46 protein-coding genes are annotated in these 41,743 nt (G+C 59.4%); 13 read left to right on the forward strand and 33 right to left on the reverse strand.

From position 1 onward, the window contains the following. The 8 genes from AWT75_RS14735 to leuC all read right to left on the reverse strand — a co-directional run. The coding region (locus AWT75_RS14735) for a type IV pilus assembly protein FimV (RefSeq protein ID WP_275575750.1) at positions 1–1,120 on the reverse strand (1,120 nt) is incomplete at its 3' end. Between the two features lie 153 nt (positions 1,121–1,273). Further along, positions 1,274–2,275 (reverse strand): aspartate-semialdehyde dehydrogenase, encoded by a 1,002-nt coding sequence (locus AWT75_RS14740; RefSeq protein ID WP_062789943.1) that lies wholly within the window; start codon positions 2,273–2,275, stop codon positions 1,274–1,276. Between the two features lie 139 nt (positions 2,276–2,414). Beyond that, the gene (gene asd / locus AWT75_RS14745) at positions 2,415–3,521 is read right to left on the reverse strand and encodes an aspartate-semialdehyde dehydrogenase (RefSeq protein ID WP_082086297.1); all 1,107 of its coding nucleotides are present in this window, start codon (positions 3,519–3,521) and stop codon (positions 2,415–2,417) included. 142 nt (positions 3,522–3,663) lie between these two features. After that, positions 3,664–4,728, reverse strand: a complete 1,065-nt coding sequence (gene leuB / locus AWT75_RS14750; protein ID WP_045845218.1) for a 3-isopropylmalate dehydrogenase — start codon at positions 4,726–4,728, stop codon at positions 3,664–3,666. Between the two features lie 44 nt (positions 4,729–4,772). Then, positions 4,773–5,534 (reverse strand): class I SAM-dependent methyltransferase, encoded by a 762-nt coding sequence (locus AWT75_RS14755; protein ID WP_062789946.1) that lies wholly within the window; start codon positions 5,532–5,534, stop codon positions 4,773–4,775. A 13-nt stretch (positions 5,535–5,547) separates the two neighbouring features. After that, on the reverse strand, positions 5,548–6,192 hold the full coding sequence (gene leuD, locus AWT75_RS14760; RefSeq protein ID WP_062789949.1) for a 3-isopropylmalate dehydratase small subunit: 645 nt from the start codon (positions 6,190–6,192) through the stop codon (positions 5,548–5,550). Positions 6,193–6,218: 26 nt separating this feature from the next. Beyond that, positions 6,219–6,371, reverse strand: a complete 153-nt coding sequence (locus AWT75_RS21345; RefSeq protein WP_131359253.1) for an entericidin EcnAB — start codon at positions 6,369–6,371, stop codon at positions 6,219–6,221. A 21-nt stretch (positions 6,372–6,392) separates the two neighbouring features. Then, positions 6,393–7,799 (reverse strand): 3-isopropylmalate dehydratase large subunit, encoded by a 1,407-nt coding sequence (gene leuC / locus AWT75_RS14765; protein WP_045845221.1) that lies wholly within the window; start codon positions 7,797–7,799, stop codon positions 6,393–6,395. Between the two features lie 240 nt (positions 7,800–8,039). On the opposite strand from leuC, the gene AWT75_RS14770 reads away from it, so the two are divergent. Then, positions 8,040–8,819 carry a helix-turn-helix transcriptional regulator gene (locus AWT75_RS14770; RefSeq protein WP_045845222.1) on the forward strand — a complete coding sequence of 260 codons (780 nt, stop codon included), beginning with the start codon at positions 8,040–8,042 and terminating at the stop codon, positions 8,817–8,819. On the opposite strand, the gene AWT75_RS14775 is transcribed toward AWT75_RS14770, so the two are convergent. The 3 genes from AWT75_RS14775 to AWT75_RS14785 are packed head-to-tail and all read right to left on the reverse strand — an operon-like array spanning position 8,806 to position 11,105. Then, a complete protein-coding gene (locus tag AWT75_RS14775) occupies positions 8,806–9,987 on the reverse strand; it encodes an MFS transporter (protein ID WP_062789952.1) in 1,182 nt (393 codons plus the stop codon). The genes AWT75_RS14770 and AWT75_RS14775 overlap by 14 nt on opposite strands. A gap of 57 nt (positions 9,988–10,044) precedes the next feature. Then, complete coding sequence (locus tag AWT75_RS14780) at positions 10,045–10,455, reverse strand: RNA-binding S4 domain-containing protein (protein WP_062789956.1); 411 nt, start codon at positions 10,453–10,455, stop codon at positions 10,045–10,047. Then, positions 10,452–11,105 (reverse strand): fumarylacetoacetate hydrolase family protein, encoded by a 654-nt coding sequence (locus tag AWT75_RS14785; protein WP_062789959.1) that lies wholly within the window; start codon positions 11,103–11,105, stop codon positions 10,452–10,454. Before AWT75_RS14785 ends, AWT75_RS14780 begins: the two co-directional genes overlap by 4 nt. Before the next feature lie 447 nt (positions 11,106–11,552). Here AWT75_RS14785 and AWT75_RS14790 point away from each other — a divergent pair, with 447 nt between their 5' ends. Then, a complete protein-coding gene (locus AWT75_RS14790; protein ID WP_420835428.1) occupies positions 11,553–13,253 on the forward strand; it encodes a PHA/PHB synthase family protein in 1,701 nt (566 codons plus the stop codon). 82 nt (positions 13,254–13,335) lie between these two features. After that, positions 13,336–14,517 (forward strand): acetyl-CoA C-acetyltransferase, encoded by a 1,182-nt coding sequence (locus AWT75_RS14795; protein WP_045845227.1) that lies wholly within the window; start codon positions 13,336–13,338, stop codon positions 14,515–14,517. 217 nt (positions 14,518–14,734) lie between these two features. Here the strand turns inward: AWT75_RS14795 and AWT75_RS14800 are convergent, their stop codons facing one another. Beyond that, complete coding sequence (locus AWT75_RS14800) at positions 14,735–15,082, reverse strand: YkgJ family cysteine cluster protein (protein WP_062789965.1); 348 nt, start codon at positions 15,080–15,082, stop codon at positions 14,735–14,737. 74 nt (positions 15,083–15,156) lie between these two features. Here AWT75_RS14800 and AWT75_RS14805 point away from each other — a divergent pair, with 74 nt between their 5' ends. Both AWT75_RS14805 and AWT75_RS14810 read left to right on the forward strand, forming a co-directional pair. Then, a complete protein-coding gene (locus AWT75_RS14805) occupies positions 15,157–16,374 on the forward strand; it encodes an alkaline phosphatase family protein (protein WP_239689616.1) in 1,218 nt (405 codons plus the stop codon). A 58-nt stretch (positions 16,375–16,432) separates the two neighbouring features. Further along, entirely contained in the window at positions 16,433–16,813 is a 381-nt protein-coding gene (locus AWT75_RS14810; RefSeq protein ID WP_045845229.1) for a putative zinc-binding protein, read from the forward strand. Here the strand turns inward: AWT75_RS14810 and AWT75_RS14815 are convergent. From AWT75_RS14815 to AWT75_RS14855, 10 genes are all read right to left on the reverse strand, one after another. Continuing rightward, positions 16,805–17,863 carry a hypothetical protein gene (locus AWT75_RS14815; protein WP_045845230.1) on the reverse strand — a complete coding sequence of 353 codons (1,059 nt, stop codon included), beginning with the start codon at positions 17,861–17,863 and terminating at the stop codon, positions 16,805–16,807. The genes AWT75_RS14810 and AWT75_RS14815 overlap by 9 nt on opposite strands. Positions 17,864–17,965: 102 nt before the next feature. Further along, on the reverse strand, positions 17,966–18,895 hold the full coding sequence (locus tag AWT75_RS14820) for an alpha/beta fold hydrolase (RefSeq protein ID WP_062789968.1): 930 nt from the start codon (positions 18,893–18,895) through the stop codon (positions 17,966–17,968). A 74-nt stretch (positions 18,896–18,969) separates the two neighbouring features. Beyond that, entirely contained in the window at positions 18,970–19,698 is a 729-nt protein-coding gene (locus AWT75_RS14825) for a pseudouridine synthase (protein ID WP_045845232.1), read from the reverse strand. A gap of 424 nt (positions 19,699–20,122) precedes the next feature. After that, positions 20,123–21,085 (reverse strand): DMT family transporter, encoded by a 963-nt coding sequence (locus tag AWT75_RS14830; RefSeq protein ID WP_082696128.1) that lies wholly within the window; start codon positions 21,083–21,085, stop codon positions 20,123–20,125. A 257-nt stretch (positions 21,086–21,342) separates the two neighbouring features. Beyond that, entirely contained in the window at positions 21,343–21,945 is a 603-nt protein-coding gene (locus tag AWT75_RS14835; protein WP_082696129.1) for a PqiC family protein, read from the reverse strand. Then, positions 21,942–23,534 carry a PqiB family protein gene (locus tag AWT75_RS14840; protein ID WP_062790002.1) on the reverse strand — a complete coding sequence of 531 codons (1,593 nt, stop codon included), beginning with the start codon at positions 23,532–23,534 and terminating at the stop codon, positions 21,942–21,944. The genes AWT75_RS14835 and AWT75_RS14840 overlap by 4 nt, the downstream gene beginning before the upstream one ends. A 64-nt stretch (positions 23,535–23,598) precedes the next feature. Continuing rightward, positions 23,599–23,979, reverse strand: a complete 381-nt coding sequence (locus AWT75_RS22230; protein ID WP_204377065.1) for a paraquat-inducible protein A — start codon at positions 23,977–23,979, stop codon at positions 23,599–23,601. Beyond that, complete coding sequence (locus AWT75_RS23865; RefSeq protein WP_420835427.1) at positions 23,976–24,284, reverse strand: paraquat-inducible protein A; 309 nt, start codon at positions 24,282–24,284, stop codon at positions 23,976–23,978. Before AWT75_RS23865 ends, AWT75_RS22230 begins: the two co-directional genes overlap by 4 nt. Continuing rightward, a complete protein-coding gene (locus AWT75_RS21705; protein ID WP_062789977.1) occupies positions 24,220–24,858 on the reverse strand; it encodes a paraquat-inducible protein A in 639 nt (212 codons plus the stop codon). The genes AWT75_RS23865 and AWT75_RS21705 overlap by 65 nt, the downstream gene beginning before the upstream one ends. Beyond that, positions 24,855–25,184 carry a helix-hairpin-helix domain-containing protein gene (locus tag AWT75_RS14855; RefSeq protein ID WP_062789980.1) on the reverse strand — a complete coding sequence of 110 codons (330 nt, stop codon included), beginning with the start codon at positions 25,182–25,184 and terminating at the stop codon, positions 24,855–24,857. Before AWT75_RS14855 ends, AWT75_RS21705 begins: the two co-directional genes overlap by 4 nt. A gap of 70 nt (positions 25,185–25,254) precedes the next feature. On the opposite strand from AWT75_RS14855, the gene AWT75_RS14860 reads away from it, so the two are divergent. Further along, positions 25,255–25,644: a DUF2249 domain-containing protein gene (locus AWT75_RS14860; protein ID WP_239689617.1), complete on the forward strand. Its 390-nt coding sequence runs from the start codon at positions 25,255–25,257 to the stop codon at positions 25,642–25,644. Positions 25,645–25,933: 289 nt separating this feature from the next. Further along, on the forward strand, positions 25,934–26,242 hold the full coding sequence (locus AWT75_RS14865; protein ID WP_062789983.1) for a glycine zipper domain-containing protein: 309 nt from the start codon (positions 25,934–25,936) through the stop codon (positions 26,240–26,242). 76 nt (positions 26,243–26,318) lie between these two features. Here the strand turns inward: AWT75_RS14865 and AWT75_RS14870 are convergent, their stop codons facing one another. Continuing rightward, a complete protein-coding gene (locus AWT75_RS14870) occupies positions 26,319–27,095 on the reverse strand; it encodes a sulfite exporter TauE/SafE family protein (protein WP_197077105.1) in 777 nt (258 codons plus the stop codon). 96 nt (positions 27,096–27,191) lie between these two features. On the opposite strand from AWT75_RS14870, the gene AWT75_RS14875 reads away from it, so the two are divergent. Then, positions 27,192–28,106, forward strand: coding sequence for a LysR family transcriptional regulator (locus tag AWT75_RS14875; protein ID WP_062790005.1), 915 nt, complete (start codon positions 27,192–27,194; stop codon positions 28,104–28,106). A gap of 57 nt (positions 28,107–28,163) precedes the next feature. On the opposite strand, the gene yiaY is transcribed toward AWT75_RS14875, so the two are convergent. After that, on the reverse strand, positions 28,164–29,294 hold the full coding sequence (yiaY, locus tag AWT75_RS14880) for an L-threonine dehydrogenase (protein ID WP_062790008.1): 1,131 nt from the start codon (positions 29,292–29,294) through the stop codon (positions 28,164–28,166). 276 nt (positions 29,295–29,570) lie between these two features. Here yiaY and AWT75_RS14885 point away from each other — a divergent pair, with 276 nt between their 5' ends. Both AWT75_RS14885 and AWT75_RS14890 read left to right on the forward strand, forming a co-directional pair. Next, positions 29,571–30,161: a HutD/Ves family protein gene (locus AWT75_RS14885; protein WP_045845241.1), complete on the forward strand. Its 591-nt coding sequence runs from the start codon at positions 29,571–29,573 to the stop codon at positions 30,159–30,161. Continuing rightward, entirely contained in the window at positions 30,158–30,751 is a 594-nt protein-coding gene (locus AWT75_RS14890; protein ID WP_062789986.1) for an acyl carrier protein phosphodiesterase, read from the forward strand. The genes AWT75_RS14885 and AWT75_RS14890 overlap by 4 nt, the downstream gene beginning before the upstream one ends. Here the strand turns inward: AWT75_RS14890 and AWT75_RS23055 are convergent. The 4 genes from AWT75_RS23055 to AWT75_RS23960 form a co-directional block, all read right to left on the reverse strand. Beyond that, positions 30,737–30,889 carry a hypothetical protein gene (locus AWT75_RS23055; protein ID WP_239689619.1) on the reverse strand — a complete coding sequence of 51 codons (153 nt, stop codon included), beginning with the start codon at positions 30,887–30,889 and terminating at the stop codon, positions 30,737–30,739. The two genes, AWT75_RS14890 and AWT75_RS23055, sit on opposite strands and share 15 nt — an antisense overlap. Then, complete coding sequence (locus AWT75_RS14895) at positions 30,826–31,440, reverse strand: MarC family protein (protein WP_239689618.1); 615 nt, start codon at positions 31,438–31,440, stop codon at positions 30,826–30,828. Before AWT75_RS14895 ends, AWT75_RS23055 begins: the two co-directional genes overlap by 64 nt. Before the next feature lie 204 nt (positions 31,441–31,644). Further along, positions 31,645–32,841: an amino acid permease gene (locus tag AWT75_RS14900; protein WP_338021305.1), complete on the reverse strand. Its 1,197-nt coding sequence runs from the start codon at positions 32,839–32,841 to the stop codon at positions 31,645–31,647. Then, the gene (locus tag AWT75_RS23960) at positions 32,814–33,164 is read right to left on the reverse strand and encodes a hypothetical protein (RefSeq protein ID WP_338021306.1); all 351 of its coding nucleotides are present in this window, start codon (positions 33,162–33,164) and stop codon (positions 32,814–32,816) included. The genes AWT75_RS14900 and AWT75_RS23960 overlap by 28 nt, the downstream gene beginning before the upstream one ends. Before the next feature lie 607 nt (positions 33,165–33,771). Here AWT75_RS23960 and infA point away from each other — a divergent pair. Next, positions 33,772–34,035, forward strand: coding sequence for a translation initiation factor IF-1 (gene infA, locus AWT75_RS14905; protein WP_045845245.1), 264 nt, complete (start codon positions 33,772–33,774; stop codon positions 34,033–34,035). A 369-nt stretch (positions 34,036–34,404) separates the two neighbouring features. Continuing rightward, positions 34,405–35,604, forward strand: a complete 1,200-nt coding sequence (locus tag AWT75_RS14910) for an EAL domain-containing response regulator (protein WP_062789989.1) — start codon at positions 34,405–34,407, stop codon at positions 35,602–35,604. Positions 35,605–35,619: 15 nt separating this feature from the next. Here AWT75_RS14910 and arfB read toward each other — a convergent pair whose 3' ends face one another. The 4 genes from arfB to AWT75_RS14930 all read right to left on the reverse strand — a co-directional run bounded on the left by arfB (position 35,620) and on the right by AWT75_RS14930 (position 38,637). After that, positions 35,620–36,021, reverse strand: a complete 402-nt coding sequence (arfB, locus tag AWT75_RS14915; RefSeq protein WP_231588795.1) for an alternative ribosome rescue aminoacyl-tRNA hydrolase ArfB — start codon at positions 36,019–36,021, stop codon at positions 35,620–35,622. Further along, positions 36,002–36,607, reverse strand: a complete 606-nt coding sequence (locus AWT75_RS14920; protein WP_062789993.1) for a hydrolase — start codon at positions 36,605–36,607, stop codon at positions 36,002–36,004. The genes arfB and AWT75_RS14920 overlap by 20 nt, the downstream gene beginning before the upstream one ends. A gap of 137 nt (positions 36,608–36,744) precedes the next feature. After that, the gene (locus AWT75_RS14925; protein ID WP_045845249.1) at positions 36,745–37,989 is read right to left on the reverse strand and encodes a nitronate monooxygenase; all 1,245 of its coding nucleotides are present in this window, start codon (positions 37,987–37,989) and stop codon (positions 36,745–36,747) included. Between the two features lie 186 nt (positions 37,990–38,175). Beyond that, positions 38,176–38,637 carry an Lrp/AsnC family transcriptional regulator gene (locus tag AWT75_RS14930; RefSeq protein ID WP_062789996.1) on the reverse strand — a complete coding sequence of 154 codons (462 nt, stop codon included), beginning with the start codon at positions 38,635–38,637 and terminating at the stop codon, positions 38,176–38,178. A 137-nt stretch (positions 38,638–38,774) separates the two neighbouring features. Between AWT75_RS14930 and kynU the strand changes: the two genes are divergently transcribed. Further along, on the forward strand, positions 38,775–40,025 hold the full coding sequence (gene kynU / locus AWT75_RS14935) for a kynureninase (protein ID WP_062790011.1): 1,251 nt from the start codon (positions 38,775–38,777) through the stop codon (positions 40,023–40,025). 86 nt (positions 40,026–40,111) lie between these two features. Here kynU and gltX read toward each other — a convergent pair whose 3' ends face one another. Next, positions 40,112–41,497: a glutamate--tRNA ligase gene (gene gltX, locus AWT75_RS14940; RefSeq protein ID WP_045845251.1), complete on the reverse strand. Its 1,386-nt coding sequence runs from the start codon at positions 41,495–41,497 to the stop codon at positions 40,112–40,114. Positions 41,498–41,743: the final 246 nt, after the last annotated feature.

Consider the following 41,743-nt stretch of genomic DNA (forward strand, 5'->3'; position numbering starts at 1 on the left):
GCTGGCGCACCGACGGTTGGGTGCGCGCAGCAACCGGTGCCGGGGCAACGGCCGGCGTGCTTGCAGTTGCATCGACGACAGGAGCGGAGGTGGCCGGTACCGCAGCAGCAGCTTGCGATGCCATGGGCTTACCGCTTTGCAGCGACTTGAGTTGTTGTTCCAGGGCGGCAATGCGCGCTTCTGCATCTTTCAGCGACTGTTCGCGCGCAGAAACCTGTTGTTCCAATACCGACAGCTTGCCATCAGGCTGTGCACCGGCAGCCTCGGGAGGCACCAGTTTCAGTACATCACCATTCTTGCCCTTGGCTGCTGGCGGCGCTTTGGCCACTGCCGCTGCAGGCGCGGCAGCTGGAGCAGCCGCTGGTGCAGCAGTGCCATCCGCATGCAGGATGCCATTGACTTGCTCGGCGCTCAGCGCCTTGATCTTGCCGGCAGCGGGCACCTTCATGGTGACACCGGCCTTTAGCTTGTTGGGATTGCCATCATTGAACGCATGCGGATTGGCTTGTACCAGGGCCGCCATGGTTTGTTCAGTCGAGGCGCCGGCCGGCTTGATGCGTACGGCCATGCCACGCAGGGTGGAGCCGGAGCGGGTTTGCACCACACCGGGGGTGGCGGCAGCGGCATGTGCAGCCTTGGCCTGTTTACCGGCATAGCGACTGGAAAGATTATCCTCGGCATACTGCGGCATGTCCTGCACGATGGACTTGGCTTGTGGCGCGTTATAGCTGGCAGGATCCAGCAGCACCGTGTATTCGCGGACCGAACGGCCAGAACTGGTCTTGGCTTCTACCACAAAACGCAGGTAAGGGTCGTTGATGGGTGTGGCAGAGCTTACCCGGATGACTGCACCGCGTGCAGAAGGGACAACATGAAAGCGCAGTGCCGACATGCTGCCGCTGTAATCGACATTCAAGTCCCTGAACGTATCCGGACTGGCCAGCCCGATACGCGCCGTTTCCAGCTCGCTTGCGCGCACGCCGGTCAACTCGATATCTGCGTGAAAGGTCTCCCCGAGGTAGGATCGCACATTGATCCTGCCAAGACCGGCCCATACATTTGCCGAACACAGCATGGCTACTGCCAGTACGCTCAGCTTGAATTTTGCCTGATTATTCACAGTCTACCTTCCGGCACTCATTTATCTTGATTTTATATCGCCTGCTCTACCCGCACAGGCACAAAACTGGCAACTAGTGCCATATTAGGCCCTAGCCAAGCTTTTAGCTAGATAACATAACAAGAAAACCCCGGATAACCCGGGGCTTTACATTTATTCAAACAGTCCTGCTTTATACAAGGACTCGGCCAGCAGAACACAGTTGAGTGCGGCCCCCACACGGACATTGTCGGCAGCCAGCCAGAAACTGATGGAATTTCCGGTTTTGCGCAAACGGCTAATCCAGACGCCATCATTACCGGTTGCTTCCATCGGGGTAATGTAACCGCCGTGCTGATCTGCCGAAATCAATTGCAAGCCGGCTGCCAGCAAACGATTACGTACCTGGGCCAGATCAATATCAGCCGCCACTTCCAGGTTTACCGACCAGGCATGGCCAAAGAATACCGGCACGCGAATACAACTGGCCTCCACTTGCAGTTCGGGTTGCTGCAGCAGACGACGCAATTCGGCACTCAATGAGCGTTCTTCATCCGAATGACCATCGGCATCGACATCACCAATCTGCGGCAAGACATTAAAAGCAATGCGCTTGGCAAAAACGGTATTTTCGGAATCCCGCTGTGAAAACAGCGCGGTGGTTTGCTCGGCCAGTTCTTCCAGCGCCTTCTGCCCTGCACCGGATACCGACTGATAGGTGGAAACAGTCAGACGACGCGGCTGCAATGGCAGCAAGGGTTGCAGCGCCATGGCCAGCGGGGTGACGGTGCAATTGGGTGCAGCCACCAGCGCACCGGCCTCCAGCCCTTCCAGCTGGCTGCCATTGACCGAGGGCACCACCAGCGGCACTTCCGAATCAAGCCGGTAGGCATCGCTGAAGTCAATCACGGTCACGCCTGCGGCGCGGGCTTGCGGGACATATTCGCGCGCAACAGCGCTGCCGGCGACAAAAATGGCCAGCGCCACATTCTCGAAACCGAATTCATCAAGCTGGCGGATGTCCAGTTCCAGATTGCCATAAGCAACGGTAGACGCCTCATGTTCCGGGCCATCAACGGCAAACACACGTTCTGCCGGGAACTGGCGTTCGGCCAGCAGTTCGAGAACAGATTGGCCAACCAGGCCAGCGGCACCTACTACAGCAAGCTGCATCATCCGAATAAATCCTTACATTCCTGAAAAGGCTGATATTACCTCAGCCAATAGCAAAGGGCGCATGAAGCGCCCTTTGCAGTGTAGTCGACAACGGCAGATTACCGTCTGAAAAAAAGCGTTGCGACTATTTTAACCCGAATCAGCGTTCGATGAGGATACGCAACATGCGGCGCAGCGGTTCGGCCGCACCCCACAGCAGCTGGTCACCAATCACGAAAGCGGACAGGTACTCACCACCCATGTTCAGCTTGCGTACGCGGCCCACACCCACTTCCAGCCCGCCGGTGATGGCGGCCGGGGTCAGTTCCTTGACACTGATTTCGCGATCGTTCGGTACCCACTTCACCCAGTCGTTGCCGGACTTGATGATGGCTTCGATTTCTTCCAGCGGCAGGTCTTTCTTCAGCTTCACGGTCAGCGCCAAGCTGTGGCAGCGCATGGCACCGATACGTACGCACAGGCCGTCAACCGGAATGGTGGCGTCGGTACCCAGAATCTTGTTGACCTCAGCCTGACCCTTCCATTCTTCCTTGGACTGGCCGTTGTCCAGCTGCTTGTCGATCCAGGGGATCAGACCACCAGCTAGCGGGGCGCCGAAGAATTCGGTCGGCACGTCTTCGCGAATGGCAGCAGCCACCTTGCGGTCGATCTCCAGAATGGCGGACGACGGGGTAGCCAGTTCGTCAGCCACGGCAGCGTGTACCACGCCCATGCCCTTGATCAGTTCGCGCATGTGGTTGGCACCACCACCGGAAGCTGCCTGGTAGGTCATGGAGGAAACCCACTCCACCAGACCTTCACGGAACAGACCGCCCATGCCCATCAGCATGATGGAGTTGGTACAGTTGCCGCCGATGTAATCTTTCACGCCTTTGGCCAGTGCGCTGTCGATCACATTGCGGTTGACCGGGTCCAGCACGATGACGGCATCGTCAGCCATGCGCAGGGTGGAAGCGGCGTCGATCCAGTAGCCAGTCCAGCCGGCGGCACGCAGTTTCGGATAGATGTCGCTGGTGTAATCGCCGCCCTGACAGGTGACAATGGCGTCCATTGCCTTCAGTTCGTCGATGTTCTTGGCGTCTTTCAGCGCCGGTACATCACGGCCGATGTCCGGGCCTTTGCCGCCGACATTGGAAGTGGTGAAGAACACCGGTTCGTTGATGACAGCGAAATCGTTCTCTTCACGCATACGTTGCATCAGCACGGAACCAACCATGCCACGCCAGCCTACAAAGCCTACTTTCACGGGTTTCTCCTGGGATCTGTCTCTAAAGTTGCGATTGGCCCGTTAACGCAAGCGCCAGCGGGCCAAGTATTTTTATTACCCCATTGTGCAGCGCGATAGCGCAGGTGGCAATGGGGTCAACCCTATCAGGGTGAAGTTTTTTTTACAGCGCTGCCACCACTGCGTCACCCATGCCGGAGCAGCTGACTTTCTGGCAGCCTTCCTCATAGATGTCACCGGTACGGTAGCCCTGGGCCAATACTTTCTTGACCGCATTTTCCACACGCTGGGCTGCTTCTTCCTGGGCGAAGGTATAGCGCAGCATCATGGCGGCAGACAGGATGGTGGCCAGCGGATTGGCCAGGTTCTTGCCGGCGATGTCCGGTGCGGAACCGTGTGAAGGCTCGTACAGACCCTTGTTGTTCTGGTCCAGCGAGGCCGACGGCAGCATGCCGATGGAGCCGGTGAGCATGGAGGCTTCGTCGGACAGGATGTCGCCAAAGATGTTGCCGGTCACCATCACGTCGAACTGCTTGGGGTTGCGCACCAGCTGCATGGCGGCGTTGTCCACATACATGTGGCTCAGCTCTACCTGCGGGTATTCGCGCGCCACGTCGATCATGATTTCTTTCCAGAACTCGGTGGTTTCCAGCACATTGGCCTTGTCCACCGAACACAGCTTCTTGTTGCGCTTCATGGCAATGCCAAAGGCAACGTGAGCGATGCGGCGCACTTCGCTTTCGCTGTAGCGCATGGTGTTGAAGGCTTCGCGTTCGCCCTGCTCGTTCACACCCATGCCGCGCGGCTGACCGAAGTAGATGTCACCGGTGAGTTCGCGCACGATCATGATGTCCAGACCCGACACTACTTCCGGCTTCAGGGTGGAGGCATTGGCCAGTTCCGGGTACAGGATGGCCGGACGCAGGTTGGCAAACAGGTTCAGGTCCTTGCGGATGGCCAGCAGACCGCGCTCGGGACGCAGCGGGCGATCCAGCGTGTCGTATTGCGGGCCGCCTACCGCGCCCAGCAATACGGCGTCGGCTGCACGGCACAGCTTCTGGGTGAATTCCGGATACGGCACGCCATAGGCGTCATAGCCGGCACCGCCCAGCGGGGCTTCTTCCAGCTCGATCGGCAGGCCGTCCTGACGCAGTACATCCAGCACGCGACGTGCCTGGGCAATGATTTCCGGACCAATGCCGTCACCCGGCAATACGGCGATTTTCATGATTTATCCTTTGCTGTCTCTGATTACTGAGTATTTTGAAATCTTCACGCCGCCCACAGCACAATCACGTCGACGGTAAAGCTGCCATCTGCCTCGATGGCGTAGTAGTCGCGCACTTCCTGCCCCACCGACTGCTGCAACAGGCGAATGGCCTCGCTCAGGGTTTGCGGTGTGCGCATGCGCTCCACCCACACGCCAAATTCCAGCCGCAGCTTTTGCCGCGTCACCTGCTGTACTTGCCAGCCGGCACCGCTTAACGCAGCCAGCCATTCGGCCATGGCGTAGTTGTGGACATGGCTGGTATCGCGCAGCACTTCCACTGCTTGCAGATAGGTATCCAGCAGCGGCTGGCCGGGCGACATCACGTCGATGAAGGCAAGCTTGCCTCCGGGTTTGAGTACCCGGCGCGCCTCGCGCAGCGCGAGGCCCAGATCACCCCAGTGGTGGGCGGAGTAGCGGCTGAACACGAAGTCGAACTCACCATCGGCAAACGGGAGTTGTTCGGCCGCGCCTTGCCGGGTGGTGAGCGTGCCAAGGCCACGGGATGCCGCCTCGTCCGCCACTACCTGCAGCATGCTGGCGGACAAGTCGTAGGCCACTACGCTGGCAGCATGTTCGGCCACCTGGAAGCTGACATGGCCGGCACCGCAGCCCAGGTCCAGCACCCGTGCAGCACCGTGCTCGCGCACGGCTTGCTGTAGCTGGGCAAACTCCGCGCCCTGGGCGTGTACCTGGCTGTGCAGGTAGGCTGCCGCCTGGGCACCGAATTGTTGCTGGACGTGTTCTGCGTGTGCGCTCTGGCTCATGTCATTCTCCTGTTCAGACCTGGTGGAACAACCAGGGCTGGGACTGGCGGCGGGCCGCCTCGTAAGACTTGATTTCTTCCGCGTGCTGCAAGGTGAGGCCGATTTCATCCAGACCACCCAGCAGGCAGTGCTTGCGGTGCTCGGTGATGTCAAAGGCAAACGACTGGCCGGACGGGGTGGTGATGGTCTGCGCTTGCAGATCCACCGTCAGGCGGTAGCCTTCGCTGGCTTCGCATTCGCGGAACAGCTGATCCACCACTTCAGCCGGCTGTACGATGGGCAACAGGCCGTTCTTGTAGCAGTTGTTGAAGAAGATGTCGGCAAAGCTGGGGGCGATCACCACGCGGAAGCCCTGGTCGTCCAGTGCCCACGGCGCGTGTTCGCGGCTGGAACCACAGCCGAAATTTTCGCGCGCCAGCAGCACTTGCGCACCGGCGTAGCGCGGGAAGTTGAGCACGAAGTCCGGATTGAGCGGACGTACGCTGTTGTCCATGCCCGGTTCGCCATGGTCCAGATAACGCCACTCGTCGAACAGGTTGGGGCCAAAGCCGGAGCGCTTGATCGACTTGAGAAACTGCTTGGGGATGATCGCGTCGGTATCGACATTGGCGCGATCGAGCGGGCACACCAGCCCGTCAAGTTTGTTGAATGCTTTCATGAGATTCTTTCCGAATCAGGCTGCCCTTACTGGGCAGCGTTTTCGATGGCCTGACCGGCCTTCTGGATGCCATGGCCGACAGCCTGGCCGCCTTGTCTGAGGTCTTCACCCGCGCCGTGTAAGGTATTGCAGGCAGACAGCAGGATGGTCACAAACAGGCTGAGTGCAATTTTTTTCATGGATGAATTCCTTTCGCAGAATTAAAGCTGACGGATGTCAACAAAATGGCCGGTCACCCCTGCCGCTGCTGCCATGGCCGGGCTCACCAGATGGGTACGCCCACCCTGCCCCTGACGGCCTTCGAAGTTGCGGTTGGAGGTGGAGGCGCAACGCTCGCCCGGTTGCAGACGGTCGGCATTCATGGCCAGACACATGGAGCAACCCGGCTCGCGCCATTCGAAACCTGCCTCGATGAAAATCTTGTCCAGCCCTTCGGCCTCGGCCTGCGCCTTCACCAGACCTGAACCCGGCACCACCAGCACTTGCTTCACACTGGCTGCCTTTTTACGGCCACGCGCTACCGCAGCGGCTTCGCGCAGGTCTTCGATGCGGGAATTGGTACAGGAGCCGATAAACACGATGTCGACCGGAATGTCTTTCACCGGGGTATTGGCAGTCAGACCCATATAGGCCAGCGCGCGTTCAATACTGCCCTTCTTCACCGGGTCGGCTTCGGCAGCCGGGTCCGGCACGATGCCGTCGATATCGGTCACCATTTCCGGCGAGGTGCCCCAGGTCACTTGCGGCTTGATGTCGCTGGCGTCCAGCTCCACCACGGCGTCGAAATGCGCGCCTTCATCGGAATGCAGGGTGTTCCAGTAAGCCACGGCAGCATCCCACTGTGCGCCGGTGGGGGCAAACGGGCGGCCCTTTACGTAGTCGATGGTCTTTTCATCCACCGCCACCATGCCGGAACGGGCACCGGCTTCGATGGCCATATTGCACAAGGTCATGCGGCCTTCCATCGACAGGCTGCGGATGGCTTCGCCACCGAACTCGATGGCATAGCCGGTACCGCCGGCGGTGCCGATTTTTCCAATAATCGCCAGCGCCACGTCCTTGCCGGTAATGCCGGCAGGCAGCGGGCCATTCACCTTCACCAGCATGTTCTTGGACTTCTTGGCTACCAGGCACTGGGTGGCCATCACGTGCTCCACTTCCGAAGTGCCGATGCCGTGTGCCAGCGCACCAAAGGCACCGTGGGTGGAGGTGTGGCTGTCACCACAGACCACGGTCATGCCCGGCAGAGTGGCGCCTTGTTCCGGCCCCATCACATGCACAATGCCCTGCCCCTTGTCCTTGAACGGGAAGTAAGCCAGCGCGCCAAAGGACTTGATGTTGGCGTCCAGGGTTTCCACCTGCTGACGGGAGATCGGGTCCTTGATGCCTTCGTCCCAGTGGTCGGTCGGGGTGTTGTGGTCGGCAGTAGATACCACCGAATCCACACGCCACAGGCCGCGACCGGCCAGTTTCAGGCCTTCAAAGGCTTGCGGGCTGGTGACTTCGTGCACCAGATGGCGGTCGATATAAAGAAGAACCGTGCCGTCGGCCTCTTCCCGCACTACATGGCTGGACCAGAGCTTGTCGTAAAGAGTTTGTGCTGTCATGGCTTCCTGCTCGTGAAATGGCGGTTGCAACACCGCCGGTTTGCCGGATACAAGGCAGCCATTCTGTCACGCTGATCATTACCGCCACAAGGCTGTCCTGCTTGCCCTGGCCGTTGTGCGCCACAGTGTTTGGCTGCTGTTGGCACACATCATCTCGCAGCTTTTTTCCTAGTACAAGATAAGCATTTATACTAGTACTGGCACTACCACGTTAAAGTGGAAATTCAATCAGGAATCAACATGAGCCAGAGTAAAACCACCAGCCCGCTGGGCGAATTCATCCGCGCCCATCGCGAACGGGTCAGCCCGCAACAGGCTGGCTTGCCAGCGGGCAGCCGACGCCGCGCCAAGGGCTTGCGGCGGGAAGAAGTTGCCGCCCTGTGTGGCATCAGCCCCACCTGGCTGACCTGGATTGAACAGGGACGCAGTCAGTCGGTATCCGCCCCCACCCTGTCACGTCTGGCCGATGCGCTGTTGCTGACCCATGCCGAGCGCGATTACCTATTCAAGCTGGCTGGACTGAAAAACCCGCAGGACAGGCCTGTCGAACGCAATCCGCAATCGCGTCAGGCCTTGCGTGACGCGGTAAATGTCATCGGCGCACCGGCTTATGTACTGGATGCCAACTGGGATGCGCTGGCCTGGAATACACTGGCGGCGGAATTGTTCAGCGGCTGGCTGGATCAGCCACTGGCACGGCACAATTTGCTGGATTTCATGTTTTTGCGCGCCGAGTCACGCCAGCTGGTAGAGGACTGGCCGGTACGGGCGCGGCGCATGGTGGCAGAGTTTCGCGCCGATGCGGGTGAGCGGCTGGAGGAAAACAGCATCCGGCAATGGCTGGACACCCTGCGTCAGGGCAGTGCGGAATTCGATACGCTGTGGCAGCAGCATGACGTACAAGGCCGCGAAGGCGGCGAGCGCGCCTTCAACCACCCGCAACGCGGACGACTGGTGTATCAGCAGCTGACGCTGAATCTGGCTGCGGCACCGGAACTGAAGCTGATCATGCTGCTGTAGGCTTGGTGCAGGGTTCCGGCCGCAACCAGCGCAGGCACACCAGCACGCCCAGCACGGCGGCCACTACCGACATGCCAAACGTCGGCAACATGCCGCCATGCGGCCACAACAAACCGCCAACCAGCCCGCCGGAACTACCGCCCACACCAAACGAGGCGATGATGTACAAGCCCTGCGCCCGGCCCTGGTGCTGCTGGGCAAACAGGCGGTGAATCAAGCCCACCGAAGTGGCATGGTGCAGGCCGAAGGTCAGCGCATGCATGCTCTGCGCCAGCACCGCCAGCATCGGCTGCTCCACCGCGCAGGCAATCAGCACAAAGCGCAATACGGCGGTCAGCAGTGAGGCCAGCATCAGCCGCTCCAGCGAAAAGCGACCCATGATGCGCGGCATCAGCAGGAACACCAGGATTTCGCTGATCACCCCCACCGACCACAACAAGCCGATGGCACCCTTGTCATAACCGGCATGGCGCAGGCCGATGGAATAAAAGGTGTAATAAGGCCCGTGGGCATAAGCCATCAGGAAGCAACAGGCAAACAAGGCCAGCACCCGTGGCTGGCGCAAGGTCTGCCAGATCGGCCCGGCTGCTTGATGATGGCGAGGATTGCTGACATCCGGCACGAACCAGCCGGCCAACACGATGAATGCCAGCAACAGCAGCAAGGCCCAGGGCAGATTGGCCAGATGGATCAGGTCCAGCACATAACCACCCACCATGGACAGGCAGACAAAGCCGATGGAGCCCCACACCCGTACCCGGCTGTAGCGGCCCGGCTGGGCACGTGTCAGGTAGGCTGTGCTGGCTTCCACCAGCGGCAAGGCCCCGGCCCAGAAGAAATGCGATACCGCCAGACTGGTGAAAATCCACCAGAAGCCATTGCCCAGCCCCACCAGCGCAAAGGCCAGCGCCGAACACAGCGAGGTGCTGATGATGATGGCCCGTCGCCGCCCCTGCCGGTCCGCCAGCCAGCCCCAGAAACCGGGTGCCACGATACGCGCCAGCGTGGACAGTGCCATCAGCACGGAAATCTGCAGTGCAGAGAATGACAAAGACTCCAGATACAAGCCCCAGAACGGGCCGAACAAGCCCTGAAAGGCGAAATAGGCAAAATAGAACAGCGCAAAAGGACGCAGGGAGGGCGCAGCAACAGCAGATGAGGCAGACATCAATACACAATCAGATAAAGCTGCCACCGCCCGGCATCAGCAACGGTGGCATGGTCATTACAGGGAGCCCTTGAAGCGGGAAATATCGCGCCGGGCCTTTTTGGTGGGGCGGCCTTCGCCATGCGGGAAGCTGGCATGTTCGGCCTTCAGCAGCAACATGCGCTCTTCGCGCTCAGCCTTGCCCGCTTCGTCTTCCTGATACATCAGCACGGCCTCCTTGGCCGGACGACGCTGGGTGGCCAGTTGCAGCACGGTAATGCGGTATTCCAGCTGGTTGATGCGCAGCAGCAGTTCATCACCCTCGCGCACGATCCGCGAAGCCTTCACCCGCTCGCCATTCACCAGCACCCGGCCCAGTTCCAGCGCCTCGTGGGCCAGTTGGCGCGTCTTGTAAAAACGCGCCGCCCACAGCCATTTGTCCAGCCGCACCTTGCCGTCGTCTTCGTCCTGCTCGCGCTGGCGGCTCATGCGCTCACCGTCCAGTCGGCACTTACCACATCGTCCAGTTGCAGGTGCAGCACATCCCCCGCGTGCAGGGCTGCCACGCCTTGCGGTGTGCCGGTGTAGATCAGATCGCCTGCGGTCAGGCCATAAACCTGCGACAGATAACTGATGATGGTGGCCAGCGGATACAGCATCAGGCTGGTATCGCCCTGCTGACGGGTCTCACCATTCACCTGCAGGCTGAAGCTGAAGGGCTGGCCAAGATCCACATCGGAACTGCCGACAAAATCGGACACGCAAGCCGCATGGCGAAAGCCCTTGGCCTTGGTCCACGGCTTGCCGCCTTGCTTCGCCTCGCTTTGCACATCACGCGCGGTCAGGTCCAGGCCGATGCCCACGCCCGCAATGTGAGACAAGGCATCCGCAGCGGGAATATCACTGCCATCTTTGCCGATCAGCAGCACCAGCTCGCACTCATGGTGCACATCAGCAGAATAGGCAGGCAAACGCATGGGCTGCCCGCTCAGCGTAAGCGCCGAAGTGGGCTTCAGGAACACCAGCGGCTCTTCCTCCAGCTGATTGCCCAATTCAGCCACATGTGCCGCGTAATTGCGGCCAATGCAGAAAATATTGCTGACTTGCTGCGCTTCGCCATCCAGCATGACAACGGCCATGATGTACTCCTTACGATTCAAGCGACCGATTATCCCAGATGTAACATGCTTGCGGGAGCTGATTGATGAATATACGTATGTCATCACATGGGCATTCCCTGCTACCATGCCGCCCGCCATGACTGACCTGATGGCCTTTACACGCCAAGGCGGCCGGAAATCGCGTTGGTATTGGGTTAAGGACATGGACATGAATTGTGCATTGCCGCAACAGCCCGACTCCCTGCATGGATTTTTTCATGGCGGCTTACCGCCTCCCGGTGAAATTGTCATACAGTCCTGTTACAGTCAGCAGGTATCCCGACGGTGGCAACACCAAGAGGCCACCCGGGCAGCACGTATCCACCCACCTCTCACGGCATGTTAAGGAGATGTACCTTGACTCAGGAAACGACCGCTTCTCTCGAGAGTTTCTTCTCCAGCCTCTCCGAGGCCAACCAGCAGTGGATGCAGCAGTTTGTCAATTCGATGACCGCAGGCATGCCGCTGGACGCAGCAGCCAATCCCATTTCCGGCGCCTGGAACCAGATGGTGAGCAACACCAACCAGATGCTGGCCATGCAAACCAATCTTTACCAGCAGCAAATGAACATGTGGCTGCAATTCCTTGGCCAGAAACCGGCCGAGGCCGCCGTAGCGCCTGCTGCCAGCAGCGATCGCCGTTTTGCCGCACCGGAATGGAACGAGCACCCGTTCTACAGCTTCCTGAAACAAAGCTATCTGCAAACATCGAAGTGGATGACAGAGCTGGTTGACCAGTCGCAACTGGAAGACGAGTCCAAGGAAAAACTGGCATTTGCCACTCGCCAGTATCTGGATGCCATGGCACCGACCAACTTCATGCTGACCAACCCCGAAGTCATCAAGCGGGCGCTGGAAACCAAGGGCGAAAGCCTGGTGGAAGGCATGAAGAACATGGCCGAGGACATCCAGAAAGGCCATATCTCGATGTCGGACGAAAGCAAGTTCGAGATCGGCAAGAACATCGCCACTACACCGGGCGAGGTGGTTTTCCGTAACGAGCTGATCGAACTGATCCAGTACACCCCGACCACCACCGAGGTATACGAAAAGCCGCTGCTCATCGTTCCGCCCTGCATCAACAAGTACTACCTGATGGACTTGCAGCCGGACAACTCCATGGTGCGCCACTTCGTCGCCCAGGGTTACAAGGTATTCCTGATCAGCTGGCGTTCGGCTGTCCCGGAAATGAAGCATTTCACCTGGGAAAGCTATATCGAAAAAGGCGTGATTGCCGCAGCCGAAACCGTCAAGAAAATCACCAAGCAACCAAGCATGAATGCCCTGGGCTTCTGCGTTGGCGGCGTCATCCTCAACACCTCCTTGTGTGTGATGCAGGCCAAGGGCATCAAGCTGATTGACAGCGCCACCTTCATGACCTCGCTGGTTGATCATGCTGATCCAGGTGAAATCAAGGTCTTCATCGACGAAAACCTGGTGGCCAGCCGCGAAGCCAAGCTGGCCAGCGGCGGCATTGTCAGCGGCAAGGAAATCGGCCGTACCTTTGCCAGCCTGCGCGCCAACGATCTGGTATGGAACTACGTGGTCAACAACTACCTGCTGGGCAAAACCCCGGCACCGTTCGACCTCCTGTACTGGAACAATGACGCCGTCGATCTGCCGTTGCCGATGCACACTTTCTTCCTGCGCCAGTTCTACCTGAACAATGCGCTGGTGAAGAAAAACGCCATCACCCTGTGTGATGTTCCCATCGACATCAGCAAGCTGGACATCCCGCTGTATGTTTTTGCCGCCCGTGAAGACCACATCGTGCCGTGGAAATCGGCCTTCTCCGGCATCAAGTACATGACCGGCGCACCGTCGCGCCGCTTCGTGCTGGGCGCTTCCGGCCACATTGCCGGTTCCATCAACCCGGTCACCAAGGACAAGCGCAACTACTGGGTGAATGAAAACCTGGTGGACGACCCGGAAGTCTGGCTGGAAGGCGCAGAAAGCCGTCCGGGCAGCTGGTGGAAGGACTGGGACAGCTGGCTGGCCCCGCAATCCGGCAAAAAGATTGCCGCGCCCAAAGTGGCTGGCAGCAAGGAGTTCCCGGCGCTGGTAGCCGCACCTGGCACTTATGTCCTGGCCAAAGCCATGCCCAGCACGGTAGCCAGCCTGCAATAATCTTCCGATGCCCGGCACACGCATGCCGGGCACATGCTCCTGACAGGGGCCCCCACCGCAGAACCATAACGGAGAGTTAGCTATGCAAGAAATCGTGATTGTTGCCGCCCTGCGTACCGCTGTAGGCAGCTTTGGTGGTGCACTGTCCAAAGTTCCGGCCCCCGAACTGGGCGCCACCGTCATCAAGGGCCTGCTGGCCCAGACCGGCGTAAAGCCGGAAGACGTGAGTGAAGTGATTCTGGGTCAGGTACTGACCGCAGGTGTCGGCCAGAACCCGGCCCGCCAGGCCTTGCTCAAGGCCGGCCTGCCGATCACCACCCCGGCCACGACCCTGAACGTGGTATGCGGCTCCGGCCTGCGTGCAGTTCATCTGGCAGCCCAGGCCATTGCCAATGGCGATGCTGAAATCGTGATTGCCGGTGGTCAGGAAAACATGTCGCTGTCCCCGCATATCCTGCCGGGTTCGCGTGATGGTTTCCGCATGGGCAATGCCCAGCTGGTGGACACCATGGTGGCCGACGGCCTGACCGATGTGTACAACCAGTACCACATGGGCATTACTGCGGAAAACGTGGCAGAAAAATACGGCATCAGCCGTGAAGAACAGGATGCGCTGGCTCTGGCATCGCAAAACCGTGCCGAAGCTGCCCAGAAAGCAGGCAAGTTCAAGGACGAAATCGTTCCGGTGCTGGTGCCGCAACGCAAGGGCGACCCGGTTGCCGTTGATGCCGACGAATACATCAAGGCCGGCACCACGGCCGAAACCCTGGCCAAGCTGCGTCCGGCCTTCAAGAAAGACGGCACCGTGACCGCCGGCAATGCCTCGGGCATTAACGATGGAGCCGCTGCCGTGATGCTGATGACCGCTGCCAAGGCAGATCAACTGGGCCTGAAACCGCTGGCTGTGATTCGTGGTTACTCCCTCACCGGCTGCGCTCCGGAAATCATGGGTATCGGCCCGGTTGCCGCCACCCGCAAGGCCGTGGAAAAAGCGGGCTGGACCGTGGAAGAGCTGGATCTGGTGGAAGCCAACGAAGCTTTTGCCGCCCAGGCCCTGGGTGTGGCACGCGAGTTGGGTTGGTCTGCCGACAAGGTCAACGTCAACGGTGGTGCCATTGCCCTGGGTCACCCGATTGGCGCATCCGGCTGCCGTGTACTGGTTACCCTGCTGCACGAAATGCAGCGTCGCGATGCCAAGAAAGGCCTGGCTACGCTGTGTATCGGTGGTGGCATGGGCGTGGCGCTGGCAGTGGAACGTCGCTAAGCAAGCACCCAGTGCTGACAACAAAACCGGGCCATGGCCCGGTTTTTTATTGGCACAAAAAAGCCCCGGCATACTGGCCGGGGCAGCTTCGGTCAACCGCCCTGCTGGCTGGCCGAGGTGGAGACAAGACACCAAACAGCGGCTGGATCAGATCGCATGTTCGGCATGGTTTCAGGATAGCTGGTGAAAAATTCTTTCCCAGTCTGAATAGTGGCACTTAGTCCAGTTGCAATGGCGGCAATCCGTTTTGAGCCCGAGCGCGATTACAGGCTTCTTCATACACACCAATGCTGGCACGCGCGCCGAACTCACGACACGGCGAAGGGCGGTCGCTGTAAATGCCACAGCTGACCGACTCACCAACCTTGCCAACCAGGGCAATGCAGCGCGGACGCACATAGTCGGTTCCACGCATGCGCATGATGGTGGAAGTCTCCTCATCGGCCAGGCGAGCCGGCACACGCCCTCCCGGCTCGGTGTCCAGTTCGGAATAGTGAAAACTCACGCGAAAGGCTGCACAGCAGGCACCGCAGCGCTGGCAGATGTTTTGCTCGGCTTGGGTCATATGAAAAACCAGGGATTCAAGTCGGCACAGTATGCCTGTAAGCTGGCTGAATTTCAGCCGTCATGCGAGCCCCCATGCCCTCTGCACTGAGCCGTTTTTGCCCCGGCAGCCATTGGCCCGACTATCAAGGTGGCAGCCTGCTCAACCTGATGACCAGCCTGAGCCATGAGCTTGGCGGGCCGCAGAGCGGACATGCCAGATTATCTAAACCCTGGCTGTCAGGCATCGGCCAGCACAAGCATGTGGTTCTGGTGCTCATCGATGGGCTGGGCGAGCAGCAATTGCGCACGCTTGGCCCCGACAGCGTGCTGCAACGCAAGCAGTGCACGACCTTGAGCAGCGTGTTTCCGGCAACCACGGCTGCCGCCATCACCACACTGCTGACCGGCCAGCCCCCCGCCAGCCACGGCTTGATTGGCTGGCATCTGCATTGCCAGACAATACCGGACAGACAGGAGCACATTGTTGCCCCATTGCCCATGTCGGTACGCTACCCGGATGACAGCACACTGCGACCGGAGCAACTGGCCGGGCAGTTACTGGCCTGCCCGCCTTTGCTACCACGACTTGGCCGGTCCGCACACATTCTGCAACCGCAGTACATCGCCGATTCACCCTATAGCCTGCACCATGCAGGAAGCGTGCAACGCACCGGCTATCGAGATATTGATGATGCGTTTGCACAGCTGGCGAGCTGCCTGCAGCAGAGTGATGTGCCCGCGTTCCATTATCTTTACCTGCCTCAGCTTGACAGCCTGATGCATCGCCAGGGCTGTCACTCCCCTGCCGTGCATTCTCTGTTTGACCAGCTGGATACGGCCTTCGCCCAGCTGGTGGACGTGGCGGAGCAGACAGACACTGCCATCATGGTCACCGCCGATCATGGGTTTATCGACACACCGCGCACGCGCATGATCAGTCTGGACCAGGACTTCCCCGCGCTATATGCCATGCTGGCACAACCATTGTCCGGCGAGCGCCGGGCCGTGTTCTGTCATGTCAAACCGGGGCTGAAAAACGACTTCATGCGACAAGCCCAGCAACAGCTGCAAGATGCCTGCTGGGTACTGGACAGCAAACTGCTACTGGAAGATGGAGTCTTTGGACCGGGTGAACCACATCCGCAACTGGGCAGCCGTTGCGGTGATGTCACCTTGCTGGCGCGCGAGGACTGGAGTATCCGCGACACCCTGCCGCAGGAAAGGCCACTGCACCTGCCAGGCCAGCATGGTGGGGTAAGCGCTGCCGAAATGACCGTCCCGCTGATCCTGCACCTCCCCCGGAAGAGCTAGGCCGGCTTCCTCTTGCGACGGATATCTTGCCGGATGGTATGCGCAGCACAATGGATGCATGACAGCGAACAAATTCCCACTGGTTTACGCCTGTTCCGGCTGCTCCAGCGCCGCGCAGATGGCAAACGACCTTGCATTGCGGCTGGATCGCGAAGGCCTGGCTGAAATGTCGTGTATTGCCGGCGTGGGTGGCGGCGTGCCCGGCCTAGTGAAACTGGCCCAGTCAGGTCGTCCCATTCTGGCACTGGATGGCTGTCGCCTTTCCTGCGTCCAGGCTTGCCTGCGTCAGGCGGGGGTGCAGGCAAACCGGGTTTTGCTGCTGTCAGACCAAGGCGTGGTGAAGTACAAGCATCAGCCTTATGCGGTAAGCCAGGCTGAGGAAGTCTGGCCACGCGTCAAGCTGAGTGCCGAGGTGCTGGCAACCGGCCAATCAGAATAAGCCGCCCTGCATTTGTTGCTGCTGCAACTCTGCCAGCTCATCGGCAAACTGCTGCTCCAGCTCTTGCACCTGCTGACGCTGGACCTGCACCGGCATCAGTACGCGGGAGATGGGTTGCAACTGCCCCATCACCACCTGCTCGAACTGCAAGGCGGTGACATCATCCGCATCCTGGCGTTCATGCAATACACCCATGCGGTTGAGGTAAATAGTTTGTGCTTCAACATGAAAAAAGCGGGCGGGCTGCTCCAGTACTTCGCATACCACATCCAGAATGCCTTCCAGTTCGGCAAGCCGGGCCAATGGCTGTAATTGCTGCTGAAGTTCCGCTTCACGCTGGCGCAGGCTTTCGGCATCCTCTGGCGACAGGCTGGCCATGTTGTCCGTGCCACCCGTTGCGTCAATGATCACTCTGCCGGCATGCCCGAAGGCCGCCAGCTTCAACTGGATTTTCTCCAGTTCGGTCTGCAGGTCCAGCCGCATTTGTTGCAGCAATTTGATGCGCCGGTCTATCACCGCCACCAGTACGGCAAGGCCACGCCGACGCGCACTCTGTTGCAGGTCTTCGGGTGTGGCGGACGGTTCGATCAGCCTATGCTGGTCGAAACTGACAATCTGCTGGGCAACATCACTGCGGACTTCGCCATTATGTTCCACCATGCCAAAGCGCACGGTTTCGCTGCGGCTCATGCTGAGGATGGCCCAGGCTTGATCGCCCTGACTGGCTGACAGGAAAAATGACTGCAAAGACTCACTGCTTTTCAGACAAAGCAGCAGGCTGAGCGGGCTGGAAAACAGCAAACCCAGGCGACGGTCGGTGCTGAAACTGCGCAAGGAGAGCTCTAGCGGGTCAATCCGCTGCCAGGGTAATCCGGCAAGATAATCCAGCGTCAGCCGGACACCAGGCAACATGCGTTGCTGATAAGCGGGTAACAAGCGCAAGCGCCCGTCACAGCCGTCAATCACCATCTCGATGGCGTGCAAGGCAGTTGCCTTCTCTTGCTGGGACGCCTTGTCCAGCCCCAGTTTTTGCCACAACCAGCCCAGCATCGCTCAACTCTCCTTCAAACAGATCACCGCACCTGGACCGTTCAGGTCTGCGACAGCATCATTGCCAGGTAGGCACCTGCTGTAAGATGGTCTGCAGCACGGCTACGGTCTGAGGGGCAGACACAACAGGCAAGACATGGGTTCCACATCGATGGTGAACAACGGCGCATCCAGCGAACTGGCCAGCCGCTGACCAATAGGCAAGGGAAAAACCTCATCCTGCGTACCCCATACCACAGCTACCGGCATGGCCAGTGGCTGGCTGAGACGCTCAACATGGGCCTGCTGGCTGCTGGCCAGCTCCTGCATCAGGGCACGCAACTGCGGAGCACGGTCCCGGTAATAAAACAGCCAGACATCCTGCAGCAAAAACCGTGGTGCGCGCGCCAGCGGGCTGCCCACCAGCGCCATCATGCGCGCCAGTGCTTGTGCATCATTGGGCACAAACAGTTGTTCTGCAGATTTTACGTCTGCGCGCTCCAGCAGGTCTTGCTGGTCGGCCGGGGTGTAGACCATTCCCGGTGAGGCCATGATCACCAGTTGTGCAATTTTTTCCGGCATGCGCCGCGCCAGCTCCAGGGCAACGAAACCACCGTAGGACAAGCCCACCAGTTGCACCTTGTCCGCCACGCGGGCACGGATCAGCGCTTCGAGTGCATCCGCCTGTGCGTGCAGCGAAGGGGCCGTTGCGGCATGGCTGCGACCAAACCAGAGCAAGTCCGGCACCAGCACCTGATGCTGTTTTGCCAATGCGGCCATCACCCTCCCCCAGCTGGTAGGGCCATCACCGCCAAAGCCGTGAATCAGCATGACAGCCGGGCCGGTACCCGCTTCCAGATATGCCAGTTCGCCTGCGGGCAAGGACAGCCGGCGTTGGCGGAACCCGGATAAGCACAAACCGCAGCGCAACAGCCGCTGACCAAATGCGGAGGGATAGGCGCACAGCAAGACGAGGCCAGCCAGCGCAATGAGCAAACAGATCAGCAATAGGTTCATGGCCTTGATGATGTCATGGTGGGCGGACAAATCCAAGTTGTATCGTGCAATGCACAACGGCGACCACTGGTCGCCGTCACACTTTACTGCCCAAGTCTTGCCCGGATGGATCAGAACATCTCGTCATCCCGCAGATAACGCCACTGACCGGTAGGCAAATTGCCCAACTTGATGGTGCCGATACGGATACGCTTGAGGCCCACCACACGCAGACCAACCAGCTCGCACATGCGGCGGATCTGGCGCTTTTTGCCTTCACGCAGCACAAAACGCAGCTGGTCTTCATTCTGCCACGCCACTTCTGCCGGTTTCAGTGCTTCGCCATCCAGCGACAGGCCATGGTTGAGCAAGGCCAGCCCACGGTCACTCAGTTCACCGGTCACCCGGACCAGATATTCCTTCTCGACCGTGGAGTTCTCACCGATGATGTGCTTGGCCACCCGGCCATCCTGGGTCAGAACCAACAGACCGACCGAATCGATATCCAGTCGGCCAGCCGGTGCCAGACCACGCAAATGTGCAGGGATGAAGCGCTTCTTGCTGGGGTCTTCCGACCAGTGGTTTTCCGGCTTGACCAGCGTGACAGCTGGCAGATAGCCCTTTTCTGCCTGACCGGACACATACCCCACCGGCTTGTTGAGCAGAATGGTCACACGTGACGATTGGGCATCCTGTGCCTTCTTCAGCACTTCAATGGTGTTGTGCGGCAGCACTTTCTGGCCAAGCACGGCAACTTCGCCGTCTACCTTGACCCAGCCTTGTTCGATATAGCTGTCCGCCTCGCGACGGGAGCAAATACCCAGTTCGGCCATCCGCTTGGAAAGGCGTACGGGTTCCATGTAAAGCATCCTGTAATAAAAAAAGCGGATAGCACCGGTTGCACGCTGCCAGTGCAAAATCGTCCCGGGCAGCGCGTCACCACCGGCACAGCCGCTGTTGATCTGGCGCTATTGTAGGGGATAGACCGCAGGCTGACCATGATTACCGCCGCCAAGCGGCCTTGCCTGGTGCGTTTGATGGTACTGACAGGAAGAAAACGGGAAAGACAGACAAGAAAATGCCCGGTGAAACGGGGAGGAATCACCGGGCCGAGCTAAGCCAATACTGAAGAGGAACAAAAGCCAGAGGTACTTCAACTACAAACAAAATTAAGGTTGGCAGGTACTGCGGGAGATCCAATAAGTACGGGCACTGCCAACAATGTGTACTTTAGTGCCGGATGCCGCTTTGCACCATCCGTATAAATCCGTAGTCAACACCGCATCAATCTGCAGTAGACAGCTTCACCGCACTGGTAACGCGCCCGGCAGCAGGCTTGCGACTGAGCGAAGACAGCACGATGCCGCCAAAAATCGCCGCCAGGCCAGCCACATGATACCAATGCAGCTCCTCTCCTAGCAGGACAATGGACTGCACCGCACCAAAAGCAGGCATCAGGTAAAGAAAGCCTGCAGCTTTGGCCGCCCCCACCTGGGCAATAGCGCGGTTATACATCAGGAAAGCCAAGACCGAAGGGAAGATGCCCAGATACAACAAGGCAGCCCCGGCGGACAGCGACAGGGGATGAAAACCGCCAGCCTGCCAGGTTTTCCGCACAAAGGCCGGTAGCAACATCAGCTCGCCCACCAGCAACAGGACCATCATCATCACCAGCGCATCCAGCCCTGGCAGCAAGGTACGCAAGCCAAGCGTGTAAACCGCCCAGCACAAGCCTGCAGCCAACACCAGCAGGTCTCCGTGGCTGAACTGGAAAGCGCTCACCCCCAGCACATTGCCCTTCAATACGATCAGCAATGCCCCGGCCATGGCCACCAGCATGCCCAGCCACTGGCGTCGGGCCAGCTTTTGCCGGAAATACAGCGAGCCAAGTACCAGCACCATCATGGGTGTTGCACTATTGAGAATGACGGCGTTGGTGGCCGTCGTGGTGCGCACGGCCACATATATCAGGGTGTTGGTCAGTCCGATGCCAAACACACCCAATAGCAGCATTTTGCGCCATTGCTGTCGCAGCAAGGGCCAGGCCCGACCGAGTCGTGGCAGGCCAAATGGCAGCAGGCAGAGCAAGGCGATGGCCCAGCGGCCGAAAGCCAGGCCGAAAGGGCCGATCTGGCCATGGATGGCACGGGCAATGACAAAATTGGTGGACCACAACAGCATGGTCAGCACCAGCAGCAAATAGGCATTACCTGATGTGGCAGTTGGAGTGGATGCGCTGGATGACATGGCAAAAGTCGGAAAGAATGAATGCGGTTCATTCTATCCAGCTGCAACTTTAACTTAAGCCAAAATTTGCTGCAATTTTGCAATTTTAATGCCATTAAATCTGACAAATAAAAACAAAAAACCACACAGTCAGACTTTAAAGCAATCAATACAAAAACCAGACAATAAAACCGGCAGCATCCCAAACAGACCGGCCCGGACCTGAGCGCAAGCGAGCGTCAGCAGCCGGACAGGAAGGCACCAGCCTGCCCGGATACTCAAGCCGCCGGATGCAAGTAGTCCGGATGCGCTGCCATCTCAGTGCCGATTTGCCGGCTCAACGCATCCAGCAACTGCTGCTGCGCGGCCACCAGCGCCGCATTGCCCGGCACAGTCACCGCTTGCTGCTGGTTGAAATAACCTTGCAGCAGCACCTTGTGCGAGGCGTTCTGTACCAGACGCCATGCTGCAACCAGCGACGCGCCCTGCCCATGCCGCAAGCGGAATTCTCGGATATCCAGTTGCAAGCTGAGGTCCGTCCGCCCCAGACTCAGTTGCGGTGCTGCATAGATGGTGGACAAGCCCAGTTGCGCGGCCAGATTGCCTGCCACTGCCTGGGTCAACAGGCGGCTCAGGCTGGCAGTCCAGTAATCCTGCTCTTGCAGCTGCGGGCGACCTTCGGCGTTCTCCAGCAGTAATTGTGGTCTGTCCATCCCGGCCGGCAGCGTAACCTGCTCCACCAGCAATACCGCTCCGGGCCGCTGGTTCTGGCCCGGCATGCTGGTGGCCTGCAACTGGTAGAAGCGGGATGGCACCGAGGTGCAGGCCGTCAGCAATACGGCGCACAAACACATACCACGGGCAAGGTTGCGCATTTTCATGGCTTGCTCTCCTGTTTGCCACGGATCAGGGCTTCCGGGTGACGGTCCAGATAATCACTCAGCGCACGGAAGCTGCGCGCTGTTTCCGTGACTTCCTGCGCGGCTTTGCGCACATCCTGCTGCAATGGCGAGTTGGCTTGCAGGGCCTGGCTGGCACTGTCCAGTGTCTGCTGCAACTGCTGCAGCGTTTGCAGGGTTTGTGGAACCACCTTGCCATCCAGGCTGTTGCCCAGCTGTTGCACGGTATTCAGGGTGGCGTGCAATTCCTTGATGGTGCCATCCAGCTCCTGGCCTATGCTGTCGAACGGCACCTTGTCCAGCTTGCGGGCAATGCGTTGCAGCACGCCTTGCAGCTCTTCCAGGTCGCCCGGGATGGTAGGCAGCACATCCATGCCCTGACGATGCAGCAACTGGGCTGGCTTGGCATCGCGGAAGAAATCCAGCGCCACATACAGCTGGCCGGTGAGCAAGCTGCCGGAACGCAGCTGCGCCCGCATGCCGTGCTCCACCATCTTGTCCAGTTTCAGCTGGTGCAGTTTTTCGGCAGTCAGATTGCGCGACAGGCTGAGCAGGCGGCTGGGGAAGATGCGGATACTCACCAGCATGTTGAAGTCCTTGCGTGGTGCATCGTATTCCATGCCGATGCTGGTGACATCGCCAATCACGATGCCGCGGAAATCCACCGGCGCACCAACAGTGAGCCCGCGCACCGATTGCTGGAACTTCAGCAGCAGCGGCACCACTTCATGATCCGGCGATTGCATGGCCAGTTCACGGGTATTGGACAAGGTAAACACCGAGCCAGCCGTGGCCGGTTTGTCCTCGGCCGGACTGACCGGCGTTTCGAAAGCCACACCGCCCAGCATGATGGCGCTGAGCGACTGGGTGTTCACCTTCAGCCCGTTGGCAGAAATGGACAAATCGATACCACTGGCGTGCCAGAAGCGGCTATCCGCCGTGACAAAGTGGTCGTAAGGGGAGTTGATGAACACCGTGATGTCGACATTGCTGCCACTCTTGTCCAGCTGATATGCCACCACCTGCCCTACCGGCACCCGGCGGAAATACACCGGCGCACCAATATCCAGCGAACCCAGCTCTGCCGCCTTGAGCACGAACTGACGACCGGGCAAATCACCGGTAATGATGGGCGGGACATCCAGGCCAGTAAAATGCTGGCTCATTTCGCTGCTTTTGCCGGCATCCATGCCGACATAGGCACCGGACAACAGGGTACCAAGGCCGGACACGCTGCCACCGGCAATGCGTGGCCGCACAATCCAGAAGCGGCTGTCGCGCGCCAGGAAGCGCTCGGCTTCCTTGCTCAGCTGGGCCGTGGCTTCAATATTCTTGCTGTCCGGACTGATGCGTACCGCAGTCACCTCTCCGATATCCACATCCTTGTACTTGATACGGGTCTTGCCGGCCTCCAGCCCCTCGCCACTCCGAAAGGTAATGGTAATGGTGGGCCCGCGCGACAAAATGGCCTGCACCGCCAGATAACCGCCGATCAAGGCAGCCAGCAGCGGTATCAGCCATACCAGCGAGGGCGACCAGCGGCTTTGCCGTGCCGGGCTGGCAACGGCCATCGGCAGGGCCTCCTGCGCGCCATCATTCTGCGGTGGGCGGTTTTGTTCTGTTTGTGCTGAAGGCTTATCGCTCATCATCTTCCTCGAATACATCCCAGATCAGTCTGGGATCAAAATGCATGGCAGAAAGCATGGTCAGTACCACCACGGCACCAAAGGCAATGGCACCAGGCCCGGCCTTGATGGTGGCCAGCGATTGCAGCTGCACCAGGGCCACCAGCAAGCCCACCACGTAGATATCCAGCATCGACCACGGCCCCACCACTTCCAGCAACCGGTACAGCCGGGTCCGCTGGCGGGGTGCCCAGCGCGAACGCCAGTGCACGGTGAGCAGCAGCAGTAACATGGACAGTATTTTCAGCAAAGGCACCAGCACGCTGGCCACAAACACCACCAGCGCCAGCGGCCAGGAACCACTGCGCCACAAATAGGCCACGCCGCTCATGATGGTATCGCGCTGGTGCCGGACAGCATTTCCGTCAGCATGATGGGCATCAGGTTGGCCGGGATGTAACACAACATGGCGGCCAGCAAAAAAGCCCAAGCATATTGCAGACTGTGCGGTTTGCGCCGGTGCAGGCTGCGCCGCAGCGCGGGCAGTTGACTGCCGTTGCCGCCGGGGAGCTGACCCGGCTGAGCTGGCCACAGGCGTGGCAGCGCCACACCCCCTGGCTGGCTGCGCTCTTCAAGTGCGGTCGCGACATGCCTGATAGCGCTCCCACAGCATGCCCGGATCAAAACGGCTGGCATTACCGGCCAGCAGCACGATCAGGGCAAAAAACGACCACAAGCCAATACCGGGATGCACCTCGGCCATATGCGCCAGCTTCACCAGCGACACCAGCACACCCAGCAGGAAGACTTCCACCATGCCCCAGGGATGCAGCACATGCACCAGCCGCATCACCCGCGCAAAGCCACGCGGCGCATGGCCAAGTGACAAGGGTAACAACAGGTAGAGCAGGCAGAGCAGCTCCAGCCCCGGCGTCAGTACCCCGGTGAGCAACACCAGCAATGCCACCGGCTCCATCTGCTGCTGCGACAGCTGCCAGGCCGTCCCCAACAGGGTAGTGGCCGTCTTGACCCCGTTGGCCTCCAGCCCCACCACGGGAAAGGCATTGGCCAGCACAAACACCAGCAGGCCGGCCAGCACCAGGGCCAGCGAGGTACTGGGCCGATAGGCAGGCCCGGGTAATATTTGACCGCCGCAGCGGCAACAGCTCACCCCCTGCACACTATTGGCAGGTGCAGCTTGCAGCAGATCGCACTCATGACAGGCAAGCAAGGGGGTGGCCGCATCCGGCCGGGAGGGCTGTAGCTTCATGGCGCTTCATTGTACAGAGGGATGGCAGCGGCGGCATCTCTGGCCAGTTTCTGCTTGCGGGCCGCAGTGAAATGCCACCAGGGTAATGCTTCATCATGCTGCAGGTAGTGGCAAACGGAAATGAATACATCCAGTACGCACGGACCCTGCCGTACACCGGTTTGCTGGCACAGCTGCGCATAGAGCCGGTAGGGATCGGCACCAACAAGAGAGTGCACCGTACCGTGCCCCAGCAAGCGCAAATCTGCCGCCATCGCTGGGCCAACATTTGGTAACTGCAACAAACTGCTGACCTGCCGTGCCGGAGGGCATCGCTGCGGTTTCATGGAAAACTCCCGTTTTGAACTGGCTTGCCTGCAAGGTTGGGGATACTGATTTTCTTATCCTGACTCAAGGATGGACCATGCCGGATGGCGACAAAATCCGGGCTTCACCACCCTCAAGCAGGAATACATCATGACCACGCTCTCTCCACAGCTCAATACCAGCTACCTGTTCGACGCCCGCGGCATTGCCAAGCGCTTTCGCCATGCGGCCATTTTTGGCGCACTCGAATCACTGCACGATGGTGAAGTGATGCGCTTCGTCAACGACCACGACCCCCTGCCCTTGCTGGAACAGGTTCGCCAGCGTTATGGCCAGCAAGTCACCTTCCACTATGCCGAGCGCCAGCCGGAGATGATCGTGATCGAATTTCGCATCAGCCTGAGCCAAGTACAGGAAGCCGCACCGGCCAGCGGTGGTGGCTGTGGTGGCGGCGGCGGTTGCGGCTGTTCCGGGCAGTGATGTACAGCCTGACTGGCAACGACAGACTGGCGGCATGACAATGGCTGTTGCAGGGTCGCCGGTTTACCCGGCCTGACTCTGTAACAGATTGTTATAAAACCACCACCAAAACATGGAATAAATAACCAATACAATTCAATGATTTGCAACAAATAAATCACCAATGAATGCATAAGTCATTCCATGGCAAACGCTTTTCAATACTTGCTAACATTTCACCACTTGTCCGATTTGCCCCACCATTACTAGACTGCCGCCACTAACTTAGTGAAAGCAGCAAACCATGCAAATGAACAAGTGGATTTCGGTCATTACCCTCTGCCTGGCAGCCACTACCGCTCAGGCCGGCTCGACAACGGATGCGATTCTTGGTGGTGCAGTAGGCGGTGCAGCAGGTGCCGCAGTGGGTAATGCAGTAGGTGGCCGCAATGGCGCCATCATCGGCAGCGCGGTTGGCGGGGCCACCGGCGTGGCCATCACCACCAAGAACCAGCGTGAAGAGAGCCCGGCAGCCCCGGCGCGTGATGAAGGACGCCACCATCATCGCCACCACCACCACGACAATGGCCATCACCGCGGCTGGTACAAGCACGACTGAGCCCCCAGCACGCAGCAAGACAAAAAAGACCACGCAATAGAGCGTGGTCTTTTTCATTTCAGCCAGCAAAACCCGTTCAGCCATGCAACCAGGGCTGCAGCATGTCCCAGGCCAGTTTGCCGATCAGCACCGTGGTGAGCAGCAGGAACAGGATACGGACAAAACCTGCCCCCTTCTTCATGGCCACCCAGGAACCGGTCATCGCGCCCAGCACATTGAAACCGGCCATCGGGATGGCGTACTGGAACAGCACATTGCCGGTAGGAATGAAAAAGGCCAGCGCCGCCACATTGGTGGTGAGGTTCACCACCTTGGCCGCTGCCGAGGCATGCAGGAAATCGAAGGCAAAAAAGCGGATGAACAGAAAGATCAGGAAGCTGCCTGTGCCCGGCCCGAACAAGCCATCGTAAAAGCCGATGGCCCCGCCAATGGCCATGCCGACAGCCATTTCACGGCGACCTATCGTCACCGGCTTGTGCAGCTTGCCAAAGTCCTTTTTCCACAGCGTGTACATGGCCATCAGCACCAGTAGTACCAGTACCAGCGGACGGATCACCGACTTCGGGATGGCATTCACCGTGGCAGCACCGGCAAACGACATCACGAAGGCCGTGATGGCCGCCGGAATCACCAGCTTCCACGGCAGGCGCACCCGCTGCAAATACGAGCGTGTGGCGGACAAGGTGCCCACGGCCGAGGACATCTTGTTGGTGCCAAACAGCGTGGCAGCAGAATACTGCGGCAAGAAATTGAACAGTGCCGGGGTCTGGATCAGGCCACCGCCACCCACGGCCGCGTCAATCAGACCAGCCATGAAAGAAAAGAAACACAGAAATCCCAAAGTCAACAACATGCCTGCCTCCCAGTAATGCTTGCCATTGTAGGACTTGCACTGCCCTTTCTGTTGCAATACCGTATTGCAGTTTTTGCAATACAAAAAGCGGGCATCATGAAACTGTTATGGGAACTGCAGGTATTCTGCGCCGTGGTGGAGCGCAAGAGCTTTGTCTCGGCAGCCCGTCAGCTGGGCACCTCGCCCAGTACTGCGACCCGTGCGGTGCAGGCGCTGGAAGAAAACCTGGGCACCAGCCTGCTGGCCCGCTCGCAAAAGCAGGTCAGCCTCACCATGGCGGGCGAAGCCTACTACGATACCGCGCGGCAAATCCTGCAATTGCAGGAAGAAGTGGAAGACGACCTGGCGGCACTGGGCAGTGCGCCACGCGGCTGGCTGCGCTTTTCCGCACCCGAGGTGATGGCCAGCCATTTCCTGCCGCCCATCCTGCAGCAACTGGCCGAGCACAATCCGCAGTTGCGCTTTGACATCCTGTACAGCGACACCATTCTGGAGCCCATCCGCGAGAAGCTGGACTTCAGCATCCGCGGTGCCTATCCCGCCTCCAGCGAACTGATCGGCTTTCCGCTGTGGCCTTATCAACGCCGCCTGTACGCCAGCCCAGGTTATGTGGCGCGCCATGGCCTGCCTGCCGAACCGGAAGCACTGAGCGAACACGCCATCCTGATTCATGCCGCGCCACGCATCCTCAAAGCCTGGAATTTCGTTTCGGATAGCCATCAGGTCAGCCTGAACCTGAATGCCAGCCATCGGGTGAGTTCCGGCAATGCGGTGCTACAGGCCGCCCTGGCTGGCTGGGGCGTGGCACGCATGGGCGACTGGCTGGCCGAGCCACTGGTGGCCAAGGGTCAGCTGGTGCGGCTATGCCCGGATTACCGCATTGTGTCCAGCCGGGGGGAGGATGCGCAGATGCACGCGGTATTCGCCAGCCGGCGTATCCCGCGCAAGGCCAGACTGGTGCTGGAAGCCATCCGCAGCGCCGCCACTGCCGCAGGTTTTGCCAGCCGCTGAAATGAACAAGAGCCGGCAAAGCCGGCTCTTGTCACTGTACATCAGGCCAGACAGGGTTTACATGGCGGCACGGTAGATGGCGCAGATTTCCTCGTGCGTGGCCTGAACCGGATTGGTAAAGCCGCACGCGTCTTTCAGGGCATTGGTAGCCAGTACCGGGATATCCCCTTCTTTCACGCCAAGCTGGGTCAAACCAGCCGGAATGCCCACGCGGGCAGCCAGTTGGCGAATGGCTGCAATTGCCTCCGCCGCTTCTGCCTTCGCACCCAGTGCCACTGCAACATCAGCCAGACGGGCAGCAGCCACCTTGCTGTTGAACACTTGCACATGCGGCAGCAACACGGCATTGCACACCCCGTGCGGCAGGTCGTAGAAGCCACCCAGCTGGTGCGCCATGGCATGCACATAACCCAGCGAAGCGTTGTTGAAGGCCATGCCGGCCAGGAACTGGGCATAGGCCATCTGTTCGCGCGCTTCCATGTCCTGGCCGTTTTCCACGGCACGCGGCAGGTAGGCCACGATCAGGCTGATGGCCTTCAGCGCGCAGGCGTCGGTAATCGGCGTGGCGATGGTCGATACATACGCTTCGATAGCGTGAGTGAGCGCATCCATGCCGGTGGCAGCCGTCAGCGAAGGCGGCATGCCGGCCATGGTTTCCGGGTCGTTCACCGACAGAATCGGCGTGGTGTGCTTGTCGACAATGGCCATCTTGATATGGCGTGCCTCGTCAGTGATGATGCAAAAACGCGTCATTTCACTGGCAGTACCAGCCGTGGTATTGATGGCCACCAGCGGCAGCTGCGGCTTGGCCGACTTGTCCACGCCTTCGTAGTCCTGGATCTTGCCGCCATTGACCGCTACCAGCGCAATACCCTTGGCACAGTCGTGTGGCGAACCGCCACCCAGCGAAATCACCACATCACATTGTTTTTCCTGCAGCAGCGCGAGGCCGGCATTGACGTTGGCGCTGGTCGGGTTGGGATGCACACCGTCGAAAACGACAGACTGGATATCCGCCGCAGCCAGCAGCGCTGCTACCTTGTCTGCCAGACCGGTCTTGACCAGGCCGGCATCGGTGACGATCAGCGCACGTTTGAAGCCCTGGGCCTGCATGCTGTCGACGGCCTGTTGCAGGCAGCCGGCACCCATCAGGTTGACGGAAGGGATGAAGAAAGCACTGGTAGCCATGATGATCTCCTTAAGGTGGGGTGGCACAGGCAGCATTGCTTTTGGCAAGCTGCACTCAGGAGAACCGTCCGGTCCTGCCTGCTGCGCCTGTAAGGTTTGATGCCATCTTGGCACTACAGTGGAATGGCATATTGCGGCAGATCAAGTGGATTTGCATGTAGTCGGCGCACTACAAAAACCAGCCATAACAAGAGCTTGCCAGCATGACCGCCAGACAGCAGGTGCACATGCCGCAGCATGGGGGGATAATCGCGCTTTTACCCGCCAGAGACTGCCATGCACATCCTGTCAGCCTGCGATTACCCCACCACGCCGTGGAAAAACGGTGGTGGTACCACGCGTCAGATCCTGATTGCGCCCCCCGGTGCCACACTGGAAGATTTTGACTACCGCATCAGCATGGCCAGCGTGGCCAGCGATGGCCCTTTTTCATATTTTCCCGGGGTGGATCGCCAGCTATTGCTGCTGGATGGCAAGGGCCTGCTCCTGCAACGCGGCGATGGCAGCAACAGCCTGCTGCAAATCGACAGCCAGCCACTGGCCTTTGCCGGTGAAGAAGCCATCACCAGTCAGTTGCAGAATGGGCCGGTGACCGACTTCAACGTGATGACCCGCCGCGGCCGTTACCGCCAACAAACAGAACGCTTGACCGTGCAAGGCAAGCTGAATGTGCACAGTGATGATGAGGTATTGCTGCTGATGCTGGCCGCCGGCAGCACGCTGGACGTATACCGTGAAGATGGCCGGCACTGCCAGCTGCGGACACATGATGCGGTGTGGCAGGCACTGGCCGTGGGCCTCACCCTGTTCAGCGCAGAAGGGGCGGACGTTATCGTGGTCAGGCTCAATCGCCAGGGTGCCGCATGAACTACCTGGCCCACCTGCATCTGGCACCGGACAACCCGGCGGCGCGGGTGGGGAATCTGCTGGGTGACTTCCTCAAGCCGTCGCAGGCCGGGCACCTGCCCCTCCCCTTGCAACAGGGCATGCTGCTACACCGGCAGATCGACAGCCATACCGACAGTCACCCGCTGGTGATGCAAAGCAAGAACCGCATTGCGCCGATACGGCGACGCTATGCCGGCATTCTGGTGGACATTTTTTACGACCACTTCCTGGCACGGCACTGGATGTCATTTTCCAGCATGCCACTGGCCGATTTCACCGCGCGCAGCTACGCAGAACTGCAGGCACATCGCCAATGGCTGCCGCCCCGCCTGCTGGAAATCCTGCCGCGCATGCAGGCACAGGACTGGCTAGGGTCTTATGCAGACACCGAAGGAATCGCCGACGTGCTGCGCGGCTTTTCCCGCCACCGCATCCAGCGTGACAACCCGGTTGCCAATGGCATTGACGACCTGCTGCAGCAGTACAGCGCACTGGAAGCGGATTTTCTTGCCTTCTATCCGCAACTGCAGCAAGCGGTGGCGCAACGCCTAAGCCTAGCGGTGCAGTAGGTCGGCGTTGTTCTGGATCAGCTCGACAAAGAGCTGCTCCACCCCTTCCCACATGATTTGCACCCCCAGACACATCAGGATGAAGGCCGACAGACGCAGGAAGACCACCGAGCCGGTCTGCCCCAGATAGCCCAGCAGCTTGTCGGCGTGGCGATAACACATGTACACCAGTACGGCGAGGACAATACGGCGGCCAGGCTGGCCATCGGCACCAGCATGTACTTGACCATCGGCTTGCCGGCAACCGACATCGACGCACCCAGGGTGATGGACACCGAAATGGAACCCGGCCCCACGGTCAGCGGGAAAGTCAGCGGATAAAAGGCCCGCTGCTTGAGTTCATCCCGGTTTTCCTGACGGGCCGTTTCGGTAGAAGGCTGGTTACCCTCCGCCGGATTGTCATTGAGCATGCGCCAGGCGGCCAGCGAAATCAGCAAACCACCGGACAACTGCACCACCGGCAGCGAAACACCGAAAAACTCCAGCACAAAGCTGCCCACATACATGCTGCCCAGCAGCAGCAAAAAGCAGTACAAGGCAATGCGGCGCGCCAGAAAAGCCCGCTGCTGCTTGCTGTTGCGTGCGGTCATCGAAATGAAAATGGGTACCAATCCCGGTGGATTGATGATGGGGAGCAAGGCAGCCAGTACAAACAGGTACTTGCTGAAAAAAAGAGACATCAGGGCCATGTTGTTGTTCTCCGGGCAGGTTTGGCCTGCTTGGTGGGGGTGGTATATCGCGTGTCTTGCATCTTGTCGTGCAGTGCCATGCGCGGCGATTGTAACTTGCCCCTTGTCACTGCACAGCGCCGTCTGACAAAAAATATGCCGAGGCAGGCCGCCAACATGCAAAAGGCCCGGCAGAACCGGGCCTCGTCTGGCGGCAAACGCTTATCAGTCTGCCATCTGTCCGGCCAGTCGCGCCTTCGGCTCGGCACGCTCCAGCTGGGCGTGGGCTTCTGCCAGGGCAATCTTGTCCAGCGCAATCAGCTTGCTGCCATGCTTCCATTTGTAGCCCAGCCACAGGATGAGGAACAGCGGAATGCCGATATAGGTGGCGACCACACCGTTCCAGTCCACCTTGGCACTGGTGAAGGCGGCATAGTTCTGCCCCAGCATGATCAGCATGCACAGCGCAAAGGCAAACAGCGGCCCGAGCGGAAACCAGCGCGCACGGTAAGGCAGGTCAGCCAGGCTGTAGCCTTGTTGCACATAGGCGCGGCGGAAACGGTAATGGCAAACCGCAATGCCCAGCCAGGCAATGAAGCCGGTCATGCCGGAAGAATTGAGCAGCCACAGGTAAACCGCATTGCTTTCAAACAGCGAGGAAAGAAAGCACAAAGCCGCCACCAGCGTGGTGGCATACAGGGCATTGCGCGGCACGCCACTGTCCGACAGCTTGCCGAACCAGGCCGGGGCCATCTTGTTGTGCGCCATCACGTACAGCATGCGGGTGGAGGCATACATGCCGGAATTACCGGCCGACAGGATGGCCGACAGGATGACGGCATTCATCAGGCTGGCCGACAAGGCAAGGCCGGCACGGCTGAACACCAGGGTGAACGGGCTGGCGCCCACGTCCTGTACATCGTTCTTCAGCAGCATCGGGTCGTTGTACGGCAGGATGAAACCGATGATCAGGATGGACAGCATGTAGAACATCAGGATGCGCCAGAAAATCTGTTTCACGGCGCGCGGAATGGTTTTGGCCGGGTTGCTGGACTCCCCCGCAGCCACGCCGATCAGCTCGGTACCCTGGAAAGAAAAGCCCACAATCATCGACACGCTGACAAAAGCCGCCATGCCGCCGACAAAGGGGCCGTCACCATGCATGAAAACATTCAGACCAGGGGAATAACGGCTGCTGTCCGGATTGGTCATGATGCCGAAAATCATCATGAAACCCACGATGATGAAGGCGATGATGGTGACCACCTTGAGCATGGAGCACCAGAACTCGGCCTCGCCAAAGCCCTTTACCGAGAAATAGTTGAGGGCAAAGATGATGGCCAGGAACAGCGCACTCCACACCACGCCCGGCACATGCGGAAACCAGTAATGCATCACGATGGCTGCCGCAGCCAGTTCCACCGCAATGGTAACTGCCCAGTTATACCAATAGTTCCAGCCTGGGCGAAACCGAAGGATGCATCGACAAAACGCGAACCATATACCTGGAAAGAACCGGACACCGGCATGAATGCCGCCATTTCCCCGAGGCTGGTCATCAGGAAATACACCATCAGCCCGATCAGGGCATATGACAGCAAGGCCCCGCCCGGCCCTGCCGAGGCTACCGTGGCACCGGATGCCAGAAACAGCCCGGTGCCGATGGAGCCGCCAATGGCGATCATGGACAAGTGGCGCGCCTGCAGGCTGCGCCGGAGCCCTTCGCCTTCTCTATTGTTTTCCATAAGTCTGTCCTACTGCAGAGTTTACAACTGGTGACGTTTTGCCCGGATCAAATATCAGCAAAACGTGATAATCGAAACCCTACAGGATGTCAGCTCGAGAAAGAATAATCCAGTGCATTTTTGTATTGAATTGTAAGAATATGAATATAGAATTTTCCTTTTGTGACATAAATCAATAATCTGCCTGTGCCAGCCTGTCACAACCCACTCGCACCAGAGCGGCCGGAACCATGCGGCCCGGCCCGGCCCAAAGCCCTCTCCCGCAGTCAGTGCGGCATGCAAGCAACAGCGGCTAAGCTGCGGATGCATAAGTGTTTTTGCCGCCAACACCGCACATACCGCAGCAAATACAGCTTCACTGTTCATTTATGCTGACAAATCAGCCATTTAGCCGTATAATGCGCGCTGCCTCCTTCCGGACCGTTCCCCAAACCGGGGTTTCAATCCGTCTGCCTTGCCTTGGTAACGGCACATTAGCGTGTGTGCTGCCAGTCTTACCTGCTTGGTTATCGATAGAAGCAATCTGTTATCACAGATCATGCGGCGCTCCGTGAGGGACTGCCGCATGGGCTATTGGCCCACCCCGTTACACTGAAAGGAATCGTTAATGTCCAAAGAAGACATGATCGAACTGCAAGGCGTCGTAATTGAAATGCTGCCGGAATCGCGCTTTCGCGTTCGTCTGGACAACAATGTTGAAATCCTGGCCTATGGCTCGGGCAAGATGAAAATGCACCGCATCCGCGTACTGGTGGGTGACCGTGTGACCGTGGAAATGTCGCCGTACGACCTGACCAAGGGTCGCATCAACTTCCGCCACCCGACCGCTCCGGTCGGCGGCCAGGCACCGCAGCACTTCAAGCGTCGCTAAGCAAGCCATCACGTCTCGCGACCTTCAGCCCACCTGAGCAGGTCGCGTAGTCTTTTGCCGCTGGTTAGCGGGCACAAGGCCCGCCAAGGCAACAGCATCGCATCACGCACCGCCCGGAATCATTCGCCCCACCCTGGTGGCGACATGCCGGGCGTACGTCATTTCATCCGCTACCCATCCCGCATTACCCCCTCTGCATAAACACAATTGCGTTGCTGCCAATGCCATCTTTGCCTGGTTTTCAGTTCAAAAAAGCGCAATAAAAATCAAGATATGCTTACAGGAGCCGAACTTTCATGTTTATTTCACTGGAAAGATCGCATGACACCTGCTTAGATTGAGAAATACCCATTGATGTGCGCGCCTGCCATGACCAGCAAACCGCCAAGACAGATCCTGCTCGCAGAAGACAGTAGCAGTCAGCGCAAGCTACTCAAAGCGCTGTGCCTGCAAATTCCCAATGCCGTCATCCATGAAGCTGCCGATGGCACCTGGGCATTCCAGCTCAGCCGCAAGATACCCAAGCTGGACCTGGTAATCACCGACCTGAACATGCCGGGTATGGATGGCATCGAACTGGTCGAGCAGTTATCGCGTCAGCCGCATATTCCTTCCTTGCTGCTGATCAGCGGGCACTCGCCCGACTTGCTGGCCAATAGCGTACGCGCCGCCCAGGAACTGGGCTTCACCGGCATTGGCCATCTGGCCAAACCGATTGATGACAATCTGTTCCTGACCGAAATCACCCGCTTGCTGGACTTGCCGCAGGACATCATCGACAACAAGAGCAGCCTGCCGCTGATCGACATCATCACCGGGCTGGCACACAACCAGTTCTGTGCGTTTTATCAGCCCATCTATGACCTGCGCCAGGGCAAGGCAGTGCAGATCGAGGCGCTGGCGCGCTGGCGCCACCCCACCATGGGCATTCTGGGACCCAACCAGTTCATCGGCATGCTGGAACACGAGGGCTTCATTTCGCTGCTGACCCACCGCATCGTGCAAACCAGCCTGGACCTGCTGATGCGCGGTCCGGAGACACAGGATTTGCGGCTGTCGATCAATCTGTCGCGCCGCTTGCTGGATGACAGGGAGTTTCTGGACTGGCTGGTGGAGCAAGTGGAATCGCGCGGGCTCGCGTTTGACCGCATCGTGCTGGAAATCACCGAAACCATGGCCTTCACCAATTTCGGCCACACGCTGGCAACCCTGCTGCGCCTGCGCATGCGCGGTTTCGAGTTGTCACTGGATGACTTCGGCACCGGCCACACCACGCTGGAACACATCAAGAACCTGCCGCTGACCGAGCTGAAGTTCGACCGCATCCTGATCAAGGACATCCACCAGGATGCACGCAGCCAGAGCATCATTGCCGGCATGGCCAATATCGCCCGTGAACTGGGCTTGCGCATGGTGGCAGAAGGCATAGACAGCCCGCTGGACCTGGACTACCTGTGCGCACACCATCCGGATATCGAACTGCAAGGCTTTTTGCTGTGCAAACCGGTTCCGGCAGAAGAGCTGGCCAGACACATCTACCCCAGCTGCCAATCCAGCCGCCGCGCCTGACCCTTCGCGGCTTCTTCAGTCATCCACCCGGCCACGCAGGGCCTTGATACCGCTGCGCCGGGATTTCCCTTCCAGCCTGCGCTGACGTGAACCATAGGTGGGCCGCGTGGCCAGCCTGGCCTTGGGCTGGTGCGAGACGGCATCCACCATGGCCTGCAGGCGCGCCAGTGCATCGTCCCGGTTCAACTCCTGCGTACGGTGCTGCTGCGCCTTGATGATGATGACCCCATCCTTGCTCAGGCGGGCATCAGACATTGCCAGCAGACGCTGCTTGATGTGATCGGGCAGGCTGGAGGCCATCACGTCAAAACGCAGGTGAATGGCAGAAGACACCTTGTTGACGTTCTGGCCACCAGCACCCTGCGCCCTGATGGCCGTCAGTTCAATCTGCTTCGGATCAAGCGGATAACGACTCACTGCCATCCTTCCCTGCTTCCAGGGCTTGCAACACCTGGGCCGTACTGCGCACCCGGCCAAGGCGCGGGAAGATATGCTTGACCGAGAACTGGTGACACTCCAGCACCTGGCAGCTCATGGCGTCTTCGGCCAGCACCACCGCATAATTGCGCTCCCAGGCGGAACGGGCAGTGGAATCCACGCCGATATGGGTGGAGATGCCCGCCAGCACCACGGTGCGAACACCGCGACGGCGCAGCTGCAAATCCAGCTCGGTGCCGTAAAAGGCATTCCATTGCCGCTTGATGATCTGGATATCACTGGCAGCCACCTCCAGCTCGGCCGGTTGTTGCAGCCAGTTATCCGGCACCGGCGTGGCCGGCGGCACCAGATCGGTCGGCAGCTGCAATGCGTCACCACCATCCGCCGACCAGCCTACCCGCACCAGTACCACCGGTGCACCGGCAGTACGAAATGCCCTGGCCAGTGCAGCAGAATGTTCCAGTACATATTCCGTGTCATAAGGCTGTTTGGCAAAACCCAGGATGCCCTGCTGCAAATCGATCAGGATCAGGGCAGTGGTGGCGGGGTCCAGACGTTCCGGCATGGCAATCCTCAAACAGTGACAAGACAGGCTCTGACGATACTACTGCCAGTGCCGCTTCAACAAGAAAAATGGCGAAGCGCCGCAGCGATTCGCCATTCTCCACGACCAGTCCAGCCAGACCGGGTTTGTGTAGCTTATCAGTCCGGCAGGGCGACCTTGCCATCCTTGCTGAACTGGTAGTCCTTGAACACGTGTTCGGCGCTGAGGATCTGGTAGCTGCCGTCTTCATTGCGGCGGGTCGTATCCTTCAGGCGGTAGGTGTACTGACCGCAGGTCCAGCAATCGAAATTACGCATATGAGTGCACAGACAGGTCTTGTCCATCACCTTGATGCGGCGCTCGCCCGGATGGGCTGCCACTTCGCGGTTGTAAGCCTGAATATAGGAACAGCTGCCATTGGCATCCAGCAGATAGCCATAAGCTTCGCAATTGGGGCGAATGCCATCACCGATGGCCGGGCAGGACTTGATCATGCGCATCGGGTAACCGGTCGGCGACAACTGGTTGACCTCTATGTCGTCCTCGGTGGCCTTGAAGTATTCCTGCTGCACTTTTTCCGGCAGGCCACATTCGCGGGTAACAGTAAAGCGGGTGGCCACTTGCACGGCACCGGCACCGTTTTCCAGGAAGCCGACTGCATCGCTGCCGGTAAAGATGCCACCGGCCGGAATCAGCGGGATATCCAGCTGCTCGGCCTGCATCCAGGCGCGGATTTCAGCCACAATGGTGGCCAGATCGTACTGCGCCCAGTCCATGCCGAAACCCAGATGGCCGCCAGCCAGCGGGCCTTCCACCACCACGTAGTCCGGCAGACGGCCGGTACGGGACGACTTTTTCAGGAACAGCTGCAAGGCGCGCAGGGACGAAACAATGATACCCAGCTTCACGTCGCGGAAACGCGGGTGATCTTCAATCAGCGAGAAAGAACCCAGATGCAGACCAGCCGCCAGGGTGATGCCGTCGATACCGGCATCCATGGCGGTTTGCATACGCACGCGCAAGGTTTCCTTGGGCGCGTTCATGGTGAGCTTTTCCATACAGTTGATGAAAATCAGCCCGTCGCCCTTTTTGGCCTCCATGGCGGAGCCAACGTGCAACCTGGTTGCCTCGGCCAGGATGTCCAGGTCGAACTTCACCACCGACTTGTCGGCGTTCTCGACGTTGAATTTGTACTGCTTGAGCTTGTCCTTGACGAACTTGGTGTTGAAGCGACGGTCCGTCACCGTGGGCACCATGGCATCGGAGATATGGCCGATACCACCCAGACGGGCAGCCTCCAGCGACAAGGCGACAGTGGAAATGTCCACACCCATGCCGCCCACCATGATGGGAACCAGTTCATGCTTGCCCAGACGCAGGCGGAAATCGTCAACACACTTCATTTTGATGCACCTCAGTTTGGCTGGGCGGCATTATCCCCCATCCTCCGCCACAAAATCCACTTTTCTAGAGTTTTTGCTCACACCCAAGGTAAGTGGTGCAGGACAGCGGCAATGCAGGACCGGCACGCAAGCATCCACATGCAGGATAAACCGGCTTTGTTACGCCAGATGCATGGCTGACCCGGATCAGAGCGGAAGCTGATGGCGGCTGTCTTTCAGGGTTTTCATCACGATGTGCGAGCAGATATCGCGCATGCCCGGCACCTTGTTCAGCCGCTCCACGATAAAGTCCGAAAACGCCGCCAGATTACGGCAACGCAGCTGCAGGATGTAATTGCACGGCCCGGTCACCACATAGGCAGCCGTCACCTCCTCAAAGGCCTGCATCTGCTGCAGGAACTCGCCATGCCAATCTTCCCGGCTGCGGTCCAGCGTCACCTGCACAATGGCTTCCAGCTCGAAACCCAGCGCCACCGCGTCCAGCTCGGCACGATAGGCGCGGATCAACCCCTCCTCCTCCAGCGCCCTGACACGACGCAGGCAGGCCGATGGCGATAGCGCCACCTGATCGGCCAGGTCCTGATTGCTCAGCCGGCCATCACCCTGCAAGGCGCGCAGAATGCGCAGATCAATTGCGTCCAGTTGCATTTGCACGTTTCTTTCATTACTAATCTATAAATTCGAATAATCTGCAAAATATCAGCAAGCAGCAAGCATAACTTGCAATAATTCACAATAGCACCAGTGCTACCATGCTGTTCACCACCCACCAAGGAGAGAACACCATGCTGACGCGCGAACACTGTCTGGCAGCCGATGCCAGCGACAAACTGGCCAGCCTGCGCCAGCAATTCAGCCTGCCGGAGCATGTCATCTATCTGGATGGCAACTCGCTGGGCGTACTGCCTCGCTCTGCGGAAGAGCGCAGCCTGCAAGTGCTGCGCGAAGAATGGGGCGAAGGACTGATCCGCAGCTGGAATACGGCCGGCTGGTTCGAGCTGCCGCGTCGGCTGGGCAACAAGCTGGCGGGACTGATCGGTGCCGGCAGCGACGAAGTGGTCATCACCGACACCACCTCGCTCAATATCTTCAAGGCACTGGCTGCCGCCATCCGCATCCAGCAGCAAGCCGCGCCGCAGCGCAAGGTGATTGTGTCCGAGCGCGACAACTTCCCTACCGACCTGTACATGATCCAGGGCATGATGGACCTGCTGCAGCAAGGCTATGAAATGCGGCTGATCGACGACAGCCTGCCGCTGGAACAGGCACTGGACGAAGACGTGGCGGTGCTGCTGCTGTCGCACGTCAATTACCGTACCGGTGCCATGCATGACATGGCGGCAGTGACGGCGCAGGCACACCGTCATGGCGCCCTTACCATCTGGGACCTGGCCCATGCGGCCGGTGCCGTACCAGTGGACTTGAATGCCTGCGAGGCCGATTTTGCCGTGGGCTGTACTTATAAATACCTGAATGGCGGACCGGGCTCCCCGGCCTTCATCTGGGTGGCAGCACGCCATCAGGACCGCTTCTGGCAACCGCTATCCGGCTGGTGGGGGCACTCTCGTCCGTTTGACATGGCGGCGGACTACCAGCCTGCCCAGGGCATACGGCGCTTTTTGTGCGGCACCCAGCCCATCCTGTCGATGGCACTGGTGGAGTGCGGACTGGATGCCACCTTACAAACCGGCATGACGGCACTGCGCGAAAAATCGCTGGCACTCACCGACCTGTTCATCCAGCTGGTGGAACAACGCTGCGCCCACCATCCGCTGACGCTGATCACCCCGCGGAATCACGCACAGCGCGGCAGCCATGTCAGCTATCGTCACCCGCAAGGCTATGCGGTGATGCAGGCGCTGATCGCCCGTGGGGTGATTGGCGACTACCGCGAACCGGAAGTGCTGCGCTTTGGCATCACCCCGCTCTACCTGCGCCATGTTGACGTGTGGGACGCCGTGGAAACCCTGCGCGACATTCTGGATGGCGCCAGCTGGGATCAGCCGCAGTTCCAGCAACGCCATGCGGTGACCTGACTCCCTGCCCGTGCGCACAAAAAAAGCCACCCCGCAGGGTGCTTTTAGGCTGCTGAGAAAGTGATTGGGTTCGTCTGAAAAACCGCTCAGCCGCGCAGGCGGCGCAGCACTTCTTCCTTGCCGATGAGCGCCAGTACGGCATCCACCGACGGAGTCTGGGTGGTGCCACACACCAGCACACGCAGCGGCATGCCCAGCTGGCCCATCTTGATGCCTTCTTCGGCGCAGAAGGGTTTGAACAGTTCGTGGATGCTTTCTGCCGTCCAGCTGTCCAGTGCCGCCAGCTTGTCGGCAAAGCGGCCCATGCGTGCCACGGCATCGCCAGCCAGGTGCTTTTCCACATCGGCAGCAGCGGCTTCGCGTTTCTTGTAGAAGTAATCCACTTCCAGCGCCAGCGCGTTCAGGTCCTGGATGCGCTCTTTCACCAGTGCAATCACGTCCTCGATAGCCGGGCCGGTGGTGGTATCCACACCAGCGGCAGCCAGACGCGGGGCTATCAGCGCTGCCAGGCGGCTGTTGTCAGCGGCCTTGATGTGCTGGGCGTTCAGCCACAGGAATTTTTCCTGGTTGAAACGGCTGGCCGAGGCGCTGACCGCTTCCAGGCTGAACCATTCGACAAACTGCTTCATGTCGAAGAATTCGTCATCGCCGTGGCCCCAGCCCAGACGGGCCAGGTAGTTGAGCAGCGCTTCCGGCAGGATGCCCTTGTCGGCGTAGTCCACCACGCTCACCGCGTCGCGGCGCTTGGACATCTTCTGGCCGTCCTCATTCAGGATCATCGGCAGATGGCCATACACCGGCAGCGGCGCATTCAGCGCCTTCAGGATGTTGATCTGGCGCGGGGTGTTGTTGACGTGGTCGTCACCGCGAATCACATGGGTGATCTGCATGTCCCAGTCGTCCACCACCACGCAGAAGTTGTAGGTGGGGCTGCCATCCGGGCGAGCGATGATCAGGTCGTCCAGCTCGGTATTGGAGAATTCGATACGGCCCTTCACCGCGTCGTCCCAGGCCACGGTGCCGTCCAGCGGGGTGCGGAAACGGATTACCGGCTCCACATCAGCCGGAATGGCCGGCAGGGTCTTGCCCTCTTCCGGACGCCAGCGACGGTCGTAACGCGGTTTTTCACCCTTGGCTTCCTGCTCGGCGCGCATGGCTTCCAGCTCTTCCTTGCTGCAATAGCAGCGGTAGGCATGGCCGGATTCCAGCAGCTGCTGGATGACTTCCTTGTAGCGGTCAAAACGCTGGGTCTGGTAGAACGGACCTTCGTCATAATCCAGGCCTACCCAGTGCATGCCGTCCATGATGGCCTTGACCGACTCCGGCGTGGAGCGTTCAAGGTCGGTGTCCTCGATGCGCAGCACGAAAACGCCGTTGTTCTTGCGGGCATAGGCCCAGGAAAAGAGTGCGGTACGCACGCCACCAATGTGCAGATAGCCGGTGGGGCTGGGGGCAAAGCGGGTACGGATCATGATGGAATGAGGTCCAGCCGGATGAAGAAAGGGGCTATTGTACGCCGCCAACAAAACAGCCCGCAAATGCGGGCTCGGATTATCGGCCACGCCCTCCCGCTTGCCAGACTGAGGGAGAGCCGGAGAACGGTTCAGAACAGATCAGATCAGCGCGCTGACCACCGGCAACATATGAGCAGGCAGCATCTGCGCCATCAGCCAGAAGGCCGTACCGGCCAGCATGGCGGCCATGCCGCAGTTGAAGGC

Origin of the sequence: Aquitalea pelogenes (assembly GCF_001515305.1) — a bacterium.
GTDB classification, from domain to species: Bacteria; Pseudomonadota; Gammaproteobacteria; order Burkholderiales; family Chromobacteriaceae; genus Aquitalea; species Aquitalea pelogenes.

Coding starts and splice junctions, on each gene's coding strand:
- AWT75_RS14870 (WP_197077105.1), bottom strand. CDS start 27,095: ATGTTGTTGACTTTGGGATTTCTGTGTTTCTTTTCTTTCATGGCTGGT.
- AWT75_RS14770 (WP_045845222.1), top strand. CDS start 8,040: ATGAGCCAGAGTAAAACCACCAGCCCGCTGGGCGAATTCATCCGCGCC.
- AWT75_RS14785 (WP_062789959.1), bottom strand. CDS start 11,105: ATGGCCGTTGTCATGCTGGATGGCGAAGCGCAGCAAGTCAGCAATATT.
- AWT75_RS14860 (WP_239689617.1), top strand. CDS start 25,255: ATGGACCATGCCGGATGGCGACAAAATCCGGGCTTCACCACCCTCAAG.
- leuD (WP_062789949.1), bottom strand. CDS start 6,192: ATGAAAGCATTCAACAAACTTGACGGGCTGGTGTGCCCGCTCGATCGC.
- AWT75_RS14855 (WP_062789980.1), bottom strand. CDS start 25,184: ATGAAACCGCAGCGATGCCCTCCGGCACGGCAGGTCAGCAGTTTGTTG.
- gltX (WP_045845251.1), bottom strand. CDS start 41,497: ATGATCCGTACCCGCTTTGCCCCCAGCCCCACCGGCTATCTGCACATT.
- yiaY (WP_062790008.1), bottom strand. CDS start 29,294: ATGGCTACCAGTGCTTTCTTCATCCCTTCCGTCAACCTGATGGGTGCC.
- kynU (WP_062790011.1), top strand. CDS start 38,775: ATGCTGACGCGCGAACACTGTCTGGCAGCCGATGCCAGCGACAAACTG.
- AWT75_RS14865 (WP_062789983.1), top strand. CDS start 25,934: ATGAACAAGTGGATTTCGGTCATTACCCTCTGCCTGGCAGCCACTACC.
- AWT75_RS14840 (WP_062790002.1), bottom strand. CDS start 23,534: ATGGCCGTTGCCAGCCCGGCACGGCAAAGCCGCTGGTCGCCCTCGCTG.
- AWT75_RS14780 (WP_062789956.1), bottom strand. CDS start 10,455: ATGAGCCGCCAGCGCGAGCAGGACGAAGACGACGGCAAGGTGCGGCTG.
- leuC (WP_045845221.1), bottom strand. CDS start 7,799: ATGACAGCACAAACTCTTTACGACAAGCTCTGGTCCAGCCATGTAGTG.
- leuB (WP_045845218.1), bottom strand. CDS start 4,728: ATGAAAATCGCCGTATTGCCGGGTGACGGCATTGGTCCGGAAATCATT.
- AWT75_RS14800 (WP_062789965.1), bottom strand. CDS start 15,082: ATGACCCAAGCCGAGCAAAACATCTGCCAGCGCTGCGGTGCCTGCTGT.
- AWT75_RS21705 (WP_062789977.1), bottom strand. CDS start 24,858: ATGAAGCTACAGCCCTCCCGGCCGGATGCGGCCACCCCCTTGCTTGCC.
- AWT75_RS22230 (WP_204377065.1), bottom strand. CDS start 23,979: ATGAGCGGCGTGGCCTATTTGTGGCGCAGTGGTTCCTGGCCGCTGGCG.
- AWT75_RS14910 (WP_062789989.1), top strand. CDS start 34,405: ATGACCAGCAAACCGCCAAGACAGATCCTGCTCGCAGAAGACAGTAGC.
- AWT75_RS14795 (WP_045845227.1), top strand. CDS start 13,336: ATGCAAGAAATCGTGATTGTTGCCGCCCTGCGTACCGCTGTAGGCAGC.
- AWT75_RS14830 (WP_082696128.1), bottom strand. CDS start 21,085: ATGTCATCCAGCGCATCCACTCCAACTGCCACATCAGGTAATGCCTAT.
- AWT75_RS21345 (WP_131359253.1), bottom strand. CDS start 6,371: ATGAAAAAAATTGCACTCAGCCTGTTTGTGACCATCCTGCTGTCTGCC.
- AWT75_RS14835 (WP_082696129.1), bottom strand. CDS start 21,945: ATGAAAATGCGCAACCTTGCCCGTGGTATGTGTTTGTGCGCCGTATTG.
- AWT75_RS14885 (WP_045845241.1), top strand. CDS start 29,571: ATGCACATCCTGTCAGCCTGCGATTACCCCACCACGCCGTGGAAAAAC.
- AWT75_RS14805 (WP_239689616.1), top strand. CDS start 15,157: ATGCCCTCTGCACTGAGCCGTTTTTGCCCCGGCAGCCATTGGCCCGAC.
- AWT75_RS14875 (WP_062790005.1), top strand. CDS start 27,192: ATGAAACTGTTATGGGAACTGCAGGTATTCTGCGCCGTGGTGGAGCGC.
- AWT75_RS14890 (WP_062789986.1), top strand. CDS start 30,158: ATGAACTACCTGGCCCACCTGCATCTGGCACCGGACAACCCGGCGGCG.
- AWT75_RS14755 (WP_062789946.1), bottom strand. CDS start 5,534: ATGAGCCAGAGCGCACACGCAGAACACGTCCAGCAACAATTCGGTGCC.
- AWT75_RS14920 (WP_062789993.1), bottom strand. CDS start 36,607: ATGCCGGAACGTCTGGACCCCGCCACCACTGCCCTGATCCTGATCGAT.
- AWT75_RS14815 (WP_045845230.1), bottom strand. CDS start 17,863: ATGCTGGGCTGGTTGTGGCAAAAACTGGGGCTGGACAAGGCGTCCCAG.
- infA (WP_045845245.1), top strand. CDS start 33,772: ATGTCCAAAGAAGACATGATCGAACTGCAAGGCGTCGTAATTGAAATG.
- AWT75_RS14790 (WP_420835428.1), top strand. CDS start 11,553: ATGCAGCAGTTTGTCAATTCGATGACCGCAGGCATGCCGCTGGACGCA.
- AWT75_RS14825 (WP_045845232.1), bottom strand. CDS start 19,698: ATGGAACCCGTACGCCTTTCCAAGCGGATGGCCGAACTGGGTATTTGC.
- AWT75_RS14925 (WP_045845249.1), bottom strand. CDS start 37,989: ATGAAGTGTGTTGACGATTTCCGCCTGCGTCTGGGCAAGCATGAACTG.
- AWT75_RS14810 (WP_045845229.1), top strand. CDS start 16,433: ATGACAGCGAACAAATTCCCACTGGTTTACGCCTGTTCCGGCTGCTCC.
- AWT75_RS14930 (WP_062789996.1), bottom strand. CDS start 38,637: ATGCAACTGGACGCAATTGATCTGCGCATTCTGCGCGCCTTGCAGGGT.
- AWT75_RS23960 (WP_338021306.1), bottom strand. CDS start 33,164: ATGGAAAACAATAGAGAAGGCGAAGGGCTCCGGCGCAGCCTGCAGGCG.
- AWT75_RS14740 (WP_062789943.1), bottom strand. CDS start 2,275: ATGATGCAGCTTGCTGTAGTAGGTGCCGCTGGCCTGGTTGGCCAATCT.
- AWT75_RS14775 (WP_062789952.1), bottom strand. CDS start 9,987: ATGTCTGCCTCATCTGCTGTTGCTGCGCCCTCCCTGCGTCCTTTTGCG.
- AWT75_RS14895 (WP_239689618.1), bottom strand. CDS start 31,440: ATGGCCCTGATGTCTCTTTTTTTCAGCAAGTACCTGTTTGTACTGGCT.
- AWT75_RS23865 (WP_420835427.1), bottom strand. CDS start 24,284: ATGCCAGCCGTTTTGATCCGGGCATGCTGTGGGAGCGCTATCAGGCAT.